The 57,671-nt window shown below is 68.6% G+C and carries 46 protein-coding genes (1 of these 46 running past the window's edge); 15 read left to right on the top strand and 31 right to left on the bottom strand.

Going from position 1 to position 57,671, the window contains the following annotated elements:
- Nucleotides 1-807, bottom strand: partial view of a serine/threonine-protein kinase gene (locus ABZX92_RS17345; RefSeq protein WP_355559825.1) — the 5' portion only. 519 nt of this gene lie to the left of the window's left edge; 807 of the gene's 1,326 nt are visible here — the first part of the coding sequence; its start codon is at nt 805-807; its stop codon lies beyond the left edge, outside the window.
- Between the two features lie 69 nt (nt 808-876).
- Here ABZX92_RS17345 and ABZX92_RS17340 point away from each other — a divergent pair, with 69 nt between their 5' ends.
- Together ABZX92_RS17340 and ABZX92_RS17335 are read left to right on the top strand one after the other, a co-directional pair.
- The gene (locus ABZX92_RS17340; RefSeq protein WP_355559823.1) at nt 877-1,830 is read left to right on the top strand and encodes a magnesium transporter CorA family protein; all 954 of its coding nucleotides are present in this window, start codon (nt 877-879) and stop codon (nt 1,828-1,830) included.
- A 6-nt stretch (nt 1,831-1,836) separates the two neighbouring features.
- Entirely contained in the window at nt 1,837-2,604 is a 768-nt protein-coding gene (locus ABZX92_RS17335; RefSeq protein ID WP_355559821.1) for an enoyl-CoA hydratase/isomerase family protein, read from the top strand.
- Here the strand turns inward: ABZX92_RS17335 and ABZX92_RS17330 are convergent, their stop codons facing one another.
- Nucleotides 2,605-3,060: an SLATT domain-containing protein gene (locus ABZX92_RS17330; RefSeq protein ID WP_355559818.1), complete on the bottom strand. Its 456-nt coding sequence runs from the start codon at nt 3,058-3,060 to the stop codon at nt 2,605-2,607.
- 34 nt (nt 3,061-3,094) lie between these two features.
- Between ABZX92_RS17330 and ABZX92_RS17325 the strand changes: the two genes are divergently transcribed.
- Nucleotides 3,095-3,790 (top strand): PIG-L deacetylase family protein, encoded by a 696-nt coding sequence (locus ABZX92_RS17325; RefSeq protein ID WP_355559815.1) that lies wholly within the window; start codon nt 3,095-3,097, stop codon nt 3,788-3,790.
- Nucleotides 3,791-4,072: 282 nt separating this feature from the next.
- Here the strand turns inward: ABZX92_RS17325 and ABZX92_RS17320 are convergent, their stop codons facing one another.
- Together ABZX92_RS17320 and ABZX92_RS17315 are read right to left on the bottom strand one after the other, a co-directional pair.
- Entirely contained in the window at nt 4,073-5,368 is a 1,296-nt protein-coding gene (locus ABZX92_RS17320; RefSeq protein WP_355559812.1) for a UDP-glucose/GDP-mannose dehydrogenase family protein, read from the bottom strand.
- The gene (locus ABZX92_RS17315; RefSeq protein ID WP_355559809.1) at nt 5,368-6,696 is read right to left on the bottom strand and encodes a glycosyltransferase family 4 protein; all 1,329 of its coding nucleotides are present in this window, start codon (nt 6,694-6,696) and stop codon (nt 5,368-5,370) included. Before ABZX92_RS17315 ends, ABZX92_RS17320 begins: the two co-directional genes overlap by 1 nt.
- 240 nt (nt 6,697-6,936) lie before the next feature.
- On the opposite strand from ABZX92_RS17315, the gene ABZX92_RS17310 reads away from it, so the two are divergent.
- Together ABZX92_RS17310 and ABZX92_RS17305 are read left to right on the top strand one after the other, a co-directional pair.
- Complete coding sequence (locus ABZX92_RS17310; RefSeq protein WP_355559807.1) at nt 6,937-8,109, top strand: MFS transporter; 1,173 nt, start codon at nt 6,937-6,939, stop codon at nt 8,107-8,109.
- Nucleotides 8,106-9,080, top strand: coding sequence for a hypothetical protein (locus ABZX92_RS17305; protein ID WP_355559804.1), 975 nt, complete (start codon nt 8,106-8,108; stop codon nt 9,078-9,080). Before ABZX92_RS17310 ends, ABZX92_RS17305 begins: the two co-directional genes overlap by 4 nt.
- Here the strand turns inward: ABZX92_RS17305 and ABZX92_RS17300 are convergent.
- The 20 genes from ABZX92_RS17300 to ABZX92_RS17205 all read right to left on the bottom strand — a co-directional run bounded on the left by ABZX92_RS17300 (nt 9,077) and on the right by ABZX92_RS17205 (nt 36,465).
- Nucleotides 9,077-9,751 carry a polysaccharide deacetylase family protein gene (locus tag ABZX92_RS17300; RefSeq protein WP_355559801.1) on the bottom strand — a complete coding sequence of 225 codons (675 nt, stop codon included), beginning with the start codon at nt 9,749-9,751 and terminating at the stop codon, nt 9,077-9,079. The two genes, ABZX92_RS17305 and ABZX92_RS17300, sit on opposite strands and share 4 nt — an antisense overlap.
- A 53-nt stretch (nt 9,752-9,804) precedes the next feature.
- Nucleotides 9,805-10,920 carry a glycosyltransferase family 4 protein gene (locus ABZX92_RS17295; protein WP_355559798.1) on the bottom strand — a complete coding sequence of 372 codons (1,116 nt, stop codon included), beginning with the start codon at nt 10,918-10,920 and terminating at the stop codon, nt 9,805-9,807.
- Nucleotides 10,917-12,242 (bottom strand): O-antigen ligase family protein, encoded by a 1,326-nt coding sequence (locus ABZX92_RS17290; RefSeq protein WP_355559795.1) that lies wholly within the window; start codon nt 12,240-12,242, stop codon nt 10,917-10,919. The genes ABZX92_RS17295 and ABZX92_RS17290 overlap by 4 nt, the downstream gene beginning before the upstream one ends.
- 3 nt (nt 12,243-12,245) lie before the next feature.
- On the bottom strand, nt 12,246-13,130 hold the full coding sequence (locus tag ABZX92_RS17285; protein ID WP_355559793.1) for a hypothetical protein: 885 nt from the start codon (nt 13,128-13,130) through the stop codon (nt 12,246-12,248).
- Nucleotides 13,131-13,195: 65 nt separating this feature from the next.
- Nucleotides 13,196-15,049 carry an asparagine synthase (glutamine-hydrolyzing) gene (gene asnB, locus ABZX92_RS17280; RefSeq protein WP_355559790.1) on the bottom strand — a complete coding sequence of 618 codons (1,854 nt, stop codon included), beginning with the start codon at nt 15,047-15,049 and terminating at the stop codon, nt 13,196-13,198.
- A complete protein-coding gene (locus ABZX92_RS17275) occupies nt 15,049-17,094 on the bottom strand; it encodes a glycosyltransferase (protein ID WP_355559787.1) in 2,046 nt (681 codons plus the stop codon). The genes asnB and ABZX92_RS17275 overlap by 1 nt, the downstream gene beginning before the upstream one ends.
- Before the next feature lie 187 nt (nt 17,095-17,281).
- Complete coding sequence (locus ABZX92_RS17270) at nt 17,282-18,391, bottom strand: hypothetical protein (protein ID WP_355559784.1); 1,110 nt, start codon at nt 18,389-18,391, stop codon at nt 17,282-17,284.
- A 345-nt stretch (nt 18,392-18,736) separates the two neighbouring features.
- On the bottom strand, nt 18,737-20,191 hold the full coding sequence (locus ABZX92_RS17265; RefSeq protein WP_355559782.1) for a lipopolysaccharide biosynthesis protein: 1,455 nt from the start codon (nt 20,189-20,191) through the stop codon (nt 18,737-18,739).
- On the bottom strand, nt 20,188-21,303 hold the full coding sequence (locus tag ABZX92_RS17260; RefSeq protein ID WP_355559780.1) for an acyltransferase: 1,116 nt from the start codon (nt 21,301-21,303) through the stop codon (nt 20,188-20,190). The genes ABZX92_RS17265 and ABZX92_RS17260 overlap by 4 nt, the downstream gene beginning before the upstream one ends.
- On the bottom strand, nt 21,300-21,851 hold the full coding sequence (locus ABZX92_RS17255; protein ID WP_355559777.1) for an acyltransferase: 552 nt from the start codon (nt 21,849-21,851) through the stop codon (nt 21,300-21,302). Before ABZX92_RS17255 ends, ABZX92_RS17260 begins: the two co-directional genes overlap by 4 nt.
- Nucleotides 21,844-22,971 carry a DegT/DnrJ/EryC1/StrS family aminotransferase gene (locus tag ABZX92_RS17250; RefSeq protein ID WP_355559775.1) on the bottom strand — a complete coding sequence of 376 codons (1,128 nt, stop codon included), beginning with the start codon at nt 22,969-22,971 and terminating at the stop codon, nt 21,844-21,846. The genes ABZX92_RS17255 and ABZX92_RS17250 overlap by 8 nt, the downstream gene beginning before the upstream one ends.
- Nucleotides 22,968-24,176, bottom strand: coding sequence for a glycosyltransferase family 4 protein (locus ABZX92_RS17245; RefSeq protein WP_355559772.1), 1,209 nt, complete (start codon nt 24,174-24,176; stop codon nt 22,968-22,970). Before ABZX92_RS17245 ends, ABZX92_RS17250 begins: the two co-directional genes overlap by 4 nt.
- A complete protein-coding gene (locus tag ABZX92_RS17240; protein WP_355559769.1) occupies nt 24,173-24,820 on the bottom strand; it encodes a NeuD/PglB/VioB family sugar acetyltransferase in 648 nt (215 codons plus the stop codon). The genes ABZX92_RS17245 and ABZX92_RS17240 overlap by 4 nt, the downstream gene beginning before the upstream one ends.
- Nucleotides 24,817-25,923, bottom strand: coding sequence for a DegT/DnrJ/EryC1/StrS family aminotransferase (locus tag ABZX92_RS17235; protein WP_355559766.1), 1,107 nt, complete (start codon nt 25,921-25,923; stop codon nt 24,817-24,819). Before ABZX92_RS17235 ends, ABZX92_RS17240 begins: the two co-directional genes overlap by 4 nt.
- 8 nt (nt 25,924-25,931) lie before the next feature.
- Nucleotides 25,932-27,125 (bottom strand): glycosyltransferase, encoded by a 1,194-nt coding sequence (locus tag ABZX92_RS17230; RefSeq protein WP_355559763.1) that lies wholly within the window; start codon nt 27,123-27,125, stop codon nt 25,932-25,934.
- A gap of 23 nt (nt 27,126-27,148) precedes the next feature.
- The gene (locus ABZX92_RS17225; protein WP_355559761.1) at nt 27,149-32,071 is read right to left on the bottom strand and encodes a DUF4082 domain-containing protein; all 4,923 of its coding nucleotides are present in this window, start codon (nt 32,069-32,071) and stop codon (nt 27,149-27,151) included.
- 286 nt (nt 32,072-32,357) lie between these two features.
- Nucleotides 32,358-33,341, bottom strand: a complete 984-nt coding sequence (locus ABZX92_RS17220) for an NAD-dependent epimerase/dehydratase family protein (RefSeq protein WP_355559758.1) — start codon at nt 33,339-33,341, stop codon at nt 32,358-32,360.
- Nucleotides 33,342-34,364 carry a Gfo/Idh/MocA family oxidoreductase gene (locus tag ABZX92_RS17215; protein ID WP_355559756.1) on the bottom strand — a complete coding sequence of 341 codons (1,023 nt, stop codon included), beginning with the start codon at nt 34,362-34,364 and terminating at the stop codon, nt 33,342-33,344. It lies immediately after the preceding gene.
- 14 nt (nt 34,365-34,378) lie between these two features.
- Nucleotides 34,379-35,872 (bottom strand): sugar transferase, encoded by a 1,494-nt coding sequence (locus tag ABZX92_RS17210; protein WP_355559753.1) that lies wholly within the window; start codon nt 35,870-35,872, stop codon nt 34,379-34,381.
- Nucleotides 35,873-36,249: 377 nt separating this feature from the next.
- On the bottom strand, nt 36,250-36,465 hold the full coding sequence (locus ABZX92_RS17205; protein ID WP_355559750.1) for an RNA-binding S4 domain-containing protein: 216 nt from the start codon (nt 36,463-36,465) through the stop codon (nt 36,250-36,252).
- A 91-nt stretch (nt 36,466-36,556) separates the two neighbouring features.
- Between ABZX92_RS17205 and ABZX92_RS17200 the strand changes: the two genes are divergently transcribed.
- The gene (locus tag ABZX92_RS17200; RefSeq protein ID WP_355559747.1) at nt 36,557-37,240 is read left to right on the top strand and encodes a DUF2306 domain-containing protein; all 684 of its coding nucleotides are present in this window, start codon (nt 36,557-36,559) and stop codon (nt 37,238-37,240) included.
- Between the two features lie 290 nt (nt 37,241-37,530).
- Here the strand turns inward: ABZX92_RS17200 and ABZX92_RS17195 are convergent, their stop codons facing one another.
- Genes ABZX92_RS17195 through ABZX92_RS17185 form a run of 3 tightly spaced genes read right to left on the bottom strand, consistent with a single transcriptional unit; the run spans nt 37,531 to nt 39,893 of the window.
- A complete protein-coding gene (locus tag ABZX92_RS17195; protein WP_355559745.1) occupies nt 37,531-37,947 on the bottom strand; it encodes an SLATT domain-containing protein in 417 nt (138 codons plus the stop codon).
- Nucleotides 37,944-39,146 (bottom strand): hypothetical protein, encoded by a 1,203-nt coding sequence (locus tag ABZX92_RS17190; RefSeq protein ID WP_355559743.1) that lies wholly within the window; start codon nt 39,144-39,146, stop codon nt 37,944-37,946. Before ABZX92_RS17190 ends, ABZX92_RS17195 begins: the two co-directional genes overlap by 4 nt.
- A 54-nt stretch (nt 39,147-39,200) precedes the next feature.
- Nucleotides 39,201-39,893, bottom strand: coding sequence for a haloacid dehalogenase-like hydrolase (locus tag ABZX92_RS17185; RefSeq protein ID WP_355559741.1), 693 nt, complete (start codon nt 39,891-39,893; stop codon nt 39,201-39,203).
- Between the two features lie 36 nt (nt 39,894-39,929).
- On the opposite strand from ABZX92_RS17185, the gene ABZX92_RS17180 reads away from it, so the two are divergent.
- A complete protein-coding gene (locus ABZX92_RS17180; RefSeq protein ID WP_355559739.1) occupies nt 39,930-41,315 on the top strand; it encodes an SDR family NAD(P)-dependent oxidoreductase in 1,386 nt (461 codons plus the stop codon).
- A 108-nt stretch (nt 41,316-41,423) separates the two neighbouring features.
- The gene (locus ABZX92_RS17175) at nt 41,424-42,086 is read left to right on the top strand and encodes a Ku protein (RefSeq protein WP_355559736.1); all 663 of its coding nucleotides are present in this window, start codon (nt 41,424-41,426) and stop codon (nt 42,084-42,086) included.
- 3 nt (nt 42,087-42,089) lie between these two features.
- On the opposite strand, the gene ABZX92_RS17170 is transcribed toward ABZX92_RS17175, so the two are convergent.
- Nucleotides 42,090-42,776, bottom strand: coding sequence for a heparin lyase I family protein (locus ABZX92_RS17170; protein ID WP_355559733.1), 687 nt, complete (start codon nt 42,774-42,776; stop codon nt 42,090-42,092).
- Between the two features lie 57 nt (nt 42,777-42,833).
- Between ABZX92_RS17170 and ABZX92_RS17165 the strand changes: the two genes are divergently transcribed.
- Nucleotides 42,834-45,689: an AAA domain-containing protein gene (locus tag ABZX92_RS17165; RefSeq protein ID WP_355559730.1), complete on the top strand. Its 2,856-nt coding sequence runs from the start codon at nt 42,834-42,836 to the stop codon at nt 45,687-45,689.
- Nucleotides 45,690-45,821: 132 nt separating this feature from the next.
- Nucleotides 45,822-46,433 (top strand): LPXTG cell wall anchor domain-containing protein, encoded by a 612-nt coding sequence (locus tag ABZX92_RS17160; protein ID WP_355559727.1) that lies wholly within the window; start codon nt 45,822-45,824, stop codon nt 46,431-46,433.
- 60 nt (nt 46,434-46,493) lie between these two features.
- Here ABZX92_RS17160 and ABZX92_RS17155 read toward each other — a convergent pair whose 3' ends face one another.
- On the bottom strand, nt 46,494-47,237 hold the full coding sequence (locus tag ABZX92_RS17155; protein ID WP_355559724.1) for a PIG-L family deacetylase: 744 nt from the start codon (nt 47,235-47,237) through the stop codon (nt 46,494-46,496).
- Between the two features lie 161 nt (nt 47,238-47,398).
- Between ABZX92_RS17155 and ABZX92_RS17150 the strand changes: the two genes are divergently transcribed.
- Entirely contained in the window at nt 47,399-48,577 is a 1,179-nt protein-coding gene (locus tag ABZX92_RS17150; protein ID WP_355559721.1) for a glycosyltransferase, read from the top strand.
- Nucleotides 48,578-48,932: 355 nt separating this feature from the next.
- On the opposite strand, the gene ABZX92_RS17145 is transcribed toward ABZX92_RS17150, so the two are convergent.
- Nucleotides 48,933-50,606, bottom strand: a complete 1,674-nt coding sequence (locus tag ABZX92_RS17145) for a S8 family serine peptidase (RefSeq protein WP_355559718.1) — start codon at nt 50,604-50,606, stop codon at nt 48,933-48,935.
- Nucleotides 50,607-50,909: 303 nt separating this feature from the next.
- Between ABZX92_RS17145 and ABZX92_RS17140 the strand changes: the two genes are divergently transcribed.
- Entirely contained in the window at nt 50,910-51,848 is a 939-nt protein-coding gene (locus ABZX92_RS17140) for a LuxR C-terminal-related transcriptional regulator (RefSeq protein WP_355559715.1), read from the top strand.
- A gap of 80 nt (nt 51,849-51,928) precedes the next feature.
- Complete coding sequence (locus ABZX92_RS17135) at nt 51,929-52,501, top strand: hypothetical protein (RefSeq protein WP_355559712.1); 573 nt, start codon at nt 51,929-51,931, stop codon at nt 52,499-52,501.
- A gap of 56 nt (nt 52,502-52,557) precedes the next feature.
- On the opposite strand, the gene ABZX92_RS17130 is transcribed toward ABZX92_RS17135, so the two are convergent.
- Nucleotides 52,558-54,432: a S41 family peptidase gene (locus ABZX92_RS17130; RefSeq protein WP_355559709.1), complete on the bottom strand. Its 1,875-nt coding sequence runs from the start codon at nt 54,430-54,432 to the stop codon at nt 52,558-52,560.
- 119 nt (nt 54,433-54,551) lie between these two features.
- Between ABZX92_RS17130 and ABZX92_RS17125 the strand changes: the two genes are divergently transcribed.
- A complete protein-coding gene (locus ABZX92_RS17125) occupies nt 54,552-56,945 on the top strand; it encodes a hypothetical protein (RefSeq protein WP_355559707.1) in 2,394 nt (797 codons plus the stop codon).
- Nucleotides 56,946-56,958: 13 nt separating this feature from the next.
- Nucleotides 56,959-57,546: a superoxide dismutase family protein gene (locus ABZX92_RS17120; RefSeq protein WP_355559704.1), complete on the top strand. Its 588-nt coding sequence runs from the start codon at nt 56,959-56,961 to the stop codon at nt 57,544-57,546.
- Nucleotides 57,547-57,671 lie beyond the last annotated feature (125 nt).

The following is a 57,671-nucleotide window of genomic DNA, read 5'->3' as shown; positions in this document are numbered from 1 at the left end:
CGGCGGCTTCGGCGTGACCACGGCGGCGATCAGACGCGTCACCTCGGTCGGTTCCGGGCGCTTCGAAGGATCCCGGTGCATGCACTTCTGCACCAACGGACGCAGCGCCTTCGGCACGCCCTCCAGGTCGGGCTCGCCGTGAGCGGCCCGGTAGAGCAAGGTCGCGGTGGGTCCCTCGCCGAACGGCCCCTTGCCGGTCGCCGCGTACACCAGGACCGCGCCCAGAGCGAAGACGTCGGAAGGACACCCCACCTCCTGGCCCGTGATCTGCTCGGGTGACAGGAAGCCCGGCGTGCCGAACACCATGCCGGTCTCGGTCAGCGCCGTGTGCTCCATCGCGCGCGAGATGCCGAAGTCGATCACGCGCGGGCCGTCGGCGCCCAGGAGCACGTTGGACGGCTTCAGGTCGCGATGAACCAGACCGGCCCGGTGGATCGCGGTCAGCGCCTCGGCGAGCCCCTCGGCCAGGCGGCGCAGGTGGTGCTCGGGCAGCGGACCGTGGCGTTCGATGGCCTCCTGCAGAGTCGGGCCGGGCACGTACTCGGTGGCCATCCACGGGCGGGCCGCGCGCGTGTCGGCGTCCACGACCGCCGCGGTGCCGGCCGAACCGACCGCGCGGGCCATCTGCACCTCGCGGCGGAAGCGCTCGCGGAAGCGCGGGTCGTCGGCGAGCTCGGCGCGGGCCACCTTCACGGCGACCTGGCGTCCGTCGCTGCCTTGGCCCAGGTAGACCGTTCCCATGGCACCACGACCAAGCCTGCCGAGCAGCAGGTAGTCGCCTATGCGCTGGGGTTGGTCCACCTTCACCGGATCGAGGGTAGCGGGAGTTGGGCGCGAATCCGCACATCTGAGTAGATCTACGTATCGTTGTCACCCATGGGCCGGACCCGCTTGTACCGCAACGGCGAACTCGTGGACCACGGGTTCCCGCTCACCGACCTCGCGCGGCACCTTCAAGATCGCACGGCGGTGGTGTGGTTCGACCTCTGCTCGCCGTCGGAAGACGAGATAGGTCTGCTGCGCACCGAACTGGGCCTGCACGAGCTCGCGATCGAGGACGCGCTGAGCGAACGCCAGCGCCCCAAGCTCGACCGCTACCCCACCCATCTCTTCCTCACGGTCTACGCGGCCGAGTACGACGGTGAGATCAAGACCACGGAGATCGACGTCTTCGTCACCGAGCAGGCGGTCGTCACCGTCCGCGAGAACGAGTCGTACGACATCAAGAACCTCCAGCGCCGCTGGGACAGCGCCCCGAGCCTCGCGAAGTCGGGCGTCGGCTTCCTGCTGCACGGCCTGCTCGACGACGTGGTCGACACCCAGTACAACGCGGCGCAGAAGCTCGACGAGGCCATCGAGGACCTGGAAGACCAGATCTACCAGGAGAAACCGCACATCGGCCACAAGGCGCTCAAGATGCGCCGATCCGTGGTGCAGCTGCGCCGGGTCGCGCTGCCGATGCGCGAGGTCCTGGGCTCGTTGATGCACCGGGACCACTCCATCGTGGACGACGAGATGATGCCGTACTACCAGGACGTCAAGGACCACACGCTGTTCACCGCCGAGCTCACGGAGTCGATGCGCGAGCTGGTCACGAACCTGCGCGAGGCCGAGGTCGCGGTGCAGGGCAACCGGCTGAACTCGATCATGAAGAAGGTCACCAGCTGGGCCGCGATCATCGCCGTGCCGACCGCGATCTCGGGCTACTACGGCATGAACGTGCCCTACCCCGGTTTCGAGCAGAAGTGGGGCTTCTGGGCCTCCACGCTGGGTATTTTTCTCCTCTCCTACGTCCTGTACGTGATGTTCAAGCGCCGCGATTGGCTGTAGAAAACGATGAAGATCCACCTGACCAGGCAGAACGAGCTCGCGATCATCACGATCGACGCCCCGCCGCTCAACCTCTACGCCCTCGACCTCGACGCCGAGTTCCACGACGCCCTGGACGAGCTGGGCGACGCGCGGGCGTTGCTGGTCAACGCGACCGGCCGGGTCGTCAGCGGCGGTGTCGACGTGTCGCTGTTCGCGGCCCAGGAGTACCGCGAGGACGCGCAGGCGCTGTTCGACCGCATGCTCCTGCTCCCCCAACGGCTCGCCGCGCTGCCGATCCCGACCGTGTTCGCCGCGCACGCCCTCTGCCTGACCTGGGCGTTCGAGCTCGCGGTGGCGTGCGACATCATCGTCGCCGCCGAGAGCGCCAAGTTCGGTCTGGTGGAGAAGGTCGTGGGCCTCACGCCGACGATGGGCGGCACGCAACGCCTCGCCGCACGGGCCGGAGTGGGGCGCGCCAAGGAGTTCGTGATGACCGGCGACCTCTACGACGCGCAGACGCTGGAGCGCTGGAACGTCGTGAACCGCGTGCTGCCGGACGAGGGTTTCGCATTGGCCGCCGAACAGTTCGCGCTGAGCCTCGCCGTCGGCCCGACTCAAGCACACGCCGCGACCAAGCAGGTCCTGGCGCACTTCGAGCACGGCGGCGTCCCGGAGGCGGACGCGCACGTCACCACGATCGCGTCGGCGCTGTTCGAGACCCAGGACCTGCCCCGAGCCGTGCACAGCTTCCTCAGCGACGGTCCGGGCAAAGCCACGTTCCTGGGCCGCTGATCAGGAGTTCTCCCGGAACTTCAGCCACCGGTCACTCAGCCCGTCCCAGATCTCCTGGTACCGCTGGAACATCTCCCGCACCCGCTCGGGGTCGACCTCCTCGGGCGGGGTGGAGGCGATGTAGTAGCCGAGGTCGTCCTGCAGCCGGTGGAACTTGTAGCTGGCCTCTTCCATCAGCACCCAAAGGGAACGCCACGCGAAGAACGGTTCCAAAGCGCTGACCACGGTCACCACGGCGACGAGCGAGAACGCGGTTCCCGTCCAGGGATCGAGGTTCTGCAGGCCGAGGATGATCGTCGACGCCGCCGAGAGGACCAATGTGGTCAGCCGGACCGTCACGGACTTCCAGCGGAACCGGTGCTTGCGGGACCGGGCGTAGATGTGGCCGCGCTCGATCTGGTCGCGGAGATGATGGGCTAGTTCGAGCGGCTTGAGGCCGGACGGCAAGTCGGTCACGCGCGGGACAATAGCCACGGGGTACCTTCCGCGCGTGCAGTTCGCCGGACCGAGAACCCTGCTGGCCGTTCACGCCCACCCCGGCGACGAGTCGACGTCGACCGGTGGCGCGCTAGCCCGCTATGCCCGGCACGGAGCCAGAACCGTGGTGGTGACGTGCACCAACGGCGAGTTCGACGACGCGCCGAGCGGAGCGGTGCCCGGCGAGGTCGGCCACCACCCGCAGGCCGTGGCGTCGCACCGGCGCGCGGAACTGCTGGCGGCGTGCGATGTGCTGGGCGTCACAGACGTGGAACTGCTGGGGTATCACGACTCCGGCCACACCGGCGAGGTCCCGGCGGGCGGGTTCTGCACGATCCCGGTGGAGACCGCGGCGGGCCGGCTCGCCGCGCTGATCGAGCACTACCAGCCTCAGGTCGTCCTCACGCACTACAGCTCGCACCGCGACCACATGCACGTGAACCGGGTCGCGAAGCTCGCCGTGCACCGCACCGGCATCCCGGCCAAGCTCTACCTCACCGCTCGCGACGGCTCCACGACGATCGACATCAGCGAGGTCGCCGACGTGAAGCGCAAGGCGTTGCGGTGTCACGCGAGCCAGCAGGTGCACGGGGCGTTCGACGTGCAGGAGCACTACTTCCGCGCACTCGACACCACGGACGCGCCGCTGCCGGAGACCGACCTGTTCGCCGGGATCGTCACCAGCGGACCGGACCTGCCCCGCTGGTGAGACCGCGCTCGGGCGGTCTCACCTCACGCAGGTCTTCAGATGCCGAGCCCGGACAGCAGACCCTGAACGAGGTCGGCCGCCTGGGAGAGCAGGCTGCTCGCCTGGTTGACGAGACCCATGACCGTGCTCATCAGTGCTTCCATCGGTGGGAACCTCCCCGACAAGACCCGGCGGGCGTGTCCCACCGGGTGTTGCCGGGAATCAAAGCGCTAGCACACGAAACTCGCGCGCCCACTCACACCATTGAGCTAAAAGGACTGTCTCAAATGGACTACGACAGGCCTAACGACGGCCGAGCGACGTGCAGGTGAAGCCCGCGCGGCGGATGACGTCGGGATCCAGAAGGTTCCGCGTGTCAACGACAACCGGCTGCCGCACGGCCTCGGCGAGGCGCGCCCAGTCCAGCGAGCGGAAGTCCGGCCACTCGGTCAGCACGACGAGCGCGTCGACGTCCTTGGCGGCCTGGTACGGATCGTCCACAACGGACACCGGGCCGAGGTCCGTGCCGCCGGGCAGCGCCGGGTCGTAGCCCACGAGGTCCGCACCGGCCTGCTTCAGCAGTGCCGCCACGGCCAGTGCCGGCGAGTCGCGCAGGTCGTCCGTGCCGGCCTTGAACGTCAGGCCCAGCAGTCCCAGGCGCACGTGCGACAGCGAGCCGCCGCGCTTGCCGGTGACCGCGAGGCGGACCTTCTCGACCATCCGCGTGCGCTGGCGCTCGTTGGTGTCGATCGTGGCGCGCAGCAGGCGGAACTCGAAGTCGGCTGCGTCCGCGGCCTGGAGCATCGCGTGCGTGTCCTTGGGCAGGCACGAGCCGCCCCAGCCGGGACCGGGTGAGAGGAACGCCTGGCCGATGCGCTTGTCGTAGCCCATGCCCTCGGTGACGTCGGTGATGTTCGCGCCGAGCCGCTCGCACAGCTCCGCCACCGCGTTGACGTACGAGAGCTTCATCGCGAGGAAGCAGTTCGCGGCGTACTTGACCAGCTCGGCCGACGCCGCGTCGGTCAGCACCGTCGGCGCGCCGAGGCGTGCGTAGAGGGCCGCCACGCGCTCGGCCGCGTCCTGCTGGTCGCAGCCGACGACGATCCGGTCCGGGTTCAGGAAGTCGTGGACCGCGGAGCCCTCGCGCAGGAACTCGGGGTTCGACACGACCGCCACGTCGTCACGGCGCAGCAGCTCGGCCGTGCGGATCGACGTGCCGACCGGCACGGTGGACTTGTTGACGATCACGCAGCCGGACGGCAGCAGGTCGCGCGTCTCGTCCACAACGGACTCGACGGCCTGCAGGTCCGCGACGCCGCCGACACCCATCGGCGTGGGCACGCAGAGGAACACGACCTCGGCGTCGGCCACCGCGGCGGACGCGCCGAGCACGAAGGACAGCCGGCCGGACGCGATGCCCTCGCCCACCAGGTCCGCGAGCCCCGGTTCGAGGATGTCGACCTCACCGCGCGAGAGCCGTTCCACCTTGGCCTGGTCGACGTCCGCGCACACCACGCGGTGACCGAGCGACGCGAGGCACGCGCCGGTGGTCAGGCCGACGTACCCGGTGCCGACGACCGCGATCCTTCTGACGAACATCATTCTCCCGTTCGGTTGACGGCGAACGCACGAAGCACGGCGTCGTCGCTCACGTCGATCATCTTGTTGCCCCACTGGTCGGTGCCCGGGGTCAGCTCGGGCCGGCCGTCGGGGAACGGGCCCCGCGAGGCGAAACCGGTGAGCCCGTCGAACACCGCGACGTAGTTCTCGGCCTGCGGGCGCCAGTCGAGCTCGGCCTCGCAGCGGCGCCTGCCCTCGAAGCCGAGGCGGCCCCGGCGTTCCGCGTCGTCGAGCAGGTCGAGCAGCGACGTCGTGAACGCCTCGACGTCACCCGGCTCGACGTAGACCGCGCAGTCGCCGGCGGACACCACGGTCTCCGTCAGCCGGTACGAGACGACCGGCAGAGCGTAGGCCATGTACTCCATGGTCTTGTTCATAGTGGACACGTCGTTCAAAGGCGACAGCGGATCCGGACCGAGGCCGGCCGACGACGTGGACAGGTAACGCGTGATCTGTTCGGGCCCAACGCGTCCGGTGAACTCCACGTACGGGTCGAGGCCCCACGCCGTGGCCTGCTTCTTCAGGTCTTCCAGGCAGTCGCCGAAGCCCAGCAGCGCGAAGCGGACGTCGGTGCGGCCGCGGTCGAAGACAACTCTCCGTGCGACTTCGAGCACACCGTCGACGCCGTCCTGCGGGCCCATGATTCCCAGATAGGCCACCAGGTGTTTGCCGCCGCGTCGGAGCTCGTCCACGCCCTCGACAGGTCGCATCACAGTGGTGTCCGGGCCGGAGCGCACGACGGAGGTGTGCTCGGGCGGCACGGAACCGCGCGTCCACGCGATCTTCTGGTACGAGGTGTTGGTCGACGTGACCCGGTCGGCCGTGCGGAACGTCCGGCGCTCCAGCCACTTCAGGATCCGGTACTGCAGCTTGCCCGCCGCGCCCTTCGGCTCACCGAAGCGCGACAGGAACACCTCGGGGTTGAGGTCGTGGTGGTCGAAGACGAACTTGACGCCACCGAGCCGCCACAGCATCGCGAGCGCCCAGTAGGTGTCCGGCGGGTTGCACGCCTGCATGACGTGGAATCGCCTGCGGGCACGGACTTTCACGCTGAGCAACGCCGTGCGCACCCAGCAGTACAGGAACTCCCACGCGTACCCGAGCGCACCTTCGGCCTGCGGCGGCGGAGCGTACTTGTACAGATGCACACCGTCGAGCAGCTGATAGGCGGGATCACCCGGACCTTTCGGGCAGATCACCGAAACCTCGTACCCGGCGGCGGTCAGGGCGCGGCATTCCAGCCAGACGCGCCTGTCCAGCGGCACCGGCAGGTTCTGCACGATGATCAACACGTGTGGAGCACTCAAAGGTCCCTACTTCCAACGGGGGCCGACGCCTCGTAGGTCGTCCCCGGCGCCCGAAGAGTTACGCGTCGAACCCAAAGGACCGGGATGCGGACGGCCGTGTGCGCCCAGACGGTGTAACAGCGCCTCGAATCCGCCGATGTAGCAGTGGGGTATTCGCGCGTCCAGGCACTCCTGGAAGAAGGCGGTGTTTGGGTGTACGTGGCGTCAGCTCGGGCGGAGCACGGCAACAAGCTGGGTGGCGTGCCAAGCGCGGTTGTCGCTGTCGGAGCGGTTTCGCTGCTCACGGACATCTCCTCCGAGATGGTCACGGCGTTCCTGCCGGTGTATCTCCTGTTCACACTTCACGTTGGTTACGTGCAGTTCGGACTGCTCGACGGCCTGTACACCGGTGCCACGGCGGTGCTGCGCCTCGTGGGCGGGCATGTGGCGGACCGGTTGAGGCGTCCCAAAGCCGTCGCGGGTGTGGGATACGCCATGTCCGCGGTCACGAAGCTCGCGTTCCCGTTGGTGGGCGCGTCGGCGTTCGGCATCGGCGGGCTGCTGGCCGCTGACCGTGCGGGCAAAGGTTTGCGCACCGCGCCGCGGGACGCCCTGATCTCGCTGAGCGTGCCCTCGCACCAGCTCGGCATGGCGTTCGGCGTGCACCGCACGATGGACACCGTCGGCGCGCTGCTGGGCCCGCTCGCGACGTTCCTGTTGATCGCGAACCTGGGCACCCAGCCGGACCCGATCTTCATCGTCAGCTTCGCGTTCGCCCTGATCGGTGTGATCACGCTGGTGTTCTTCGTCCGGGAACGCCCGGCGGCACCGGCTTCGGCCAAGAAGGCGCCGGACATCAAGGCCGGATTGGCGCTGCTGAAGGACAAGGCGTTCGCCCGCGTGACGATCGTGGCCGCGATCCTCGGCCTGGCCACGATGTCCGACGCGTTCGTGTTCGTGCTGGTGCAGAAGACGACCGGCATCCCGCTGGGCGCGCTGCCGTTGCTGCCGCTGGGCACCGCGCTGACCTTCCTGCTCCTCGCGACTCCCCTGGGCCGGTTGTCCGACCGCCTCGGCCGCTGGAAGATCTTCTTCGCCGGGCACGTGTTGCTGCTCGGCGTGTACGTGTTGTTGCTGGCCCCCAGCGGTGGTTACCCCGTCGCGGTCATCGCCCTGTTGCTGCACGGCGCTTTTTACGCCGCCACCGACGGCGTGCTGTCGGCGTGGGCGGGCTCGATGATCCCCGAGGACCTGCGCGGCTCGGGCCTCGCCGTGGTGCAGACCGGTCAGGCTCTGACGAAGCTGGTGTCCTCCGTCGCGTTCGGTTTCCTGCTGCAGTACGCGTCCGTGCTCGCCGCGGTCGCGGTGGCCGGTGGCGGGCTCGCCGTCTCGTTGCTCGTGGTCCTGGTGGTCAGAAGGAGAGCTGCCGCGTGAAGTCCTGGTTCGCCAGGCACCGCGTGTTGATCGGGGTGGGCCTGGTGGTGCTGGTCGTGTTCGCGACCGGCGGCTACGTCTACCGCACGGCCACCAAGCCGGTCGCACAGGTGCAGGCCCATTCCGGACGTCTGCTGACCCTCATCGACCAGAGGGGAGGCAACGACGCGGTGTCGACCGCCGAACTGTCCACTGCGGACGGACCGCGCAACGCCACCGGCATGCGCTGCCAACGGGTCTACACCGCCGGCGGCACCACGGTCTGCCTGCGGCTCGCGGGTGTCGGACCGACGTTCGAGGCCGCGGTGACGGATGCGTCCGGCAAGGTTGTGAAGACCATCCCGTTGCCCGGTGCGCCTTCCCGGGCTCGTGTCTCGGCTTCCGGCAAGGTCGTCTCGTGGACCGTCTTCGTGTCGGGCGACTCCTACGTCGCACCAGGCGGGTTCTCCACTCGCACTGGCTACTACGACCTGCGCACGGACACTGTCGTCGAGTCGCTGGAAGTCTTCAGCTCCACCGTGGAGGGCCAGCCGTACCACGCGGCTGACGCCAACTACTGGGGCCTGACCGTGGGATCCGACGACCGCACGTTCTACGCGACGTTCCTCGGCGCGGGCCGGCGGTGGCTGGTCAAGGGCGACCTCTCGGCACGCACCTTGGAGACCGTCCGAATCGGACCGGAGTGCCCTTCCCTCTCCCCTGACGGCAAGCACATCGCGTACAAGAAGACCACGCGCTGGGTGGGCCGCTGGGAGCTGGCCGTGCTCGACCTCGCCACCAATCAGGAACGAGTCCTGCCCGACACGAGCGGTATCGACGACCAGGCCGCGTGGCTCGACGACAACACCCTCGCCTACGGCGCGATCTCCGGCTCCACGGGCAAGAGCTCGATCTTCCAGGTCCCCGCGGACGGCTCCGCGAAGCCCGCGTTGGTGGCGACGGAAGCGTCGTCACCAGTGCCGATGCCCTAGTTCCTGAACCAGGCGGAACGCCACGGCTTGGCACTCGTGATCAGTCTGCTGACCGACACGGGCTCGTAGTCGCGGGACCGCAGTTCGGCCACCAGCTCACGGGTGACGTCACCGCGGTTGAACGTGGGTTCCGGTGTGGTGTCGCCGGGCGGCACCTCGAACCCGTCGTGCATGAGCATGATCGAACCCGGGTGCAGGCCTTCCAGCCCGCGCGCGGCGACGTCGGCGGCGGCGCCGTCCACCCAGTCCCGGACGGTCGGACCCCACACCACGGGCATCAGACCTGCCCGGCGAGTGGCCGCGTACGTGGCGGGTGACTGGGCGCCGTAGGGCGGGCGGAACATCCGCACGTCACGGCCGGCCACCTTGGACAGTCGTTCGCGGCCGTCCTCCAGCAGCCCGCGGACCTCCCCGCGCGGCAAGGAAGTGAGCCTCGTGTGGTCGACGCCGTGCAACGCGATCTCGTGGCCCTCGTCGAGCACCGCCCGCACGAGTTCCGGGTAGCGCTCGGCACGGTAGGCGAGCTGGAAGAAGGTGGCCTTGAGCCCGAGTGACGCCAACGCTTCCAGTACGGCGGGCGTGCCGACCGGGTCAGGCCCGTCGTCGTAGGTCAGGGCGACCAGCCGGGAGTCGGTCTTGCCACCGCGGATCGAGCCGACCGGAGACAGCACGGTGTCAGCGGACCTGCGGAGAAAACGCCGCGTCGCAACGGAAAGAGCCACAGTCACCCCTGCCCGGCAATCCGCACGACGTCCTCCGCCGCGCGCCCCCACGAATAGTGCCTGGCCGTTTCCTCGCGTGCTTCCCAGGTGTGCTGGTAGATCGAGTCGTCGGCGAGCACCGAGGCGATCACCTTCGCCAGGTCCTCCGGATCCTCCGACCGCACCAGCTCCCCGGTCCGTCCCGCCGAGATGATCTCCGGCATCGCGAACGCATCCCGTCCCACACAAGGCAACCCGCGCGACAACGCCTCCGCGAACGCGATCCCGAACCCCTCGAACCGGGACGGCAGCACGAAGAGGTCGTGCGCGTCGTACAGGTCAGCCAGCTCGGACACCGGCAGCCGGCCGAGGAACGAGACCCCGTCCGGCACCTCGCCGGGCAGCGGCCACTCCGTCGGCCCCACGACCGTCAGCGTGATCGACGGGTCCACGTCGTGCCGCAGCACCGACAACGCCCGCACGACCTGGTCGCCCCCCTTGGTGTGGAAGTCCTTGCCCACCATGAGCAACTTGCGCCGCGACGAGATCCGCCGCTCGTGCACCTCGTCAGGAACCGCGCCCGACAAAGCCGAGATCCCGGGGTTCACCACGTGCACGCGAGATGCCGGCAGCCCCGTCACCGACACCAGGTGGTCAGCGAACCAGCGCGACATCGCGAACACCCCGGCGGCCGACGCGTACACCCGCCGCTGACGGTCAGCCGACCACTGCACGGAATCAGCGGTCAACGACGGGAAGTGCGTCAGAGAACCCTCACGCGCCAGCAACTCCAGCAGCACGTCGTAGCTCAGGTCCTGCAACAGGAAGTAGGGGCGGGACAGCACCGCCAGATCCTGGACCTGCAGCACAGCGTCCGGCGCGAGAGAAGAACAAGCCTTGCGCAGCACCGACTCCTCGTAGAACCGGGCACCGCGCGAATGCCGCCACATCGACACCCACTGCCCGTTCACCCGCCGGGCGTGCGCGGCCTTCAACCCCAGCCGCACCAAGGAGGAATGCGTCACCCCGAGATCGACGACGTCGGCCCGGGACCGCAACGCCTCGCGGAGGTTCCACGGCGTGTAGGACCACGTCGGCTCCGGCACCGGGTCCCAGCTGCACGCGAATCCCAGCTTCATCGGGCCACCTTCTGCCGCACCGCAGGGACGGGCTTGAGAGGTTCGTCCAGGGCGCGCCGCGTGATCCGCCACAGCGCGCCGGTGATGCCGAGCAACAGGAACAACAACCCGCTGATCATCGGGAACCCGAGCCCGTCGAACGTCGCGAACGCGAGCCCCGCCACCGCGATCGACGCGCACAGCACCTGGCCGAGGTGCCGCATCTCGTCGTCCATCGCCCGCGCCCGCACCCCCCGCGCCGTGAAGATGCCGACGAGGAACAACGTGATCAGCGCGACGAGCCCGATGAACCCGGTCTCCACGATCTGGCCGAGGTACTGGTTGTCCAGCGTGATGAACGTCTTCGGCAGGAAGGTCCCGAACCCGCGGCCGAGGAACGGCGACTTGTCGATGAACTCGCCGATCACCACGTAGTCGTCGGTCCGCCCCTGGATGCTCGGGTCGTCCTGCCAGCCGGTGAACAGGCCGGTGATCGTGCCGACCAGGCCGGGGATCAGCAGCCGCAGCACCACGATCGCGACCGGCGCCACCAGCAACGCGACCGCGCGGCGCAGACCGGACCACCCGGCGAACAGCACGATGAACGCCACGAACAGACCCAAGGTCGCCGACCGGGACACCGACATCGGGCTCGCCAGGCCGATCAGCGACACCAGCCCGAACCACAGCCAGCGCCGTTCCTTGACGTAGAACGCCTGGTGCAGAGCGATCGGGAACATCATCGCGAGCACCACGCCGTACTCGATGGCGTGCGAGGCCGTCGCGGACACCCGGCGGAAGTTGGACCGGTCCGTCACCGACCCGATGACGTAGTTGATCTTCAATCCGGGGATGTGGTAGAGCTCGGCGATGTTGAAGCCGGTCGCGAACTGCAGCAACCCCATCACCGCGATGATGCCGGTCAGAATGACCAGCGTGCGCAACAACAGCTCGACGCTCCTGCGCGTGCGCAACAGGTCCGCGGCCACGAACGCGATGCCACACCACGACACCAGCGTGAGGACCGCCCGGTCCGCGCCCGAGAGCTGGTCCGCGGGCAACGGGTTCAGCGTGCCCCACGCGTAGGACAGCATGATCGACCCGGCGAACGCCAGCACCACGAGCCTGATCGGCTGCAGCCCGGTCTGCACGCCGTTGCCGGGCAGCATCCGGACCATCAGCCAGAACAGCAGCATGCCCATCCCGACGACGCCCGCGGGAGTACCGCTGGCGCCGAGGGGACCGATGATCATCTGCGCGGGCAGGCAGAACAGCAGCACCGCGTAGACGGTCAGCAGGCCTCGCGCGTCACCGGGTTCGGGTCTGCGGAGGAAGTCCAGCACCGGTCACTCGCGCCGGGTCTGCGGAGCGGGCGCGGGGGCTGGGCCCTCCTCGCTCGGCCACTGGACGTCACCGTTCTTGGCCGCGGCCGGGACCTGCACCGGCCGGAACCGGTGCGTCTCCTCGGATCCCGTCTTGTGCACCACGGGCGGCGGTGGCCCGGTCGTCGCGGGCCGCGCGGGCGTGGCAGGGCGAGCGGGCGTGTTGACCGGCGGCTTGGGGGTGTCCACGACCGGCGGCAGGTCCGAGCTGTCGACGAGCGACTCCTCGACGAGCGAGCGCTGCTTGCGGCGCGTCTTCACGCTCTCGATCACGAACGCCGCGAGCACCGTCGCCGCGAGCCCGACGACGAGCATGCCGGCGAGGGCCCGGAGCTGGCTGCCGCGCTGGATCTCCGCGTGCGACGGCAGCGTGATCGGGTTCGTCGTGATCAGGAACTGCTGCGGCGCCTTCAGGTCGACCTGCGACTGCCGCAGGTTGTCCGTCATCGCCTTCTCGACGATCTGGGCGGTCTTGAGGGCTTCCGACTCGCGCTTGGACGTGGCGGTCACCGACAGCATCGGCGCCTCGCCGGGCACGATGTCGACGAGGTACTCCGCCGTCGCGCCCTGCTCCTTCAGCTGCTCGATGGTGGTGAAGTCGTTCATCTTGCGAGCGGTGATCTGCGCGACGATGCCGAGCGAGCCGCCGAACCCGAGGTACGGGTTGGCCTGACCGGCCTGCGACGAACCGACCTGAGCGGGCACGAGCAGCACGTCGGAGGCCTTGACCTGATACGTCGGCGGCACCGCGATCATGATGCCGATTCCGGCGGCGATCATGATGCCGAAGCCGACCAGCACCGTCACCCATCGCCTGCGCAGCACCTTCAGCGCGCTAACGAAATCCACGTCCGCCCCAGGTTTTTCCCGTGCCCCAGTGAGCACGAGCCTACGCGATCGTTTGGTTCCCTCGCTCATTCCGCCACCTCCGAGGTCCTCGTCTGCTCGCGATGCCAGACCTCGAGCGAGAGCAGGGTCCACAAGCGCGGTTGTTCGTTGCGGCCGCCCGAGTCGTGCTCGGCCAGCAGTCTTCGCACGCCCGCCGGGTCCAGTACACCGCCGACGAACGAGTTCGGCCCGGTGAGCAGGTCGTGAGCCATCTCGCGCAGCCCGTCGCGGAACCACGCGTCGAGCGGCACCTTGAAGCCGGACTTCGGGCGGTCCACCACGTCGGCGGGCAGGTGCTCGCGCGCGACCTCCTTGACCACCCACTTGGTCGTGCCGCGCCGCACCTTCACCGAGCTGGGCAGGGTGAACGCGAGCTCGGCGACCCGGTGGTCGAGGAACGGCGGCCGCAGCTCCAGCGACGCCGCCATGGACATCCGGTCGCCGCGTTCGAGCAGGTTGTCGGCCAGCCACGCGTGCGAGTCGGCGTAGAGCATCCTTCGCAACGCGTCCCCGCGGCCGCGGCTGTAGGCAGGCGTGATGGCACGGGCCGCCGGGCCTCCGAGCAACGCCCGCGACTCGGCGGTCGTGAACGGGGCGAACCAGCCGCGCATCCGGGCGGCCGCGCTGGGCTCGGCCATCGCCCGCAGCGCCACGCCGAAGCGGGCGGCCTTGGCGGGCAGCGAGTTCTCCAGCCGCGACAGCGCCGCGTGCCGCAGCCAGGCCGGCGCGATGCCGGCCCAGCGGGTCGCGCCGGCGAACTTGTACTTGGGGTAGCCGCCGAACAGCTCGTCGCTGCCCTCACCGGACAGCACGACCTTCACGTCCCGGCGAGCCAGCTCGGCGAGCTTGAACACCGCCACGTCGGCGGGCTCGGACAGCGGCGCGTCCCGATGGCGGCTCAACCGGCCCCAGTTCTGTTTGAAGTCCTCGGCGGTGACGATCACGTTGTGGTGCTCGCTGCCGACCTCGGCCGCGACCTTCTCGGCCCAGTGCAGCTCGTCCACCCGCGGGTCACCGAACCCGGCGGAGAACGTGTGCAGCTCGCCGCCACCGCGCACCTTGGCCACCAGCGCGGTGATCAGGCTGGAGTCGACGCCGCCGGACAGGTACGCGCCGACCGGCACGTCCGCGACCAGCGCGTCCCGCACCGACCGTTCGAGAGCGTCGGCGACGAGAGCGACCGCTTCTTCCGGCGTGCAGTCGCGCACGAGCCCCTGAGCAGGCAGCTCCCAGTACGGGGTTTCGTTCACGCGTCCGTCACGGGAGACCGTGAGCCGGTGGCCGGGCAGCACCTTCCGCACCCCGTCGACCAGCGTGTACGGCGCGGGCACGGACCGGTGGGCGAGGTAGTCGTGCAGCGAGGCGTGGTCGACGCCGCGATCGCCGATCAGCGGGATCAGCGCCTTGATCTCCGACGCGAACGCGAACACCGTCGAATCCGCGTAGTAGTACAGCGGCAGGATGCCCATCCGGTCGCGGACCAGGTGCAGGTCACCGGTCTGGGCGTCGTCGATCGCGTAGGCGAACTGGCCGCGCAGCTTCCGCACGCCGTCGACGCCGTCGCGTTCGTACAGCGCGAGCAACGTCTCGGTGTCGCCGTCGGTGCGGAACGGGTAGGTGAGCTCGGCACGCAGCTCGCGGTAGTTGAGGATCTCGCCGTTGAACGCGATGTGCCGCTTCGCGTCGGGCGTGGCCATCGGCTGCTTGGACGCGGCGAGGTCGATGATCGACAACCGCGTGTGGGCGAACCCGGTGGACCCGCTGACCCAGATCCCGGAGTCGTCGGGACCGCGGTGGTGCAGCGTGGCCGCCATGGCCCGCAACAGGGCGGGATCGACCGGCCGGCCGTCGAAGCGCCGGACTCCGGCGATGCCGCACATCAGGCTTCTCCCTCGGCGAGGCGCATCAGGTCACGGGCGCGCGCGTCCCAGGAGGCCGACAGCACCGAACGGCGGCGCTGCTCGGGAGTACCGATGCCGCCGTCCTTCAGCGTCAGCCTGATCTGCTCGATGAAGTCATCGGGGCTGGAGGCGACCCGGACGCGGTCGGTGTAATGCTGGACCTCGGGGAAGTCGGTGCTCACGATCGGCAGGCCGAGCGCGAGGTACTCCTTGAGCTTGATCGGGTTCGCGTGCTTGATCCAGTCGTTGTCGAGCCACGGCATCAGCGCGACGTCGAAACCCGTGCCGTACGCGGGAATCTGCTCGTACGGCCGGAAGTCGAGCCACGTGACGTTCGAGTACTTCTCGTAGCGCTCCATCGAGCAGGTGGCGTCACCGATCAGCACCAGGTGCGCCTCGGGGATCTCCTTCGCGACCCGCTCCAGCAGGTCGAAGTCCACGAGGTAGTCGTCGAGGCTGCCGAAGAACCCGATCACCGGGCCCTCGATCGACGCGATGTCCGCCGGGAGCTGGTCGCGGCGGCGGAAGTGGTCCAGATCGACGCCGTGGTCGAGGAAGTGGCCACGGGCGCCGGTCTGGGGCTCGTCCTCCTCCTGCAGCGCGCGGCTGACGTAGAGGACGTGGTCGGAGTGCTCCAGGAGCTCGTCCTCCAGCGCCTTGATCGTCACCTGGTCCGACTCTGGGAACGCCGAGTGGCGGTCAGAACGGTTGTAGACCAAGGACGCGCGCGGCATCGGCTTGATCACGTCCCACGAGGTGGGGATGGTCGCGACGACGACGGGCGTCTTCATGCCGAGCGCGAGACAGACCGCGCGGACCTGGGCGCGAACCAGCACCGAGTTCAGCTTGCGCAGCCACGGCTTTCCGTAGAACGGCAGCGGAAGTGGTGTCATCACGTGGAATCCCGGGGTGTCCGGGATCGGGCGGCGCACCAGCATCGCGACGCTCTTCAGCTTCCGGAAGATCCTGCGCAGGAACTGGGTGCTGCGGCCGGGCAGCGGCATGCGCAGCCCGATGCTGTTGACCAGCAACACCTTGCGGTGCTTCGCGACCCGGCGCAGCAGCTGGAAGTCGGAGTGCGCCCGGTTGTGGTACCACCAGTCCTGCGCGGAGAAGCACAGGTATGCGGCGTTGTTCTTGTTCGTGTCCAACGGTTCCGGCCACTCCCGCATGCCGATCAGTCCCCGTAACGCGGCTCGGTGCCGCGGCCGGTGGATCCGGAGAAGTTCGTTCAACGCCACCGCGAACCACATCAGCACGGACTGCGGCCGGCCGTGGCGTTCGCGGTGCAACCGGACGCGGTTCGCCTGCAACAGCGCCCACAACCGCGCCGAGGTCTCGGACTCGCCGCCGAGGTGGACGGCGACGGCTTCCGGCTCGTAGCGGACCGCGAAACCCTTGTCCCGCGCCCGGAGCATGTACTCGGTTTCCTCGGAGTACAGCAGGTAGCGCTCGTCCAATGTGCCGATGGCGTCGATGCACTCGGCGGTGACGAGCCACGCGGCGCCGGTGATCCAGTCCGCGGTCTCCCCCGGCCGGGTCACGATCTCGCCCAGCGCCGGGTGCTTACCCGCTGTCGTGCCGCCGAGCAAAGCCTGGCCCAGCACGCGCAACGGCGTCGGCTCGCGGCGGACCGAGTGCTGCACGACGCCGCGCTCGTCGACGAGCTTCGGTCCGACGATGCCGATTCCAGGTCGAACGGCTGCTCGCAGTGCCGCGACCGCGCCCGGTTCGAGCCGGACGTCCGCGTTGAGCACCAGCACGTCACAACCGGGGACCGTGGCGATGCCCGCGTTCACGCCCGCGGCGAACCCGTCGTTGCCCAGCCGCCGCACGACCTTCGCGCCCGCGGCCTCGGCCAGTTCCACGGTGGTGTCCGCGGACGCGTTGTCCACGACCACGGCCTGCCAGTCGGCGACCCCGCTCAATGCGACCGGCAGGGCCTCCAGGCAGCCGCTGATGACGCTCGCGCTGTTGTAGGTGACGACGACCACGGCCAGAGGTCTTGCGGGAAGTGAATCCACGAGCTGGGTCCTCCGGAAGCGAGCTGCGACCGGGAATCCGGCCGCGATGTCTACGACCTCTAGATCGAGGAGGCCTGTCCCGCCGTTACGTTCCGTGGACCTGAGAAACGCCTGAGGACTACTCCGGCAACACAAGGTGTCGCCGAGGTAGCCCTCAGTGCTATTGCGAGTGTCGCGCTAATTCACGTCAGCCCTGGATCTTGACCGGTTTGCCGTTCTGGTCCACGTTTCCGCCACCATCCGTCTCGCCGCCGAGTGCGTTGTGGAACGGGGCGTACTGGAATTCGGTGGTGAGCACGTTGTTCTTGATCACGAACGGCGGCGAGGCGGCGGCGAAGATCAGGTGGTTCGAGCGGGTGATGTAGTTCCCGTCGATCGTCCAGTTCTTGCTGACCGCGGTGCCCGCGCCCGGCGTGGCGTCGTTGTAGATGCCGATGCCGTTGTGCGTGTACTGGCCGTCCGAGCGGATGCCGTCGATGTAGTTGTGCTTGATCACACCGTTGGAGCCGTTCGGGTTGATGTTGATGACGTCGGTGTGGTCACCGGCCTTGAACCAGATGTCGTGCAGGAAGTTGTCCTGGATCAGGTACGGGCCCTGGCCCTGGATGATGATGGGGATGTTGAAGCCCCAGATGTTGTTGCGCAGGAAGGTGCCGCGGTCGTAGGCGAAGATGCCGTTGCCGGACAGGCCGCCGGTGCGGGGCGCGATCGTGCTGTCCTGCACCGTCACGGTGCCGTTCTCGATCCACATCGCGTGGTTGTCGCCGCCGTAGATCCGGCTCTGCTGCACCAGGACCTGGGTGGCGTCCGGCACGTTGATGTGGACCATGCCGTCGACTTCGTAGTTCTCGAAGACGAACGGGTCGCCCGCGTTGCCGGAACCACGCGCGCCGTGGTCCTTGAGCCAGCGCACGTCGATGAGCTGGTCGCCCTTGAGCGCGCGCAGGCCACCGTTCTTCACACCGGTGTTCCCGGCGCTCGGCCAGCCCGTGAGGCCCGGGTTCGACGGCGGCTTCGGGGTGCCGGGCGGCGCGGGCTTGGGGGTGGTCGTGGTGGGTGCGACGGAGCTGGACGAGGGTGCCGCGCTCGACGAGGAGGCGCTCGACGTGGCGGACGTCGTCTCGGTGGTGCTGGCCGGCTGGGCGTCACCGGATTTCGCGCCCGCGGGGGAACAGGCGGCGAGGGCGACGACCGCGAGTGCGGCGAGGGCTGCGAAGCGGGAGGACCGTTGCCGAAGGGGAGTACGGCGTTCGTTCTGTCTCGCGCTGCCACGATCTGTGGCGGTGCGGTGGAGCACGGGGGATGCCACCTTTCAGTTCGGGCCGCCTGCAGACCGTGGATCTCCCGCGGCCGGGACATCACTCAAACGATCTCGTTATCTGGCGGTTACCGTTTCGGGCAGGGGGACGGTAACCCAGGCCTGAAGGCCGTGCATTAGGCCGTTCGGACCAGTCGAGCCATTTCACCGCTACCAAACCGAAATAGCCATCGCCTGATCGGGTTGATCTATTTCAAGAATGACCGCAGGTCAGCGCAGAAAATGATCTGACCCCCTCGGAACGCTCTTGAACTGAATTCCCCGCCAGTAGTACATCAACAAACATTTGCAGGTGCACAGGGTGAGCCGTGCCACGTCGTGGGATCAGGACGGTGCGGGACTGGCCGGTTCCAGATTCTTCAGGTCTGCCAACGAGTGCCGGATCGGAGCGACAACCGGCAGGTAGAGCAGCAGTCCGCCGATGCCACCGATCAACAGGATGGCGAGGTCGTGATCCAGAACTCGGGTCACCACCAGAGGAACGAGGATCAGCGCGAACACGCCGAGTGCCGGTCTCGTCACCGCCTGGGCGAGGCTCAGCGGGCGCACTCCCAGCCCTCGCAAGGCCCACAGGAAGGCCGGCAGCATCACCCCGACCGCCACGACCATGTGCGCGATGCCGACGCCCATGACGCCGGCGCTGTGGGCACCGAACGCGAGGGCGGGTATCAGGACGGCTACCCACAGTGCTTGCAGGGCGAGCGTCTGCCGCGCGTTGCCCACCGCGATCAGGACGTCGAAGCACAGTTGCAGAGCGACGCGCGCCAGGCCGAGCACCGCGAGGAACATCAGCGCGGTGGACGCGGCCGACCACTTGTCGCCGTACAGCACGCGGATCGCCGGTCCGGCCATCAGCGCGAGCAGACCGCAGATCGGGACGGCCGCCGCCATCAGCAGGCCCATCGACCGGGCGAAGGCGATCCGCAGGGACGGCAGGTCGTGCTGGAGGCGGGCGAACGCGGGCACGCTCACACGCGCGACCGGGATGGACAGCAGCGTGACCGGCCAGCTGCTGAGGTTGAACGCGAGCACGTACAGACCGAGTGTCTCTGGCCCGAGCAGCCTGCCGACGACGATGTTGTCGACCTGGACCATGGCGACGGCCAGGATCGTGGCCCCGGCCAGCGGGAGGCCGTCTTTCAGCAGTTCCCCGGCGACCTTCGGGTCGAACGCCGGCTTGTAGCGGACCGGCGTGAAGAAGAGGTGCAGCAGGCCGTTGATCAGGTTGCCCGCCAGCCGCCCCCACACCAGGCTCCACACGCCGAACCCGGTGAGCGCGAGCACGAGGGTGAGGCCGGTCGTGACGACGAACCCGGTCAGGTCGGCGTAGGTGCGCAGGTCCTGACGGAAACTGCGGGTGAGCATCGCCGACGGCACCGCCAGCGCGCCGTTGATCAGGATCGCGAACGACAGGACCTGCACCAGACTTGTCGCTTCCGGTGCGCCCAGTGACCGGCTGAACACGCCGGCGCCCGTGAAGAAGACCGCGAACAACGCACAACTCGACCCGAAGATGACCGTGACCGCGGTCGGCGCGATTCTTCCGACGTCGCCGGGCCAGCGGACGAGGACCTGTTCGAGGCCGAGGTCGTTGAAGTTGATGAGGAACACCAGGGCGACCGTGGCGACGGCGAACAGACCGTAGTCGTTCGGCGTCAGCACGCGCGCCAGGATGATGCCGGAGATCAGGTTCGCCAGCCGCGAGAGCAGCGTGCTGGCGAAGCTCCAGCGCACCCCCTTCCTGACGAGGGTGCCGAGGTTCTCCTCTTCCTGACTCACTTGGTTCCTCTGATCGAGGTCTTGAGTGCCGCCCACGACCGGTTCTCCAGGAACGGCCGTTCGAACACGCGGTGGAAGAGGTACGAGCCGCCGAGCACGGCCGTGAGCCCGAGCACGAGGAGCAGGCCGAACCGGGCGAACTTGTCGCTGACGAGGTGCTCCACGACGAAGTGGTCCGTCAGCCACAGCAACGGCAGGTGCACCAGGTACACGCTGTAGGAGAACAGGCCGACGCCGCTGAAGATCTTGTGCGCCAGCAGGTCCTTGAGCGGTTCGAAGTGGCCGCCCGCGAGTGCCGCCAGCACGCACGCCGTGCCCGCGCCGAGCAGCAGGTCGATCCAGAAGTACGCGTGGTCGACCCAGACCGAGCCCATGGCCACCGCGGTGACGATGAACGCCGCGTAGCAGGCGGCACCGGCCCAGCCGATCCAGCGCGGAACTTCGTGTGATCGCACCACGTCCGCCGCCGCCACGCCGAACACGAACAGCGCGAGGAACTGCGGGGTGAAGTTGAGGAGGCCGTGCAGCGGGTCGACGTTCTCACCGACGAGCTGCGACGCGATCACGCCGGTGGTGAAGATGGCGACCATCCACACCGGACCGAGCTTCCTGCGGAACCACAGCACCAGCGGGAACAGGAAGTAGATCTGCCACTCGATGGCGATCGACCAGAACGCGCCGTTGGGCTTCGGGCTGTCGACCACGTCCTGCACGAGGAAGAAGTGTGCGATGACACCCTTGAGCGTGATCGCCCGGCCGGTCAGCTCCGGGGTGATCAGGCCGAAGACCAGCACGCTGAGCCCGAGCGCGGCCCAGTACGGCGGCAGGATGCGCCAGGCGCGTCTGCGGATGAACCGGAGCACTCCCCCGAGCTCGTACTCGCGGCGGGCCGGGGCGACGGTGAGCGAGAAGCCGCTGACGACGATGAAGACGGCGACCGCGAGGTGGCCGTAGACGAGCCAGCCGAGCACGAGCGGCCCGGTGTTGACCGGGTAGGCCGGGTAGACGGTGAACCAGATGTGGTGCAGCACCACGTACACCGCGGCCAGCGCGCGCACACCGTCCAAGAAGGACAGACGGGTGCGTGCGGGCGCGCTGACCGTCGCGGTCACCTTCGGACCAACCCGTCGCCCGACTTCTGGTACGCCTTGCCGCACTCGCACGTGTAGTCGTCGGCAAGCCGTTCACCGCACTCGCAGACCCAGCCGCGGATCTTGGCCGGGTTGCCCGCGACGAACGCGTGCGCCGGGACGTCCCTGGTGATCACCGCACCCGCCGCGGCGAACGCGTGCGCGCCGATCTTGGTGCCGCAGACGACCGTGGTGCCCGCGCCGAGCGTGACGCCGTTCTCGACCTGCGTGGCCAGGAGGGCCTCCGGGCCTTTCTTGATGTGCGCGCGGGGCCTCAGGTCGTTGGTGAAGACGACGTTGGGGCCGAGGAACACGTCGTCGCCGACCGCAACGCCGTCGAACAGCAGCACGGCGTTCTTGACCGTGACGCGGTCGCCGAGCACGACTCCGCCTTCGACGAACGCGTGGTCGCAGATGTTGCAGTCCTTGCCGACGACGGCGCCGGGCAGCACGTGGGCCCACGCCCAGATGCGGGTGCCCTCACCGACGTTGTCGGACTCGTTGAGCCCGAGGGGATGCACGCTAGCCATGAGCCGCCACCGCTTCCTTCAGCACCGCGGCGACGCGCTCCTGCTGTTCGCGGGTGATGCCGGGGAACAGCGGCAGCGACAGGATCTCGCCCGCGGCCTGCTCGGCCACCGGGTAGCCCTCGGGACGGCCGTACTTGGCGAACGCGCCGGTGTGGTGCACCGGCGTCGGGTAGTGGATGCCCGCGCCCACGCCGTTGTCGTTGAGGTGCTTCAGAACCATGTCGCGGTTGCGCACGCGCACCACGTACAGGTGCCACACGTGCTCGTTGCCGTCCGCAACTCCGGGCAACCGGACCTCGGACACGTCCGCGAGCAGCTCGGCATAAAGATCAGCGGCGGCCGAACGCTCCTTGTTCCACGCGCCGAGCTGCTTCAGCTTCGCGCGCAGCACAACGGCCTGCAGCGTGTCGAGGCGCGAGTTGAAGCCCAGCTCTGGGTGCGAGTACTTGCGATCGCTGCCGTGGTTCGCGAGCAGCCGGAGCTTGCGCGCGATCTCCTCGTCCTGCGTGACGACCGCACCCGCGTCGCCGAACGCGCCCAGGTTCTTGCCGGGGTAGAACGACGTGGCGGCCGCGACGCCGAAACCGCCCATGCCGGTGCCGTTCTGGGTGGCGCCCTGGCACTGCGCGGCGTCCTCGATGACGAGCACGTCGTGCTGGGAAGCGACCGCGCGGATGGCGTTCATCGGGGCGAGCTGGCCGAACAGGTGCACGGGCAGCACGGCCTGGCAGCGGGGCGCGACGCGGGCGAACTCGTCGGCGTCCATCAGCAGGTGCGCGGGGTCGACGTCGACCGGCACCGGCACGGCGCCCGCGCGGACGGCGGCCTCGGCCGTGGCGACGAAGGTGTTGGCGGGCAACGCGACGTGATCGCCGTCCCGGATGCCGGCGGCGCGCAGGGCGAGCTCGATGGCGTCGGTGCCGTTCGCGACGCCGACGCAGTGCGCGGTCCCGGTGAACGCGGCGAACTCCTCCTCGAACGCGGTCACGTCCGGGCCGCCGATGAAGGCGGTCTTCGCCAGCACGCGCGCGAAGCCCTCCTCGACCTCGGCGGCGATGCGGTCGCGCTGCAGGCCGAGATCGACCAGGGGGATGTTCACTCCGATTGCCCTCTCGTTCATGACAGCTTCCGCCGGACTGCCCGCAGGCCGTTCTTCACCGGCTCCGGGAGTCCGCGCGCGGCCAGCATCGCCGCCGTCCGCGCACCTTCCTTCACGGACGTCGTTCGGGACGGCGATTCCGCTACGGTCCGCTGGTAGAGACGTTCGAGACCACGCGCCGCCGGGTCGAGCCCGTAGTGCTCCACGACGACCTCGCGCCCGAACGCACCCAACGACGAACGCAACTCCGAGTCGTCCAGCATCGGACGGATCTGGTCGGCCAGCAGCGTGACCGGTTCGGTTCCGTCACCGAGGCCGTAGTAGCCGTGCTGGCGGAAGTAGCCGACCGTCTCGGGCGTGAACGGCAGCGAGAAGCCCTGCTCCCCCAGCACCACGATCGGCTTGGCGAACGCCAGCGTGCGCAACGCCGACCCGCCCATGCCGAGCATCACGTCCGCGGCTTCGTAGGCCGGGCGCGGATCGACCAGCCCGCCGGTCAGCACGATCACGTCGGCACCGTGCCGGTCGTTGACCTCGCGGGCGCGCTCCGCGACCTTCGCCGCCGCGGTGCCCTCCCCCACGATCACCAGCCGGACCGGCCGCTCCTTGGCGAGCAGGTCGACGGCCTCGATGCTGCGCAGCAGGCTTTCCAGCTTGAGCCACTCGGTCAGCCGCGACACGGTGACCAGGTTGACCCGGTCGTCCAGCAGCCCGTACTTCTGCTTGAACGGCAGCGGATCCACCACACCGGGCGCGTTGAAGTCCACGTCGACGGGCGGTTCGAGCAGGTCGACCGTGCCGGACCGGACCCGCGCGGCGTCCTCCGCCAGCTGCTTCGTGCCGAACGTGGTGGGCAGGTGCCGCGGCAGGAAGCCCGGCACGACCATGCCCATCATCGAGGTGAACAGCGGAATGCCGTAAACCAGGTGCTCGACGTAGTAGGCGTCGAAGCACTGCGGCCAGTCCCACACGTGGATCAGGTCGGGCCCCTCGGCCTTCACCGCCGCGCGCAGAGCCCGCACCACGGTCAACGACGGGTGCCGCGAAGCATCGGGCGCCTCGATCAGCCGCAGACCGCGTTGCTCGGCCAGCGCGACGGCCGGGCCGGGCGCGGCGAACAGGACCACCTCGTGGCCGTGGGTGTCGCGGATGCGGGCCGCGAGCTCGATCGCGTTCGTCTGAGTGCCGCCGAGTTCCAGGCGGTGCGCGAAAACGAGAACCTTCACACCGTCACCCCCAGCGGCCGGGCAGGCACTCCGGCCCAGGTCTCCCCGGCCGGCACGTCCTGCAACACCACCGCGCCCATGCCCACCAACGCACCAGCGCCGACGGTCAACCCCTCGCGCACCAGCGCACCCGAGCCGATGTAGGCGCTTTCCCCGACACGCACGTTCCCGGCGAGCGCCGCACGACCGGCCAGCGTCACACCGTCGGCGACCGAGTCGTCGTGCGTCAGCAGCACGTGCGGCATCACGACCACGAACCGCCCGACCTGCTGCGGTGCGGTGATCACGGCGCAGGCCAGCAACACCGTGCCCGCACCCAGCTCGACACCCGCCGCGACCGAAGCCGCGGGGTGCACCACAGTCGCGTAGCGCGAGTCGTCGAAGCCGAGCCGCCGCGAGATCCGCATCCGGCTGTCCTGGTTCGCGGAGCTCGCCGTGCAGATCAACACCTGTGCGTCGAGCTCGCGGGCCAGATCGATCGGCCCCAGCACCTCCACGCCGTCGACGACCTCGCCGTGCCTGGCTTCCGCGTCGTCCAGGAACCCCAGCACCTCGAAGGCGGGCCGGACCGAGTTCACCGCCGCGATCGCCGCCAGGGCCTCACGCGCGAGGCCTCCGGCTCCGATCAGCAGCAACGGCGTCATCGCGCATCACACGCGAGCTCCAGCGCGTCGACCACCTGATCCTGTTCGGAATCGGTCAGCTCGTGGAACAGCGGCAGGATCAGCGTCCGCGAGGTCAGCCGCTCGGTCACCGGCAGCGGCACGTGCGGATGACCGGCGTACGCGGGCTCCAGGTGCGACGCCATGATGCCGCGGCGGGCCGAGACGCCCTTGGCCGCCAACCGGTTCAGCACCTCGTTGCGCTCGACCGGGCAGTCCTCGGGCAGCTCGATCCAGAAGGACTGGTAGTTCGTGGTGCCATAGGAGGGATCGGTGACCGCCCGCAGGCCGGGAATCCGCGAAAGCAAGGAGTGGTACCGGGCCGCCAGCTCACGGCGACGCGCGATGATCGTGTCCAACCGCCCCAGCTGCACCAGCCCGACCGCGGCCTGGATGTCGGTCATCCGGTAGTTGAACGCCGTCTCCAGATACTCTTCGAGCACCACGCCACCGCCGGCGTGCCGATCGGCCGCGCTCACGCTCATCCCGTGCTCGCGCAACCGACGCGCCCGCACGGCAACGGCCTCGTCGTCCACCGTGAGCATGCCTCCCTCACCGGTGGTGAGCAGCTTGCGCGGGTGGAACGACCACGCGGCCAGCGAGGCACCGAGCCCCACGGGCGACCCGTGATACGTCGACCCCGCGGCACAGGCGGCGTCCTCGACGATCGGCAACCCGAGCCCCTCGAAGGACTTCACGTCGGCGGGCACACCACCCTGGTGCACCAGCACAACAGCCCGCGTCCGCGAGGTCACCACAGCGGCAACGGTCTCAGCAGTCAGGTTCCCGGTCTCCGCGTCGACATCCGCGAAAACCGGCGTGGCACCGCAGTACCGCACGGCATTGGCGGTCGCGATGAACGACAACGATGGCACGACGACCTCGTCGCCAGGACCGACGTCCAGCAGGTGCAACGCCAGGTGCAACGCGGTTGTGCAGGACGACACCGCGACGCCGTGCGCGGCACCGACCCGTGCCGCGAAAGCCTCCTCGAACGCACGGACCCGTGGCCCCTGCGCAACCCACCCGGACCGCACGGCCTCGGCAGCCGCCAGGGCTTCTTCCTCGCCCATCAACGGTCGCATCACCGGGATCATCGCTCTCCCCCAACAGAGTTCTCGGCGGGCACAGTGGCTCCCCTCTCCAGGAGGCCGATGGCCTCCGCGAACGCGTCGCTGCGGCGACGCCAAGAATGTTCGGCAGCGAACTCCTGCCGGGACGCGACCGCCGCAGCGGTGCGTTCAGCACTGGCCGCCTCGGCGACCGCAGCGGCGAACTCCCCCGGAGCCGCGATGCGAACCATGCCGGCAGCTTCGGAAGCGAGCCACCGCGAAGCAGGCAGATCCGTTGACACGACGGGACGTCCGGCCGCCAGGTACTCCAGCGTCTTCAACGGGAACGAGGCCCGGTTGAAGGAGGAGTCGAGGTACGGCGTCAGCCCGACGTCGATCTTCCGGTAGTAACCGGGAAGTTCGGTGAACGGCACCTCGTCCACGTGCACCACCCGAGGACGGGCCACCAGCGAGGACCAGCGCTCCGGCTCCCAAGCCGGATCACGCGGCCCGACCATCAACAACGAGATCCCGGTGTCGGCGACAGCCTCCAGCAGCGAGATGTCGATCCGAGCGGTGATCCTGCCGACCAGTCCCGCGACCGGCCCCTCCAGCGAGGCCACCGCGTCCGGCACGACCGCGCTGTCCACAGTGGAGTACGCATCCACGTGCACGCCGTTCGGCAGGAACTGGGCCGGTGCGCCGAGGCCGGTCCACCTGCGGACCAGCTCCGGCGTCACCGCGAACACGTGCTGCGCCTGGCGAAGAGCCCTGCTCTCCTCGCCGAGCAACCAGCCAGGGTCCAGTCCCATCAGCTCACCGCCGGCGACCCAGTCGTCCGTTCCGTACAACACGGTCCGGACCGAGGAGTCCCACATGCCCAGAACATCGTCGAACGAGAACGACACGACGGCGTGCGGTGAGCGCTTCAACCGGCGCAGCGCCCAGCGGATCTGGGCTCGCACCAACGGCCACGTCGTGGCGCGGATGCCGGGGCGGGACAGCCCCGGCAACGCGACCGGCGTGAGCCTCGTGATCCCTTCGGGCGCAACGGAAAGGCGAGGCCGGACTCCTCTGCCGACACCTGGCCGGTACCGGGCGGGTGTCACCGGCGAGATCGGCGGATCCACCCACAGCACGTCTGCGTACCTGGTCAGTTGTTCGGCCTGCTGCCGGTCAGCGCCACGGACTCCGTCCCACGGCTTTCCCGACATCATGACCAGCAAAGGAGTCACGACCTACCCATCCTCCGTTTCGCTTACCAGACGGCGAGCATCCGGCCGCCCGCTGCCTTGACCGCCGCGGCGGCCCTCGTGAACGACACCGGGCGAGATGCGGCACCCGACGGCGAACCACTGGACGGTGAGTACACGGCGTCGACCCAGTAGTTCGCGTCGTTGCCGCTGACCGGGAAGCCGCCACCGTTGCCGTAGACGTACACGCCGTTCGGAGCACCCGAGAGGGTCTTCGGCGCGTGCATCGGACCGCGGTCCACACCGTTGAACTCGAACTGGCCGCGCGTCACGGAGTAGTGCCCGTTCGGCGCGTAGTACGAGACGACGTACTGCGTGTTCGCGGCGACCGTGATCGGCGAGGCGAAGTTCGCCTGCTGCCAGCCGCCGACGGTCTCGTTGGAGAACGTCACCGTGCCGAGCAGCGTGCCGGTCGAGGTCCACAGGTGACCGACGTGCGTGCCGGAGTTGCCGGTGCCCTTGTAGAAGCGGACACCCGTGACCACGCCGGGCTGGTCGACGTTGAACCTCACACCGAGCTCGACCTGACCGCTGTCGTTGGCGTTGTTGATGACCGGCGTCGCCGAGTCCGCGAACAACGTGCACGGGCAGCCGCTGGAGTCCGGCAGCGCCGTGGTGAACGTCCAGCTGACCGAGCCGGTCATCTGGTTGCCCGCCACGTCCTTCGCACCCGAGACGGTCGCCTGGTACGTCGTGGCGTTCGCCAGCGGCGCGGCAGGGGTGAACGTCCAGGTCCGGGTTGCCGGGTCGTACGTGCTGCTGCCCGCGACCGAAGCGCCCACGCCACCGGTCGGCACCAGGTTCACCGACGGCGTCGCCGGGTCGATCGCCTCGTCGAACGTCACCGCCACCGAGGTGGTGGTGGGAACGCTCGTCACGCCGTTGGCGGGCGCGGTCGAGACGACGGTCGGCGCGGTGGTGTCCGGAGGCGCCACGTTGGTGAAGACGGCATCGACGTAGTAGTTGCCCGCCTGGTACGAGTCGACCGGGAAACCACCGCCGGCGCCGTACTTGAACAGACCGTTCTTCAACGACCCGTTCGCCGGGGAGTGCAGCGGCGCGTTGTCGACGTCGGCACCGAAGTAGTTGACGTCACCCGCGTACCGCCCGTTCGGCGCGTAGTACGACACGATGTAGGTCGTGTTGGCGGAGACCTGCACCGGGTTGGCGAAGGTCAGCTTCTGCCAGCCGGTCGCCGTCTCCCCGCTGAACGTGCCGGTGGCGAGACGCGTGCCGGTGGTGGACCACAGGCTGCCGGTGTGCGTGCCGGAGTTGCCGGTGCCCTTGTAGAAGCGGACGCCGGTGATCCAGCCGTTGGTGTCCGGCGTGATCCGCATGCCCAGCTCGACCGCGTTGGTGTCGTTCACCGCCGGGCTCGCCGGGACGACGCTGTCGTTGAACAGCGTGCACGGGCAGGCTCCGACACCGGACGTGGTGAAGAACCAGCTGTGCGTCAACGGCATCGCGTTGCCCGCGGTGTCGCTCGCCTTGACGGTGACCGTGTAGGTGGTCGCCGCGTTCAACTGGCTCGACGGCTGGAACTTCGCCGTGCGGGTCGTCGCGTCGTAGGTGGTGGTTCCCGTGACGGCCGGGCCGCCGGAGAACGTCCACTGCACGGTCGCGGGGTTGATCGCCTCGCTGAACGTCGCCGAGATCTGGGTCGTCCTCGGCACGCTGCGCGAGTCGTTGCCGGGGTACGTGGCCGCGACCGTCGGCGGGGTCAGGTCGGGATCCGGCTGGAACACCGTGTCGACCCAGTAGTTCGCGCCACCGCCGTTGGTCGGGAACACACCGCCCGTGCCGTAGCGGTAGACGCCGGTCGCTCCGTCGGTGCCGTTGGCCAGAGCGCGCAGCGGGGCGTTCGCCACCTGTGCGTTCAGGCCGCCGGACGTGGCGGAGTAGTAGCCGGAGGTCTGGTACGAGACCACGTACGTCGTGTTGGCGTTGATGTGCACCGCGGTGCTGAACAGCGCCTGCTGCCAGCCGGCGGTGGTCTCACTGCCGAACGTGACGGTCGCGAGCAGCGTGCCGGTGTTCGACCACAGGCGGCCGGTGTGCGCGCCGGTGTTCTGCGGTCCCTTGTAGAACCGGACACCGGTGACGTTGCCGCTCACGTCGGAGCGGAACCTCATGCCGAGCTCGACCGCGTTGGCGTCGTTGACCGTGATGGTCTGCGGCGCTGCGCTCTCGTCCCACACGCTGCACGGGCAGACTCCGGGGTTGGCCGGCTTCTGCGTGGTGAAGCTCCAGGACGTGGTGCCCGCCATGGTGTTGCCGGCGGTGTCCTTCGCACCCGTCACGGACGCGGTGTAGGTGGTGTTGCCCGCCAGCGCGCTGGTCGGGGTGAACGTCGCGATCTTGTTCGCGGCGTCGTAGGCCACGCTGCCGGTCACCGCCTGGTTCGCGGCGTTCTTCATGGTCATGTTGATCGTCGCGACCTGCACGGCCTCGTTGAACTGCACGCTGGCGGTCGTCGACGGCGAGACGCTCGAGCTGCCGTTCAGCGGCGACACCGGCGTCGCGGTGGGCGCGATGGTGTCCGGCGGGGCGACGGTGTCGAAGACGGCGTCGACCCAGTAGTGCCCGCCCTGGTAGGTGTTCGTCGGGAACCCGAAGGAACCGTAGGCGAACATGCCGTTCGGGGCGGCCTCCGTCGTCGCGGGCGCGTGCAGCGGCGAGGCGTCGAAGGACTTGTTGCGGAAGAAGTCCGCGTCGGACGAGTACCTGCCGACGGGTGCGTTGTACGACACCACGTACTGGGTGTTCGCCTGCACCTCGACCGCGGGGTTGAGCGAGGCCATCTGCCAGCCGCCCGCGGTCTCGTTCAGGAACGTGGCCTGGGCCAGCAGCTGGCCGTTCGCCGACCAGAGTCCACCGGTGTGCGTGCCGGTGTTGCCCGCGCCCTTCCAGAAGCGGACCGCGGTGATCCAGCCGTGCGTGTCGGAGGTGAAGCGGGTGCCGACGTTGATGGCGTTGGCGTCGTTGTTCGCCTGCGTCTTCGGAGTCGACAGGTCCGGGAAGATCGTGCACGGGCAGGTGCTGTTGACGCCCACGGACGCGGGACTCGCGTCGGTGTTGAGGCTGTCGTCGGTCGCCCGCGCCTGGATCGTCAGCGCGCCGGTGCGCGGGATGGAACCGGTGTAGGACCAGCTCTCCCTGCCGTCCGCGACGTGCCACGTGGTGCCGCCGTCGAGCGAGACCTCGACGCCGCCGACGCGACCGCCGACGTCCGACGCGGTACCGGTGACGGTGATCGTGTCTCCACTGTGGACGGTGCCGCCCGCGGTGGGTGAGGTGATCACGGTGTTGGGCGCGGTGCCGTCGGTGGACACGCCACCGGCGATGAGCCCGGCCTCCAGGCTGCCCGGCTGGACTCCCATGTCCCCGAACAGGTTCACGGTCGCCTGCTGGATGCGCTGGTCGGTGGCGACCTCGGCGCCGTCGTGCTGGCTGTCGAGACCCCACGACCACTGGACGGTGCCGGCGCCGAACACGAGCGCGCCGCTGGCCGCCTTGTACAGCGTCATGCGGTGCGTCGCTTCGCCCTGCGCCACGTTCGTGCCGTAGTCCTGGATCTTCGCGTCGACCGTCTGGGTGGTCTTGGACAGCCGGATCATGTTCTTCGGCCGGAAGCCGTTGTCGACGTCCTCGTCCCACTCGTAGCCGAGCGTGTTGGGTGCGAGGGTCGCAACCTGCCCGGCTGACTGGTTCGCCACGGACGTGTTGCGCCAGAAGCGCATCTTGCCGTCCTCGGCGGGAACCTGGATCGCGTAGCTGCAGCAGTTGACCGTCCACAGCTGACCGGTCAGCGAGTTCTCCGGCCGGCCGCCGTCAGCGGGCGGGCTGAAGCGCGGGTCGCGCCACGTGCCGGTCCACGCCGCGTTCGGGTCGGACTTCGCGTTGTCGTGGGTTTCCTTGTACGTCACCAACGTCCGGTACGGGGTGTTGGTGCCGTCGATGCTGTTCTCCCAGCGGGTCTTCCAGAAGACCTCGTTGCCGGAGAAGAACGCCAGGTTCACCCCGGCGTCGCGCGCGGCCTCGACGTTCGCGCGCTGCTGCGACGACCAGTACTCGTCGTGCCCGACCGACAGGAAGACCTTGTGGTTGAGCAGCAACGAGGCCGAGCGGTCCGAGTCGATGCCGGAGATGTAGCTGACGTCGTAGCCGTTGCGCTCCAGGAACCGGATCATCGGGTACTCGGAGCCGAAGATGAAGTCGCGGCCGTCCGGCACGTCGGTGCGCGTCGAGAACGGGCGGTTGTAGCTCAGCTTCTGGGCGCGGCTGCCGTAGAAGCTCTTGCCACCCCACGTGTTGTAGGCCTGCCACGTGGTGTCGGAGGTCTGGTACACCATCTTCGAGCTGCGGGAGTCGTCGCGCACCACGAAGACGATGTGGTTGTTGATGTCCTGGTCGAGCCGCTGCAGGTTCGCGATGTACACACCGGACACCAGGTTCGACGGCACCGTCCAGGACGCCGACTCCAGCCAGTTTCCGCAGTCGACCAGCCCGGTGTTGAGGCCGTTGACGTCGTTGTTGCACTGGGCCGGCTGGTTGCGCGGCGTCGGCGTGATCGAGTCGACCTTCCGGGCGCCGGCACCGTTGTAGTAGCCCAGCCGCAACAGGTCGATGCGGTACGGGAACGAGGTCTTGACCTTGAACTTGATGGTCTGACCGAGGTTCACCGACATCTGGGTGGCGAAGCCCTCGATGCTCGGGTCACCACCGCCGGTGGCGTCCCAGTTGGTGTCGCCTGTCTTGGAGTTCTCGCACAGCACCGGGTTGGTCACCGGTGCGTCACAGGGTGCCGCGGATGCGACGGGTCCGAAAATGGCGGCCGGAACCAGAACCGCGGCCATGAAAACAATCAGCGCCAGTGCCCGAGCCAGGATCGGGTGGAACCCGGCTCTCGAACCCCTTGGGGCGGTCATGTGTCGTCTTCTTCCTCTCGCGCCGCTCCTGCGACCCCAGCCATGTGGTCGTCGTCCGAGCGACGCGCGCTGCATCTCCCCAGAGGCGGGGCGCGCCGACGACATTCCAATTGGGACGTCGGGGCGCGACCAGTCCTCGTTACACGTTCTGGGGTATCGATTAGACCAAAAGTCCAACGGTCCCAAGGGTTTCCGTTGTTTCCGTCACTGTCGGTTAAATCATTGCGACCGGATGAGACATAGCCGGCGGCCTGATCTCACAGAGTCAGGCCGCCATTTCGGACAGTCAGGCTGTCTTCTCCGCTGTCTTCTCCGCGCGCCACCACTTGACGAGGTCGCGCAGGCCGCCGTCCATCTCGATCTCGGGCTTCCAGCCGAGGTCCGTGGCCGCCGCGCTGATGTCGGCCAGGCGGCGCGTGACACCGTTGACCTTGCGCTCGGGGCCGTGCTCCAGCGGCAGGTCGGAGTCCATCGCGGCGAGGAGCGCGAGGGCGAGCTCCTTGAGCGAGGTCTCCTTGGAGGACGCGATGTTGTACACCGCGTCCGTCACCGGTGCCTTGGCGGCGAGGATGTTCGCGCGGGCGATGTCGTGCACGTGCACGAAGTCCATCGTCTGCGCACCATCACCGAAGATCAGCGGCGACTTGCCGTCAACAATTCGTTCCATCCAGCGGATCAGCACCTCGGTGTACAGACCGTGGACGTCCATCCGCGGGCCGTACACGTTGAAGTACCGCAGTGCCACGTAGTCCAGGTCGTGCATCGCCTTGAAGCTGCGCAGCATGCCCTCGTTGAACGCCTTCGCGGCGCCGTAGAAGGTGTCGTTGTTGTACGGGTGGTGCCGTTCGTTGGTGGGGAACGACTCCGCGAGGCCGTAGATCGACGCCGACGACGACGCGATGACCTTCTTCACGCCGGCGGCCGCGGCGGCCTCGATGACCGTGAACGTGCCGTCGACCAGGCACTCCAGCGCGAGCCGCGGTTCCTCGGCGCACTGGGTGATGCGGATGGCGGCGAGGTGGAAGACGAGGTCCTGGCCCTCGGTCAGGTCGCGGACGAGCGCCTTGTCGTTGATGTCGCCTTCGACCACCTTGACGACACCGGACTCCAGCGCGTCCTTCAGGTTCTCCCGGCGGCCGCGCACGAAGTTGTCGAGCACGACGACCTCGGAGGCACCGGCCTCGACGAGCTGGTCCACCACGGACGACCCGATTGTGCCCGCGCCGCCCGTGACGAGCGCGCGCTGGCCACTGATCGGTTGTGCCGTCATTTACTGAACCCTGCCTTCGATTTGGTGAACGGGAACGAACACACCGCCGGAGCGCAACGACTCCGACGCGGCCTCAAGCACTGCCAGCACGCGCAGGCCCGCGCGGCCGTCCGTGAGCGGCGGGCGCTTCTCGGTGATGGACGCCGCGAACTCGGCCATCATCGTGCGCAGCGCCTCGCGTTCCACCAGCGCCGGCGCGACCATGTCACCGGTGCGGTAGGAGATCTTCTGCTGTTCCTCGGAACGGTCGACGCCGCGGTCGTAAATGGACAGTCGCTGCGCCGGATTGTTGTCGTCCCACACCACCGTGCGCTGCGAACCGCCGATGACCATCGTGCGAATCTTCGTCGGCGACAACCAGTTCACGTGGACGTGCGTGATCGCGCCGTTCGAGAGCTTGACCGTGAGGTGGCCGACGCACGCGACACCGGCGCCGATCGGGTCCGCGCCGTGTGCCGCGACCTCCACCGGCCGCACGTCGTCGGGCAGGATCGCCTCGAAGATCGACAGGTCGTGCGGGGCGAGGTCCCACAGCACGTCGACGTCCGGCTGCACCAGACCGAGGTTGATGCGCACCGAGTCGATGTACTGGATCTCGCCGAGCTCGCCGCCGCGGATCATCCCGCGCAGGTGCTGCACGGCCGAGGTGTAGGCGAAGGTGTGGTCGAGCATCAGCGTGAGACCGCGGGACTCCGCCGCCTCGACGAGCTTGAGGCCGTCCTCCAGGTTCGCCGCGAGCGGCTTCTCGACCAGGACGTGCTTGCCGGCTTCCAGCGCCGCGAGTGCGACCGGCAGGTGGGTGGCGGCGGGTGTCGCGATGGCTACCGCGTGCACCTCGGGGTCGGCGAGTACCTCGTCCAGCGACGCGGTGGCGCGCACTGTCGAGTACTCACCGAGGACCCGCTTGGCCTTCTCGACGTCGAGGTCGCACAGGTAGCGCAACTTCAACGAGGGCGTCGCCTGGGCGTTGCGGACCAGGTTCGGCCCCCAGTACCCCGCGCCGATGACAGCAATGCCAATCACTTCTTGGGTCTCCATCAGTAGGCCCCGTGGCCGCCGAAGACGGCGCGGAAGGTCTTCCACAGGATCACGGCGTCGAGGGCGAGCGACCAGTCCTCGACGTAGCGCAGGTCGAGCCGCACCGATTCCTCCCACGAGAGGTCGCTACGTCCGCTGACCTGCCACAACCCGGTCAGGCCGGGCTTGACGAGCAGGCGGCGCCGCACGTCCGAGGAGTACTTCGCGGTCTCCTCCGGCAGCGGCGGGCGGGGGCCGACGAGCGACATGGTGCCCGCGAGGACGTTGAACAGCTGGGGCAGCTCGTCGATCGAGTAGCGGCGCAGGAACGTGCCGACCTTGGTGATGCGCGGGTCCTTCTTCATCTTGAAGAGCAGCCCGTGGCCTTCGTTGGCCGCGGAAAGCCTGGTGCGCAACACGTCGGCGTTCGTGACCATGGTGCGGAACTTGATGATCGTGAACGTCTGGCCGCCCTTGCCGACCCGTTTCTGGCGGTAGAACACGGGACCACGGCTGTCGATCATCACGAACGCGGCGACGGCGAACATCAACGGCGCCAGCAGGATCAGCAGCGCGAACGCTCCGACGCGGTCGACGACGTCCTTGACCAGACGGCGGAACCCGCTCAGTGCCGGTTCACTCACGCGCAGCAACGGCATGCCGAGCACGGCGCTCATGTGCAGGCGCGGTCCGGCGACTTCCATCAAACCGGGCGACACGACCATTTCCGCGCCGGAACCCTCGAGGGCCCAGGCGAGCTGCTGCAGCCGGCGGGGCGTCCAGTAGGCGTCGGGCGTGACGGCGACGATGCGGTAACCACCGCGGCGGACGTGCTCGGCGAGCTCGCGCAGCTGACCGACGACGGGCACGCCGTCGACATCGGTGCCGGAGCGGCCGCGGCCGTCGATGGTGCAGATGGCGTCCACCCGCCAGCCGAGGTGGGCGACGCGCTTGGTGCGGTGGATGAGGTCCTCGACCGTGTCGAGGTTGCCGGCGGCGAGGACGGAGAGCAGGAAGCGCCCTTCCTTGCGGCCGCGGTGCAGCGGGCGGCGCAGGGCGTAGCGCATGGGAAACGCGAACAGGGCGATCGCGGGGACCACGACGAAGACCCACAGGCGGGCGCCGGGGATGTCGACGGCGAGCGCTCCGAGGCCGAGCGCCACAACGGCACCGAACAAACCCCGGCCGAGTCTTCGGAACTCCTCAGCACCCTGGCCGAGGACGGTCGTCGTCCACACGCGGTTGATCGCGAGGGAGCCGACGACGACAACCACTGTGAGTATGTCCAGCAGGGCAAGGGAAAGCGGGCCGAATGCGGCATGTCGCATGCTCATGACGGCACCGACGGCGATGACGACCAGGGCAATGGTCAGCACATCGGCGGTGATCACGGCATAGCGGTAGCGGCTCTCCCAGCGGGCGACGGGTGGGTGCGTCTGTCTGTGTTCAGACAGCGGATTGAGCGTGGAGCGCAGCCCGTCGACGTCACGGGCAGCGCGGACCTGCTCACTCATCGTTCTGATCTCCCCGGCTCAGCGGCGATTCCGGACGTGCACGTACGCAGGTCACCCCGAGGACCTTGAATCTTCGAGCTTCGACGATCTTCGACAACGCCACATTTCAGGCTCGGCGAACGAAGCTCGCAACCGATGATTCGCGCGTTCTGGCATCCGCGTTACAGGCTGTGGAAAAAAGTTTCCCCGTTGCCCGAATATCGGACGTGACGCGCGTCTCACCGTCTGGAAACCGTGGTGACGCAAGACGATTCCACGTGTCCACAAGGGACATAAAGGTTACGTATGGCGCGCCGGAATCGTTCAGAACAGGTCTTCAGACCCTAGTCGGATCGTCTGCGCTTGTGCATGTACTTACCGCTGAACGGAGTAATGTGTTACGGCCGAACGGAAATGCGAACCTCGTCACCCTCGACGACCACGATGTCACCCGCTCGCAGCTGCGCACCCCTGCGCAGCTCCACCTGGCCGTTGACGTGCACTTCCCCGTCCTCGATCAGCTCTTTGGCGTGCCCGCCGTCCTCGGCCAGTGCCGCCAGCTTGAGGAACTGCCCTAGCCTGATCGGCTCTTCGGAGATCTCGACCGTCCGCATGAGTCACATCATCCCAGTAGGGCCTGCCCCACCGCTCGCTCGGGTGCCGTCCCCAGCGCGTTCGGGTGAAGTCGTTGACAGCCTTGCATTTATGAAAGCTTCCTGGGGTTACGTCGCCTGGTTGGCGGTGTCCGGTGTGGTCATCGCCGCGATAACGATCTTCGCCGCGAGCGCTTACGTGACATTGGACATGAGCCAGGCCCGGCCGGACTTGCACGGTCCGGTCCACTACGGCCTGCTGGTCGCGCACATCTTCACCGGAACGGTCGCGATCCTCGCGGGTGTTTCGCAGTTCTGGCCACGCCTTCGCGCAAAGCATCCGCGCGTGCACCGAGTGCTCGGTCGCGTGTACTTCGCGGGCGTGCTGCCGTCGTCACTGCTGGGCATCGTGTGCGCTCAGTTGTCACTGAACGGCCTGGCCGCATCGGCGCCGCTGACGGTCCTGTCGGTGCTGTGGTTCGTCAGCGCGGTACGCGGCCTGCAAACGGCACGGCGGCGCCAGTTCGGCGAGCACCGCATCTGGATGATCCGCGGTTTCGCTCTCACTGGCGCCGCCGTGACGGGCCGGCTGTGGGGCCTGCTGCTCGGCTCACTCCTGCCCGCGGGGGACGGGCTGGTCGTCTTCGCCACCGCGAACTGGCTGTCGTTCGTGGTGAACCTGCTGGTGGCCGAGTGGTGGATCCAGTCGCGGGGCTACACCCGGACCTTGCCCTCCGCAGCGTTGAGGCCCAGCATTTCGAGCAGGTCAGCGCAGTCGAGCGCGTTCGTGGCGTGACAGGCCACGGTCCGCGCCGCCTTGCTGTTCTGAATCGTGCTGTGCTCCTTTTCCAGAGCCTTTGCCTCGGCGAAGGTGCCGGTTTCGGGCTCGGCGATCGCGGGACGCGCCCAAGTCATGTCGTGCCTGCTTCCGCATCGGGGGATGAGGTCATCATGACAAGTGGGTGACCGAAACACCAGATCTAGTGCTTTGCGTAATCATGCACCCACAGCGCGTTAACCGCTGCGCATACCCTCGAAAGCGTTTTCCCGGCGGCAAACTTGATCGTTTGCCGCCAGGAATTGGCTTCACCGCCCGTACCGCAGCACCGACTCCACTTCGGTCACAAATGCGACGAGCCTTTCGTCGTCCACATCGTCCGGCGTGGGACCGTCCACCGCGAGCCGTTGCAGCGCAACAGAAGTAGTGGCGCTTTCCCGTGCGAGCCGGCGGAAGCCGAACGTCGCCTCGTAGAGTGAGAATGCCGTCGCAAGAGCCGCGAGAGTGGTGGCCGCGAAGCCCCACAACGCCCGGCGCGGCCCGTCCGCCATGCCCACGGCCGCTGCCGCCGCGGCGGCGATGAAGAGGGCCGCCGCGATCGCGACCGTCCACGTGCGAGCGCTGGAGTAGCGCTTGCGGCTGCGTTCGAAGTGGTCCAGCCGGTCCTGGAACCGGTGCCGGAGGTAGGCCTCGACGAACTGGGCCTGCCGCTGCTTGTCACTCATGTCCTGACCACCTCGTGCTTGCGGTCGCTGACCGCGGCTTCCAGGTCCGCCACCTTGTCCTGGCGTTCTTCTTCCGTGGCCGGCGCCACCGCCGCCAGGTGGGCGAAGTAGAGGGCGCGCAGCCGCTCCGCGCGGGACCTCGCGGTGAGGTACTTGTCGAGCGACTCCCGCTTGCGCGCCACGATCGTGATGGCGGCCGCGAACGCCCCGCCCGCGACCACGAGAACACCGGGCCACGGCGTGTCCTTGAGCCATGTCTGCAGCGCGCCGAACACCGTCGTGGTGAGTCCGCCGCCGATCGCCAGCACGGCCATCAGCCGGTAGCGGTTCTGCTCGACGTCGGCTTCCGCGTCGAGCTCCTGGAACGCCGGTGCGACAACCTTGTTGGCGTCGTGGATGGCGTCGGCGAGCATCGGGTACGCGACGACGAAACCGGGGTCGACCAGCGGGCGCGGTTCCTGGACCTGGTACCGGACCTTGGGCCAGATCCTCGGCGGCTTGACGGGCTTCTCCTTGCCCAGCAACCGTTCCAGCGCGGTGACCGTCTTGCCTGGACCTTCGTCGACGTGGACGATGAAGATCTTGCCGCTGCGCACCAGCACCGCGAGATCGCCGGTGAGGTCACCGGTCGCGATGCGGTCCGCGAGGCCACCCGTGCCGGCCAGTACCAGCAGCGGGTTGTCCGCGCTCAGGTGGTCGATGATCTCCCGCTCGTTCTCGCCTCCGACGACGAGGGCGATCACGGGCTTCTTGTGCCGGACGGCGTCGATCGTGCGGAACAGCACCGGTGTCGCGTCCGTCCACTCCGAACCGGGGACGATGACCGCGACGCTGTGGTTGGGTTCCAGCGCGACCTGACCGTTGGTGGAGGTTTCGGTGAGGTCGTGCACCTTGCTGCTGGGCGCGACGCCGACCACCACGGGCCAGCGCTGCTCGCACGCCTGCAAAGCCATGCCCAGCAAGTGGACCACGCCTCTGTCCGTGCCTTCGGTGACGAACACCACGCCGTCGCGCGCCGCGGTGACCACGACGGATCTGAGCACCGGCAACAACTTCGCGGCGAGGTCCGTCTCGATGTCTTGTGTGGAGCCGAAGACCGAGATCACCGTCCGGCCTCGGGGCAGGCCGAGGGCTTTCGGTTTGATGTCGGCGTCCGGCTGGGACAGCCGTTTGACTGTCGGGCCGCCTGCAGTGGGCATGCCGCGCACCATAACGCCGTGATCGATGCCAGACCAGAGCCGTTCAGACCCGTCTCATCCGGTGACGGCGCGGGTGAGGGCGGCCGTGTCGCCCAGGTCGTCGAGGATGGTCGTCGCACCGGCTTCGCGCAGCTCTTCCGCGGTGCTGTGGCCTGTGGCGACGGCCACCAGCCGCACCCCGGCGGTGGTGGCGGCGTACACGTCGTTCGGGGTGTCGCCGATCAGCACCACTTCGTCAGGGGCGAAGACCCTGAGATGCTGCGCACGTTTCCGCGCGAAGGTCACCAGCTCGGCCCGGTCCGCGTGCTCGTCGCCGAACGCGCTCACGTCCCAGTCGATCAGGTGCTCCAGCCCGAACGCCTCCAGCTTGATCCGGGCGACGGTCTTGAGGTTCGCCGTCAGCACGCCCTGATGCACGCGCGGATCGTTCGCGAAGTGTTCGAGGGCCTCGCGGACGCCCGGCAGCACGTCGCTGTGGTCGGGCAGCTCTCGCCTGCGGCTCTCGAACGCGTTCGCCAGTGCGTTGGCCAGCAACTGGCTCGCCTCGTCCGTGTGCTCGATGCCGTGCTGGTGCAGCACCCTGGCGATGATGGCCAGTTCGGTGCGTCCGCCGAGGTCGACGGGCCCTTCGAGGTCCCGGCCGAACGCGGTCCGGAACGCGTCGCCGTACATCAGTTTGCCGAAGCCGCGACCGGCGATCAGCGTGCCGTCGATGTCCCACAGCACCAGCAGTTCGGGCCCGGCCACCGGACCACCACCCCTCAACCCGTAAAATGCCTGTTCATGACCTCGATCGACCCCGCAGAGCTGGAAGTCTGCCTGCGCGTGCTTGCCCAGGTCGAGGACCTGCCCGCCGAGCACGACGACGCGGTGCGCGTCCGCCGGGCCACCGCGAAGATCTTCAAAGCCGCGAAGAAGTTCCGTAAGTCCGAGCGCAAGGCCGCCATCACGGCCAACGACCGGGCCGTCACCGCGCTGACCGCCACCGGGTCGCCGGACCGCATCGACGACGAGACGCAGGGCCTCCCCCTGGTGTCGAACGCTGTCGGGGCTTCCGCCGGCACGCTGCTGCGTGCGCGGTCCTGCTACACGTGCCGCAAGCGGTTCGTCGAGGTGGACGCCTTCTACCACAACCTTTGTCCTGCGTGTGCCGCGTTCAACCACGGCAAGCGGGACGCGCGCACGGACCTGACCGGCCGCAACGCGCTGCTGACCGGTGGCCGCGCGAAGATCGGCATGTACATCGCGCTGCGGTTGCTGCGTGACGGCGCGCACACCACGATCACCACGCGTTTCCCCAAGGACGCGGCCCGCCGGTTCGCCTCGATGCCCGACTCCGCCGAGTGGATCGACCGGCTCAAGATCGTGGGCATCGACCTGCGCGACCCGGCCCAGGTGCTGGCGCTGGCGGACGAGGTGGCCCTGCGCGGCCCGCTGGACGTGCTGATCAACAACGCCGCGCAGACCGTGCGCCGGTCGTCCAACGCCTACGCACCCCTGGCCGCCGCCGAGCACGAGGCGCTGACCGGGGACGCCGCCCGGCCGGAACTGATCTCGTTCGGCGGCCACGGCCAGCTGGCGTTGCCCGGCACCGCGGTTCCCGAGGCGCACTCGGTGACGACGCTCGCGTTGATGGCGGGCTCGAAGGACATCGACGCGGGCGGCCTGGTGCCGGACCTGGCGTCGACCAACTCGTGGATCCAGAACGTCGACGAGGTCGATCCGGTGGAGCTGCTGGAAGTGCAGCTGTGCAACTCGACCGCGCCGTTCCTGCTCATCTCGCGGCTGCGCCAGTCGATGGCCAAGTCGTCCGCGCGGCGCAAGTACGTGGTGAACGTGTCCGCGATGGAGGGTCAGTTCTCCCGCGCCTACAAGGGTTCCGGGCACCCGCACACGAACATGGCCAAGGCCGCGCTGAACATGTTGACGCGCACCAGCGCCGAGGAGATGCTGCAGACCGACGGCATCCTGATGACCGCCGTCGACACGGGCTGGATCACCGACGAGCGGCCGCACCCGTTGAAGATGCGCCTGGCCGACGAGGGCTTCCACGCGCCGTTGGACCTGGTCGACGGGGCCGCCCGCGTGTACGACCCGATCGTGCGCGGCGAGGCGGGCGAGGACGTGTACGGCTGCTTCCTGAAGGACTACGCCCCTTCTTCCTGGTGAAACACGGCTGGTGACGCACGCGTCCGAGGTACCCGTCGGACGCACCCGAACGAGCCCTTTCGTCACAGGTGGGGTCTATTCGACCGTGTGTTCGAGTACCCATTTGTCATGAGAACTGTGTGGCGGGGCGCACTTCGGTTCGGCATGACGACGATGACGGTGCGGCTGGTGTCCGCATCCACGGAACACCGCAGCAGGGTGCACCTCGTGCACCGCGAGGACAGCGGCCGCGTCCGGCACCAGCAGGTGTGCGGCGAGTGCTCGCTCCGGCTCACCCCGGACGACATCGGCCGCGGCTACGAGCTCGACGACGGCCGTATCGTGCAGATCGACCCGCACTCGCTGCCCGCACCCGAGGACGGCGTGATCGACGTCCAGCAGTTCGCGCCGGTCAGCGATCTGGACCCGATCGCGTTGCACCGCAGCTACTACGTCGACCCGGACGATCTCGCGGTCCGCTCCTACGTGCTGCTGCGGGAGACGCTGGAGCGCACCAAGACCGCCGCGATCGTGAAGTTCGCCCTGCGCGGCAAGGAAACCCTCGCCGCCATCCGCCCGCAACACGGCGTTCTGGTGCTGCACACCCTGCTGTGGCCCGACGAGGTCCGCGAACCGCACTTCGCCTTCCTGCACCGCGACACCGAGGTCCGCACCGGCGAACTGGCCGCCGCCGCGGCCTTGGTGCGAGCCCAGACCAGGCCGTTCAAGCCGCACGACTACCCGAACACGAACCACGAGGCGTTGCTGCAGCTGGTCGAGGCGAACGTCTAGCCGCTACCAGTTGGCGGGCTCGGCCAGCGCGTAGCTCGTCGCGACGCGGTGGTGGTCGTGGTAGATCGAGAGCGTCGACTGGCCGGCGGGCTTCCCGTCGCGCCAGGCCGTGCAGTAGATGCCGGACGACCACCGCATCGTCTTCGAGGTCTTGGGCAGCACGGTCTGCGTGCGCGACACGACTTTCTGCCCGTTGATCCACACCTCGAACTTGCCGGTGTCCTTCGCCAGCTTGAACCGCGTCACGATCCGGGTCCACTCGCCGCGCTTGATCTTGCCGGCCGTCCCCGAAATTCCGCCGGAGCCGCCGTACCGGATCTCGTCGTTCTGCACGAACATCAGCAGCCACGGACCTTCGGGATCCTCCGGTGACCACTGCTGGAACGTCACGTTCTGGTTGTGGAACTGCCAGTTCGCCGGAAGCATGACCGCCTGACCGTAGTAGCGGTCCTGCCCGACCGACTGGGCGCCGCGGTCGATCGTCTCCGAGTGGTAGCCACCGGTCTCGTTGATGTAGGTCTGCTTGGCCTCGATGGCCGTCGACCCCTTGTAGTGCACGTTCGTGACGTCGCGGATGACGCCGTCCTTCTGGGTGTAGTGGTGGTCCCAGCCGTTCAGCGTGCCTTCGTTCTGGAAGTCGACGCCAGGAGGGGGAGCCACGAGCAGAGCCGCCATCAGCAGGGGGAGCATGAAACGCCTTCCGTGGGTGCCAGGCGGCGGCTGGCTCGGACACTAGCATCAGTGTCCATGCTCGCCAGCCCGTCCGACCTCGTCGACCTGCTCGAATGCGAGCACCGCAGCTACCTGGGGCGCAGCGACCGACAGGGCGATCCGGACGAGCTGCACGCTCAAGCCTCGCGGACTGCCGCCGAGATGCGCGCGGGCAAGGACATCATCGAGAACGCCGTCTTCTTCGACGGCGTTTTCCACTGCTCCACAACGCTGGTCCACACCCCCGCGGGCTACGAGCCGTACGCGGAGGAAGCCACCCCGCTCGCGATCCTGAACCTCGCCGCGGCCGCGCAGGCTGTCGGGGCCGAGCGCGCGCACCTGCTCGTTGACGGGAAGCGCACGTCGTTCCGGGTCGCGGACTTCACGCCGTTGCTGGGCAGGCTCAAGACGCGGCTCGCGAAGCCGTCACCCGCTCCGAAGCGGTCGTGGGGCGAGGTCAGGGCCGCGTGCAACGGGTGTCGCTTCGCCCGTCACTGCGCCACCGGTCGCGAAGAGGCCCGTGACCTGTCGCTTGTCGCCGGGCTCAGGACGGACCAGCGACGGAAGCTGGTTTCGGCCGGCATTGACACCATCGACGCGCTCGCGGCAACCGAGGAGCGGCCGGCGACCCTCTCCCCCGCGAGCTTCACGGCGTTGACGGCGCAGGCGCGGTTGCAGGTGCGGCAGGAGCGGACCGGCGTCACGAGTTACGAGGTCGTCGCGCCGGAAGCGTTGCAGTACCTGCCTGAGCCGCAGGAGGACGACGTCTTCCTGGAGGTCGACGGTGACGTCTTCCGCACTCCTGGCTGGGAAGGGACGTTCGCGGAGTTCGTCGATCGCACGCCGTCGGGCACGGTCTACCACTTCACGCCGCACGATCTGCACGCGCGCGCGGCCCTCACCGCCACCAAGGAGTCCGAAGTGGACGAACTGGTGCGGCGCTGTGTCGACCTCGGTGCGCTGACCCGGCGGGTGCTGCGGGTCTCCACTCGCGAGTACACGTTGCCGGCGCTGAAACCGTTGGTGCAGGACGAGATCCTGACCCGAGGTGTGCGGGACCTGCTGGAGAAGATCAAGCGCGAGCACGGCATCGAGACCGCGGCGAAGGAGGAACGCGACGAGGCCGCACTGGAGAAGGCGGCGGAACGGGCCCGCCGGATGGCCGCGCTCACCGAGCCGTTGATCGCCGAGGGGCATGCTTTGTTCGCGGCGACGGTCGGTTATCACCGGCGCGAGGCAAGTCCCGCGTGGGGTGACTTCTTCCGGCAGGCCAGCGCGCCGATCTCGGACCTGGAGACCGACTCCAACTGCGCGGTGCCGATCACGTTGAAGGCCGAGGACTGGGTGCCGCCGAGCGGGCGGATCCGCACGCACAAGCGGCAGGTGCACGCGCGGATCGATCCGGAGCGGCCGCACCCGTTCGGCAAGGACGAGCAGGTCAGGCTCCTCTACCCCGGCAACGTCACGCGCAACGCCGTGGTGTCGGACGACAACCCGTACGAGCTCGTGGTCACCGAAAGCAACTCGCAGGAGCACGCCGAACTGCCGATCGCGGTCCTGCCGGGCAGTCCGGTTCCGGCGTCGCCGAAGGACGAGGCCGTGGCGGAGCTGGCCGAGCAGGCGGTGCACCTGTTGCCGCTGCTCCCCCGCAACCCCGGCATCGATCTGTTGCTGCGCACGCCGCCGGGGCCGTTGCCGCGGCACCCGGACGTCGTGCAGGCGGTGATCAAGGCCGTCGACCAGCTCGACGGCGGCACGCTCGCGGTGCAGGGACCGCCCGGCGCCGGCAAGACGTACCTCGCGACCAAGCTGGTGAAGCACCTGATCGACCAGGGCAAGACGGTCGCGGTGACGTCCACTTCGCACAAGGCCGTCGAGAACGTGCTCTCCAGCGCGGACCCGAGCATCCCGATGGCCAAGCGCCCCAAGGGAAAGCCCGAGGAAGGCCTCCCCTGGGACCAGCCGAAGGACAACGGCGCGCTGGCCCGCTGGCGTGAAGAACACCCCGAGGGACACCTGGTCGGCGGGACGGCGTGGACGTTCTCGAACGCCGCGATCAAGGCCCAGCCGTTCGACGTGATGATCATCGACGAGGCCGGGCAGTTCGCGCTGGCCGACGCCGTCGCCGTGGCCACCGCGGCGAAGAACCTGGTGCTGCTGGGAGATCCGCAGCAGCTGCCGCAGGTCGTGCAGGGCGTGCACCCGCCGGGTAGTGACGCGTCGGCGCTCGGCCACCTGCTCGGCGACGCGGACGTCATCCCTGACCATTTGGGCTATTTCCTCGCGGAGACGCGCCGCATGCACCCGGCCGTCTGCAAGCCGGTGTCGGAGCTGTCGTACGCCGGACTGCTCCATTCGCACGAAACTGCCCATAACCGAAGCATTGAGGGCATCGAGCCCGGCATCTACCTGCGCGAGGTCGATCACCGGCACAACATCACGTCGTCGGCCGAGGAAGCCGAGGCCGTGGTGGACACCGTGCGGCGCATAGTCGGTCGTACGTGGACTGACAATGGCCAAACGCGCGAACTCACATGTGCGGACGTGCTCGTCGTCGCGCCGTACAACCTGCAGGTCAGAGTCATCCGCAGACGCCTGGCAGATGCGGGTTTCGACGAAACGCGGGTGGGCACAGTGGACCGTTTCCAGGGTCAGGAAGCACCGGCGGTCATCATGTCCATGACGTCGTCGTCCACCGTGGACCTGCCCCGTGGCCTGGACTTTCTTTTGTCACGCAACAGATTGAACGTGGCACTCTCCCGTGCCCAGACGCTCGCCGTGATGATCTGCTCGCCCCGCCTGCTGGATGCCGACGTCCGAGGCGTGGAACAGATGCGGCTGGTCGCGGGGGTCATCGGCCTAACAGAAAACATGAGGATCTATCCGTGGTGACACCGCTCCGTTGTCATACGGTGACCTTCTGAGCGCTCTGTGTTGCTAGCGTGGCGCGGTTCACCCGGTCGGGTGATCAAGAATCTGAATGTGCTCGATCCGCCTCGCACCAACCAGAGCAGGAGAAATCCGTTGGCAAGTAGAGTTCTCGGCGCGTTCGTGGTGACTGGCACCGCGGTTCTGGCCTCACTGGCGCTCGCCACCCCGGCGTTCGCACACAATCAGACGGTGAAGGCCTCATGTGACGAGACGACTCAGGAGTCCTCGCTGAGCGTGGACCTCACGTGGTACGGCACTGAGAAGAAGAACAAACTGACGGTCTTCATCGACGGCGTCGAGCAGGACCACAAGGTCACGTTCGGCCAGTCCTACAAGGAAACCGCGTGGGAGAGCGACGGCCGCGAAGCCCACGTCTACAAGGTCGCGATCAAGGCTTACGACGACCCCAAGGGCACGAACGGCTGGACCAAGGAAATCACGCTGCCGAAGACCGAGGCCTGCGTGAAGGCGCCGCCGAAGCCCGAGCAGCCGAAGCCGCCGAAGCCTGAGCAGCCGAAGCCGCCGGTGGAGACGACGGAAGCGCCCTCGTCTTCCGTGACGCCCCCGGCCCCCGGTGGCAGCACGCCGGAGCCGCCGCTCGCGGCGACCGGTGCCTCCCCGATGTGGCTGCTGCTCTCGGGTCTGGGTCTCGTGGGTGCCGGTGCCGGCACCCTGCTGTTCCTGCGCCGTCGTCGCAGCGCGTGAACTAGCTGAGCGGTAACGACAAACGGGGACGGCCCGCACAGGCCGTCCCCGTTTTCGTTGCTACAGATCCAAAGGCGTCGCGGGGCCGGCACCGTGGTGGATGAACCACTCGGTGCCGAACGGCAGGGCGAACGTCTCGTCGTCGAGCGACAGGAAGAACGACTGCTCGGGGATCTGCGAGGCGTGCGCGCGCATCGCCGCCCGCTTCACGTCCAGGTACTTCGAGACGTCCACGCCGGAGGTGATCTCCGAGTCCGGTACGGCGTCCTCCTGCACCGGCGGCTCCTCCAGGCCGGCCCGGCGGAACGCCTCGCGGAACTCGGACTCCTTCACCCTCGCCTGGTACACGGGCGTTCCGGCGATCTCGGCGGCCCGCGCTCCCACCCGGTGCACCTGGATGTGGTCCGGGTGGCCGTACTGGCCGAAGCTGTCGTAGGTCGTCAGCGCGGCGGCGTCCTCCTCGGCCAGCAGCGCGGCGAGCTTGCCGGCCGCCTCCTCGACATCCGCCGTCCAGAACGAGCCGGGACGCGAGTTCAGCTCGTCGCCCATCATCCCGGAGTCCAGGTATCCCAGGAACTCCACGCGCGCCACGCCCAGCAGGTCCGCCGCCGCGTGCGTCTCCTGCACCCGGCGTTGCCAGAGCTCCTCGCCGGGCGCCAGGAAGTCCGGGATCTCGCCGGCCTCACCGCGGGTCGCGACGACGAGCACGACGCGGTGTCCCTCCTCGAACGCCTTGCGCATCAAGCCTCCGGTCAGGATGCACTCGTCGTCGGGATGCGCGTGGAACGTCACCAGTGTGGCCATGTCCGCGACGTTACCCGCGAGTGGAACTTGCCAATTCCGTCGCACCCGCACCGCTCCTTACCGTGGGGACCAGCACTCCAGTGCCGCAGGGGAGGTTTGTCGTGCGCGTGCTGTGCACAGTCGCGTTCTCGGCTGCCCACGCACTGGCCCTCCTCCCCCTCGTGACGACGCTCACAGAGCAGGGACACGAGGTGCTGGTGGCGGGCCCCGCGTCCGTGCTGTCCGGTTTCGCCCGGGAAGCGGTGCGGACCACCGCCGTGCTGCCCGAGGTCTGCGACCAGCTCGTGGACCTGTTGCAGGGCGAGATGCTGACGCTCCCACCGGACTACGACCCGTTCGCCGACGAGATGATCGTCGAGTTCGCCGCTGGCCCGCACATCCGCGGCGCCGTCCTGGCGCTCCTGCCGGTGGCCGCGGACTTCCGGCCCGACCTCGTGCTGCGCGACGGCATCGAGTTCGCCGGAATGCTCGTCGCGGAACGACTCGGCGTCCCCCACGTCGCCGCGCCCACCGGCGTCGGCCAGTACATGGACCGCCTCACCCTGCTCAACGCCCTGAACGAGCGCCGCGCGGAGCTCCGTCTGCCGCTGCACGAATCCCTCGACTCGGCGCACCGGTACGGCCGGCTGGACGCGGTGCCGCCGGGCTACTCCTTCGCCCGCCAGCCGATGCCGCCCGCGTTCGCCTACCAGCAGCCCGAGCACCACAGCACCGCCGACCGGCTCCCGCAGTGGCTCGCGGACCTCGATCCGGGCAAACCGCTCGTCGTCGCCTCCACCAGCACGTCCGGCGGCGTGTTCGCGACCGAGTCCGCCCTGCGGCTCTTCGACTTCGACGCCATCCCGGACCTCGCCCTGCGCCACTCCCCCTTGGCACACCTGGAAACGCTCGTGGCGGGCCTCTCCGCGGTCGACTGCGAGGCCGTGGTGCTGACGGGCGGGCTTCCCGTGGAGGCACAGGCAGCGCGGCACGTGCACCTGGTCGAGCAACTCCCGCAGGCGTTGTTGTTGCAGACAGCCGATTTGCTCGTCTCGCACGGCGGCTACAACTCGATCCGCGAGGCCGTGCGAGCAGGTGCGCCCACCGCGGTGCTTCCCGTGCTCCACGACCAGATGCACAACGCCCACCGCGTCTGCGAGCTCAAGCTGGGCGTGCGGGTGCAGGACTTCGAGGCCCGCGCGGTCGCCGAAGCGTGCCAGAGAGCGCTCTCCAGCCCGGAGATCTACCACGCCGTCAAACGAGCACAGCGGCACATGCTCGGCCTGCCACCGATCCGGACGGTGGCGGGCTATCTGGAACGGATCGTGCACCGCAACCGCAAGCTGTCCGTTGCCTGGTGACTCCCCCGGAAACCAGGTGTGGTGGGCGTCAGGCTTCGGCACGAGCACGTCACCCGACAACAGCCGCAACGGGTGACCGGAGTTGATCGCAGCCGTACCGGAGACCTCCACCGGCCTGCCGGCGACCTCCGACGACGTCTCGGTCAGCTGCGCGGCAGAGAGCCTCGTGGCTGAGCTCGTAGAACCACGCCCGCCTTGGCACGTAACGCTGCTCGCGGAACTCTCGGTCTTCCGCGAGGCCGGCTCCGCGAGCACGTCGCCGAACACCATGAACTCGACCTTGGCACAGAAGACATGTGAAAGGGCGGCGCCTCCCCCAGGTAGGAAGGCGCCGCCCCTCGGCGAACACGTGGAGCTATTGCAGGGTCAGGTTCCAGGAGTTGATGTACCCGGTGTCACCGGAGTACACGTCCTGGACCCGCAGCTTCCACGTGCCCGCCGCGACCTCGGACGAGGCGTTGACCGTGTAGGTCGCGACCACGTTCGCTGCGCTGTCCGAAGAGGACGAGTTCTTCAGCCGGTAGGCGGTGCCGTCCGGCGCGACCAGGTCGATCACCAGGTCACCGCGGTAGGTGTGCACGATGTCCACGCCGACCTTGACGGCAGAGGAAGCGTTACCGGACAACGAGGACACGATCGACGAGGTCACCGCGGCACCGCGGTCCGGGATGGCGACGTCGGTCGTGTTCTCCAGGCCACCGGAAGGCGGCGGCGTGCTGTCGATGGCGTTCACGGCCTTGGTCGCGTCGGCCAGACCAGCGCCACAACCACCCGAGCAGGTGCCGGGGATCGGGCGGGAGTTGGTCTTGATGAGGTCCTTGACCTGAGCCGGCGTCAGCGAAGGCTTCTTCGCCACCAGCAGTGCCGCGAGTCCCGCGATGTGCGGAGCGGCCATCGACGTGCCCTGGTACGGCTTGTAGGTCTCCGAGCCCGGCGTGGTGGCGCCGGTGTTCAGCGTGGACCAGATGCCGTTCTCCGGCGTGGTGATGGTGCCGGGGGTGTCGGTGCCGCGCCGGGTCTCGCCACCGGGCGCCGCGATGTCGATGCGGGTGCCGAAGTTCGAGTAGAACGCCTTGTTGCCCTCACGGCCCAGCGCCGCGACCGTGAGCACACCCGAGCAGTTCGCCGGGGTGAAGTTCGCGACGTTGGCGTTCGAGTTGCCGGCCGCCACGACGACGGTGGTGCCGCGGTTGATCGCGCCGTTGATCGCGTTCTGGTAGGTCGTCGAGCAGGACGACTGACCGCCCAGCGACATGTTGATGACCTTGGCCGGCGTCGCGTTGGCCGGCACACCGCTCACGGTGCCGCCGGACGCCCAGGTGATCGCGTCGGCGATGTCCGAGGTCGAGCCACCGCACTGCGCCAGCACGCGGACCGGCTGGATCTTGGCGTCGTAGGCGATGCCCGCGATGCCCTTGCTGTTGTTCGTCGCCGCGGCGATCGTGCCCGCGACGTGCGTGCCGTGCCAGGACGAGTTCTGGTCGGCGGGCGGGACGGGCTGGCCGAGCGCGTCGGTGCCGCAGTCGCCCTTCTTCATCCAGTCGCCCTCGTCGGACGGGTTGCTGTCCCGGCCGCCACCGTCACGGGCGCGCGCGGCGTCGGAAACGAAGTCGTACCCCGCGACGACCTTGTTCGCCAGATCGCTGTGCGCCACGTAGCCGGTGTCGATCACGGCGACGGTCACGCCGGCGCCGGTCGAGCTGGACCACGCGCCGGGCACGTTCATGCCGGCGGTGGCCTCGAACAGGTCCCACTGCCGGGAGTACTCGGTGTCGTTCGGGTCGGCGAACGGCTGCATCAGCAGGTCCGGCTCGACATAGGCGACATCGGGGTCGCTCTTGAACGCCTGGATCGTCGAGTCCGCGTTGGCGGTCTTCGAGCCGAGGTCGACGACGACCGCGCCGCTCGACATGCGGCGGTGCACGGACTTGCCCTTGCTCTTCACGTCGTCCGAGGCAGCGGTGTCGGACGAGGCTTCGGCGGTGCCGGGCTTGTAGCCGACGATCAGCCGTTCGAACGGGCGGTTCACCTGGGTCGAGTCCGGCTGGGACTGAACCGGGGCGGGGGCAGCGTTAACGGGTGAGATAACGCTGAGCACGGCGGCGGAAACTGCCGCGGCGCACACACTCGTGCGTCGCAATCCGTTCACGTGAGGTCCTTCCACGCAGGGCCTTCGCGTGCCGTTGAGGGCGTCAGTGTTCTGAACCGGCTGCGGAGGTGGTGAGGACCGTAAGTCGCGTCACACCTGCGAAAACAGGTCTAGCGGAGTCCGAATAACGACACTGGCGTGTTCACGACAGGCTCATTGGGCTGAATGGCGCACAATGTGGTCGTGTTCGGACACTTGGGCGTCGCGCCGGAGCTAACGGCCGTTTACGAGCTTCTGGTAACGGGAGGTAGCCGCACCACGGACGAGATCGGCGTCGCACCCGACCTCCTGGCGCAAATGCGACAGCTGGGCATCGTCCGGCACCTACCGGGCGACGTGTGGCAGGCCGTCGCGCCCGACCTCGCCGTGGAGGCGCTCATCGCGGCCCGGGAGGAGCAGAACCGGAGGGCCCGTGCGGACGTCGGCCCGCTGATGGAGCTCTACCTGCGCAACCGCGACGAGGAGCAGGCGGACAACGCGTTCGTCGAGACCGTGACCGGCGTCGGCGCGGTGCGGGAGCTGTGGCACACACTGCTGGGCGGCGCCCGCGACGAGGTCTGCGTGCTCGACCAGCCGCCGTACGTGACGCCGCTGGGCGAGCACGTCGCGCTGGAAGACGAGACGCGCCAACGCGATGTGCAGTGGCGCGTGGTCTACGACCGGTCCGCTGTGGACATTCCCGGCCGTGTCACCGAGATCATCGAACTGGTCGCGGCGGGTGAACGAGCCCGCGTCACGCCGACGCTGCCGTTCAAGCTCGCCGTGATCGACACGCACGCGGCGGTGCTCCCGGTGGCGAACGGCCAAGGGGACAACGCTGTGGTCGACAAGGTGCTGCTGATCCGCCCGTCCGCGTTGCTGGACGTGCTGCGCTCGACGTTCGAGCTGTACTGGGACAAGGGAATCCCGTTCAGCCCGGGCGGGATCTACGCGGCGGCGGCCGATGTGGACCCGAACCTGCTCGGCCTGCTCGCGGCCGGGCTCACGGACGAGTCGATCGCACGGCAGCTGGGTCTGGCACCCCGGACGGTGCAACGACGGGTCCGGCAGCTGATGGACCGCTGCGGCGCGCAGACCCGGTTCCAGGCCGGGGTGCAGGCGATGCGCCGAGGCTGGCTCTAGAAAAAGATCTTCCGGGTGCAACCCCGGGTGATCTTGCGGCGTCTCTCAGATCGAGAGGTTAATACTCACCAGGGGGATTCATGCGCATGCGCACCGTGATGACGGCTGCCCTGACGGGCCTCGCACTGCTCGGTTTCGCGAGCAGCGCGTCGGCTTCCACGGACCTCACGTGGCCGCCGAAGGACGTCAAGCCGGTTCACAAGACCAAGGCGGAGCTGCAGAAGCAGGCCGACGAGTTCTCCGCGCACCAGAAGAAGGCGTTCCCGCGTGCCTTCCACGGTGCCAAGGACGTCGCGCCCGGCAACTGGGGCGGCGAGGCCGAGGGCGTGTTCGACGACATGCAGTACATGGGCAACTCGGTGTCGCTGACCTACAAGGGCCAGCAGGTCTCGACGTACACGCAGGTCAACGCACCGGGCTTCCACAAGTCGTCGCCCAAGGAGTACTGCGCGACCACCACGTGCACCGGCGCCGAGACCGACCACCGCGGCGGCGTGACCGTCTTCGCGAAGGACGACCGGTTCGGCATCGTGGAGGCCCGCAACTTCCGCCCGAACGGTGAGGTCGTCTGGGTCCAGAGCTGGACGCAGGGCACCGAGAAGCAGCTCGCGCAGCTGGCCGAGGACCGCGCCTTCACCTTCACCAAGAAGTAGCGACGAAGAACGAGCGGGCGCTTCCGGTCATGGAGTCACCGGAAGCGCCCGCCCTGTCAACTGGTGACCTTGCGCGCGGCCACCAGTTGGCCTTCCGAGAACCCGTCGACCCGCACCTCGGTGCCGGTCGTGCTCAACGTCGCGGTGTGCGCGCCGTCGGTGACGTCCAGCGAGGTGGCCGGGCGGCCGTCGACGTAGATGTCCACCCGGTCGAGGTTCACGGTGTCCAGTGAGACGGTCGTCCCGGCGACCGCCACGCCGAGCCGCCGCACCGGCAGCGCGGCGAGCAGCGAGCCCGCCCGGGCGAGCAGATCGACGTTGCCCTCCAGCAGATCCGCGCGCGTCAGCTTGTGCTGGTGCGTCGGCCGCACGCCCAGATCTTCCACGGGCGTACCGGAAAGCTTGCCGACGCGCAGCGTGCGGCGGATCGCCACGCGCATGTTCGCCTTGTTGGGCAACGCCTTGTACGGCGACTCGGGGTCGCCCGGCGCCGGGATCTTCAGCAGCTGCGTCAGCAACCCGTGCGTCCACACGTTCGCGCCGCCCGCACCGGTGTTGTCGTCCACGCCGAGGATCGGGCCCAGTTCGTGGTCGGCCCAGCCCGCGGCGAAGATGTCGGTGGCCGAGTAGACCCGCGCGTCGGTGATCAGCAGGACCGGGCCGTGGTAGGTCTGGCCCATCGCGTTCGCGCCGTCGACCGGCGTGATGGTGTGGGCGCAGGAGAACGCCTGGCCCGTCTCGGTCGAGGTGTCGAGCGACGGGAACCACGGGCCGAGGTCGATCTGGCCGGTCGGGCCGTCCGCGTGACGGCGGCAGATTCGCAGGTTCAGCGGCGTGCTCAGGAACTGCACGGGTTCCGGCGAGATCGTGCGCGGCGTCATGGTCTGCAGCAGGAACTCCGAGGCGAAGATGTGACCGCCGCCGTTGTCCCGCACGTCGACGATGAGGCCGTTCTGCGGCAGCAGAGCCGCGAGCCGCACGAACTCCTTCAGGAACCCCTGGGGGTCGTCCACGCTGAACGTGAAGATCCGCAGGTGCCCGAACGTGCCGGACGGCGTCACGACCGGCCGCGCGCGGAACACACCGGGCATGGTCGTCGGCACGTCCGTGACGCTCATCGCGACCGCTTCGCCGGAAGCCTCGGCGGCGACGACCTTGGGCGCGTGCAACAACTTCTTGGCGCGCGCCTTCTCGTCCGAGTCCAGGTCGACGCCCTGCGCGGCCGCGGCGGGCGACAGCGCGTCGACGTCGGTCATCGGCGGCAGGTTGTCCGTCACCTGCCAGTCGACGCGGATGTCCTCCGAGCCTGCCGCACCCTGATACGTCACGACGACCCAGTCCTCGTCCGGCGGGAGCTGGATCACCAAGGGGCGCAACGTGAGCGACTCGAGGCCGCGGGCGAGGTTCGCGGCGGTGTTGCTGCCGGCGAAGACCGCGCCGTTCAACGCGACGGCGCGGGCGATCGGCGTGCCGTTCCAGTGCGTCACCTCGGCACCGATGGCGAGACCGTCGAAGTCCGCGACCGTGCGCGCGACGAGGTACTGCTCGGTGCCGTCCGCGGCGAAGCAGCGCTCCAGCTGGAACGGCAGGAAGGCGATCTTGCCCGCGAACGGTGCGGGCAGCAGGTAGTTCGTGTGCAGGTCGCGCACCGAGTGGAAGGTCGACGACAGCTCGCGGTGGAACTGCCACTCGGGCTCGGCCGTGGCGTCGGTCTGCCGTTCGAGTCTGGCTCGTAGGACCCTGAGTCTTTGCACGGGGTTCACCGCGTGCATGGCGACTTTGAGCGGCAGGTGCGCGTAGTTCTGTTCCAGCAGGAGCAGGGCCTGGTCGACGAGGAGCTTGCGCTGCGCCAGGGTCAGCGTGCCCGCGGTCGCGAGGAACTCGGCGAGTCCGACGGAGTTTGCGACGTTCGGGTGAGCGGTTGCGGTCATGGTGGGGCCTCCTTGCCAAGTAGAGGCTTTCCAGGGCGCCTGGATACACCTTTTTCACCCGTTCGGCCGCTAACCGGAGCAGTTTTCAGGACGACAACTGGAGTAAAGGGGAGGCCACCATGAGTCCGCGGACCTTGGAACTGCGCATCCACGGGGTCAACAACACACCCCCTGCCGCGATGCTGGCGCTCCCCGACCACGCCGTGGAGCAGTTCCGGGGCGACAGGTTCGGCAGCTTCTGGCGGCCGTTGCCGGCCAAGGTCGCCGAGCTGCCACCGGATCACCCCGGCCGGGTGCCCGGCGACGTGCGGCGCGAGGCGTACTCGTGGGGCGGCATGGCGCGCAGCAGCCCCGGCGTTCCGGGCAGCGGAGTGCCATCGGTGCTCGCGAACGTGCTGGGGCGCATCGGATGGGCGTTGCTGCTCCCCTTCGGGCTCGCGAACGTCGCCTACTGGTCCCGGAGACTCCCGGACGACTCGGTCCCGACGACGAAGCGGATGGTGTGGTGGAACGCCGGGCGCGGCGCGGCGTCGACCCGGCTGTTCGGCCTGGGGTTGACGGTGTTGCTGGTGCTCGCGGTGTGCGAGGTCGCGATCGACACCTACGCGATCCAGTGCTCGTTGCCGGGCGCGACGTGCAAGCGGCTGCCGGAGTTCCTCGACCTGCTCGGCGATCCCGCGCGGCACATCAGGGTGCTGGCCGCTTCCGCGGTGCCGGTGTTGCTGCTGCTGGGGTTGCTGGCGCTGACGTCGTTGTCCCGCAGCAGGTACGAGATGACGACGATGCGCCGCGAGCCTCAACGACGTGCCGGCGTGCTGCTCAGCCGGTCGTCGATGTGGGAGGGCAGCCCGCGGATCCGCCGGCTCACCCGGCTGCACCTCGCGGCGGGGTGTTGCGTGGTCGTGCTGGTGACGAGCACGCAGTTGTGGCACCACGCGTTCTTCCTCGTGCTCACGGTTCTCGCGGGCGGGCTGCTGGCGACGGTGATGGCTCGCGTGGTGGTGACCACGACGGACTGCCCGGACGTGCCGTCGAACGAGAAGGGCGGCCTGTGGTCGTGGCTGCTGCTGATCTCGTCGGTGATCGTGCTGGTGGCGCACGGGTTCGCGATCTACTCGATCGAGCCGGTGTTCGACGGGCCGCTGTGGCTGACGTCGTGGGGACCACCGGTCGTCGCGGTGGCGCTGCTCGGTTCGGTGCTGGCGGCGTGGGCGTGGCGGCGCACCGACGCCAAGGGACCACTGGTGTTCGTGGTGTTGTTCGTCGGGTTCATGGTTGCCACGTACTGGTTTTCGCTCGCCTGGATCGGCGCGGCGGTCGTCGGCGGGGTGTTCGCGTGGCGGGCGCGGCCGCGTGCCGGTGACGAGTGGCAGGCCTGGCGCGGTGCCGGACCCGGTGTGCTGCTGGGGTTGTCGCTGACCACGTCGATGATGCTGTCGACGGTGCTGGTGCTGACGTTCCGCGGCTGGGTCGGGACCGGGCTGCGGGCGCCGTCGTTCTACTCGTGGTTCAGCGCGGCTTTCGCGGTGGCGCTGGTTCCGCTGGTGCTGCTGGTGCTCGCCGAAGCGTTCACGCTGTTGTCGCGGCTGCTCAAACCCGCGGTGCTGGACACTCAGGCCGAGGTGCTCGTGGTGCGGATGCGGCACGTCGTCGCCGTCACGCACCGGGCCGAGAACGTCATCGGCGTTCTGTCCGTCTCAGGTGTGCTCGCCCTGATCATGACCTGCTATCTCACGTTCGACGCGCCGGCGTGGTCGCAGTGGTCCGGTGTCACGTGGGTGCTGGGCAAGGGCGACTGGGTCACCGGGCTCGCCGGCGTCGCGGTGATCGGGTCGTTCGTCGGTGCGGGGATGCTGACGAACCGGCGGCCGCTCGGGCTGTTGTGGGACCTCATGTGCTTCCTGCCGCGCACGGCGCATCCGTTCGCGCCGCCCTGTTATGCCGAGCGCGCGGTACCGGAGATCGCCGACCGGACGCGCGAGTTCCTGGACGAGTCCGGCGACAACCGCGTCGTGCTGTCCGCGCACAGTCTGGGCGCTGTGCTGGCCGTGGCGGCGCTGTACGCCTTGCCAGAGGGGTATTTGCGCCGTGTGCAGCTGCTGACGTACGGCGTGCAGCTGAGGCCGTACTTCGGGCGGATCTTCCCCGAGCTGCTCGGGCCTTCTGTTCTAGGCACGCCGGAAGTCCGTGCGGGCGCGATGTTCTCGTGCGACCCGTGGCGGCGACCGCCGGGCACGACACCGGATCGAGGGCTCACGGTGCTGCTCGGCGACAGCTGGATCAACCTGTGGCGCCGCACCGACTACCTGGGCTTCCCGGTGCACGGCTGGGAGGACAACCCCCGTGATCGTCGTGCGAGTGAGACAAACGGCAGTCCGGACAAAGTGGAGACTCACGGCGGTTATCACCTTTGTGCGGCCTATCGAGAAGCGTTCCGCGACCTCGTCTCAATTGATCTGAACCAGTCACCCGATGGTGAACGTGCAGGGGGTGGGAACCTGGAACGCAGTTGACTTGAGGAGAGACATGCGCACGACTGTGGTGGCCCTCGTGGGTGCCGTACTGCTCACCGGTGGCCTGGCCGCTTGCTCGGGCGAGGCTCCGTCCTCCACGCCCACGGCGCCGGAGATCAAGCCGGTGGCGGAGACCGCGCTGGCGGCACCTGCCGCGTCCGGTGACCAGCCGAAGGGCATCACCTACGACGTCAAGCGGATTCCGGTGGGCGCGAAGCTCTCCACCGGCTCGTCGGTCGAGAATGGACAGACGACGGTCGAGCTGAAGGTGACCGGTCTGCTGCCGAACACGAAGTACGGCTCGCACGTGCACACCAAGCCGTGCGGCGCGAAACCGGCCGACTCGGGCCCGCACTACCAGAACGAGAAGGATCCGGTCACGCCGAGCGTCGACCCGAAGTTCGCCAACGCGGAGAACGAGATCTGGCTCGACTTCACCACCGACGCGCAGGGTGCCGCGACCGGCAGGGCGACGGTGAAGTGGGAGTTCCGCAAGGGCGAGGCCAATGCCGTCATCGTGCACGCCGCGCACACCAGCACCGAGCACGGCAAGGCCGGTACCGCCGGTGACCGCCTCGCCTGCCTCACCGCCCAGTTCTGAAAGATGCAGGGAACCTTCCTCCACCTGAGGTGGAGGAAGGTTCCCTGCATTGACCTCGTAGCGCACGAGACCGGTCAGCTCCAGGATGCGGACGGCCTCGCGGATGGTGTTGCGCGCGACGCCCA

The sequence above is a fragment of the Lentzea sp. NPDC006480 genome, assembly GCF_040611995.1.
In the GTDB taxonomy this organism is placed as follows: domain Bacteria; phylum Actinomycetota; class Actinomycetes; order Mycobacteriales; family Pseudonocardiaceae; genus Lentzea.
Note: the sequence above shows the minus strand (reverse complement) of the source record. Positions and strands in the feature narration are given on the sequence as shown.

Coding starts and splice junctions, on each gene's coding strand:
- ABZX92_RS17340 (WP_355559823.1), top strand. CDS start 877: ATGGGCCGGACCCGCTTGTACCGCAACGGCGAACTCGTGGACCACGGG.
- ABZX92_RS17335 (WP_355559821.1), top strand. CDS start 1,837: ATGAAGATCCACCTGACCAGGCAGAACGAGCTCGCGATCATCACGATC.
- ABZX92_RS17320 (WP_355559812.1), bottom strand. CDS start 5,368: ATGTTCGTCAGAAGGATCGCGGTCGTCGGCACCGGGTACGTCGGCCTG.
- ABZX92_RS17295 (WP_355559798.1), bottom strand. CDS start 10,920: ATGAAGCTGGGATTCGCGTGCAGCTGGGACCCGGTGCCGGAGCCGACG.
- asnB (WP_355559790.1), bottom strand. CDS start 15,049: ATGTGCGGCATCGCCGGAGTCCGGCGCTTCGACGGCCGGCCGGTCGAT.
- ABZX92_RS17255 (WP_355559777.1), bottom strand. CDS start 21,851: ATGGCTAGCGTGCATCCCCTCGGGCTCAACGAGTCCGACAACGTCGGT.
- ABZX92_RS17250 (WP_355559775.1), bottom strand. CDS start 22,971: ATGAACGAGAGGGCAATCGGAGTGAACATCCCCCTGGTCGATCTCGGC.
- ABZX92_RS17240 (WP_355559769.1), bottom strand. CDS start 24,820: ATGACGCCGTTGCTGCTGATCGGAGCCGGAGGCCTCGCGCGTGAGGCC.
- ABZX92_RS17235 (WP_355559766.1), bottom strand. CDS start 25,923: ATGCGACCGTTGATGGGCGAGGAAGAAGCCCTGGCGGCTGCCGAGGCC.
- ABZX92_RS17225 (WP_355559761.1), bottom strand. CDS start 32,071: ATGACCGCCCCAAGGGGTTCGAGAGCCGGGTTCCACCCGATCCTGGCT.
- ABZX92_RS17220 (WP_355559758.1), bottom strand. CDS start 33,341: ATGACGGCACAACCGATCAGTGGCCAGCGCGCGCTCGTCACGGGCGGC.
- ABZX92_RS17210 (WP_355559753.1), bottom strand. CDS start 35,872: ATGAGTGAGCAGGTCCGCGCTGCCCGTGACGTCGACGGGCTGCGCTCC.
- ABZX92_RS17205 (WP_355559750.1), bottom strand. CDS start 36,465: ATGCGGACGGTCGAGATCTCCGAAGAGCCGATCAGGCTAGGGCAGTTC.
- ABZX92_RS17200 (WP_355559747.1), top strand. CDS start 36,557: ATGAAAGCTTCCTGGGGTTACGTCGCCTGGTTGGCGGTGTCCGGTGTG.
- ABZX92_RS17195 (WP_355559745.1), bottom strand. CDS start 37,947: ATGAGTGACAAGCAGCGGCAGGCCCAGTTCGTCGAGGCCTACCTCCGG.
- ABZX92_RS17190 (WP_355559743.1), bottom strand. CDS start 39,146: ATGCCCACTGCAGGCGGCCCGACAGTCAAACGGCTGTCCCAGCCGGAC.
- ABZX92_RS17180 (WP_355559739.1), top strand. CDS start 39,930: ATGACCTCGATCGACCCCGCAGAGCTGGAAGTCTGCCTGCGCGTGCTT.
- ABZX92_RS17175 (WP_355559736.1), top strand. CDS start 41,424: ATGAGAACTGTGTGGCGGGGCGCACTTCGGTTCGGCATGACGACGATG.
- ABZX92_RS17170 (WP_355559733.1), bottom strand. CDS start 42,776: ATGCTCCCCCTGCTGATGGCGGCTCTGCTCGTGGCTCCCCCTCCTGGC.
- ABZX92_RS17165 (WP_355559730.1), top strand. CDS start 42,834: ATGCTCGCCAGCCCGTCCGACCTCGTCGACCTGCTCGAATGCGAGCAC.
- ABZX92_RS17155 (WP_355559724.1), bottom strand. CDS start 47,237: ATGGCCACACTGGTGACGTTCCACGCGCATCCCGACGACGAGTGCATC.
- ABZX92_RS17135 (WP_355559712.1), top strand. CDS start 51,929: ATGCGCATGCGCACCGTGATGACGGCTGCCCTGACGGGCCTCGCACTG.
- ABZX92_RS17130 (WP_355559709.1), bottom strand. CDS start 54,432: ATGACCGCAACCGCTCACCCGAACGTCGCAAACTCCGTCGGACTCGCC.
- ABZX92_RS17125 (WP_355559707.1), top strand. CDS start 54,552: ATGAGTCCGCGGACCTTGGAACTGCGCATCCACGGGGTCAACAACACA.
- ABZX92_RS17120 (WP_355559704.1), top strand. CDS start 56,959: ATGCGCACGACTGTGGTGGCCCTCGTGGGTGCCGTACTGCTCACCGGT.